Consider the following 56,557-nt stretch of genomic DNA (forward strand, 5'->3'; position numbering starts at 1 on the left):
GTGCTGCCGGGGGTACGAGACAGGCCTGGCGGTGTGCGCCGGGTCCGTGTCGCGCTGTGCGGCAACGAGGAACATGGTTAGCGGCGGCCAGAAACGGGCGCAAGAATGTGACGTACTATCCGACTTCGGAGAGTTGCCCGAAATTAACCCGTTAGGGGCTTTTGTGGGCTGCTCGGGACAGGGTGACTCTACGATCCGCGATAGGACGTGATCTGGCTCCTATGGGCGGCATCACGCCCCGGCCCCCGTCCAACCCGTCCCGAGCCGTTCCACACCGTCCACGTGGGCGGTCGGAGAGTGCCGGCCCGCCTTGCCTTGGCGGCTCAGGCCGAGGGCCGGGCGATCAAGACCCTCGAGGGTGTGTCCGGTGCCGACGGGTCGCATAGGAGCCGTACTCCACGCGCTGCGCCGCACGCTGTGTCAGCCGGACTCCCGCTGTACGGGTTCACACCCGAGCCGTGGCCGAGAGAGTACTGAGCACCGGTGAGATCCAGCCTTGTGCCGCCTTCCGGAAGCCTGTTCACTCGCGGAATGCGAGGTCGGCGTAGCGCAACAGCACGCCCACGCCCTCACGCAACCACCGTTCCCGCTCAGGTACCACGACCAGTTCGGCCTTCGTGCCGACAAGGGCGCGGGCCAGAGCCGCGTCGGCCCGTTCCTCTCGGACCTCCCTTATGCCGTAGAAGCTCAGCTCCTGTTCAGCGAGGGCTATTTGGCCGGGTTCGGGACCGACCCACAGGCGGAACGGCAACTTCGGGTGGTCGTTGAGGAAAAGGGCCTTGACTCGGCCGCGCTGCAGCGCCGACACGGCGGCGGCAAGGCCTTCCGCGGATGCTCCACCGCGTGCCCGCTCGGCGAGGAAGGCGTCCAGAAGTGCCCGGTCGTGCCCGGCCATGCGGCTTTCGAAGAGGCCGTCGAGCTGCTGCTCCAGCAGTGCCCGCCCCGGCTCGGACTCGCCGACGCCGTCGACGGTGGTGACCTGCCCGCGCAGGGAGGCCGGAAGCCGACGGACGAGGATCCCGCGGGCCCAGGCGTCCCCCGCGACGATCACCTTCTCGACATCGATACGCCGTGCGTGACCTTCCAGCTCCCGGCCGATCTCTCCGGCGGCGCGTGTCCAGTCGCCCACCGGGATCTCCTCGTCGAGGCGGTGGCCCGGAGTGACCTTGGTCATCGGCCACGTTCCCGCCTCGGCTTCGACGCGCACGGTGCCGATGGCGGCCGTCGAGTGACGGCCGCTGTAGTGCACGTACACCGCGAGGTACGGGACAGCGGGCGCGTGCTGGATGATCAGTGGCATGGTGTCCGGCAGGGTTCCGAAGTGTGCCGTGTCCCGGGCGGGCGGTGCAGGCAGCTCATCCAGGAGGGCCAATCGTCCCTGTGCGGTGAACACGGCCTGACCGTGGGTGCCAGGGACGTCCATGTCGCTGCCCACGGTGCCTGCCACCGCTGTGATGGCGTCCCGGTCCGCTCCCTCTGACGCAAGGACGTCCCGGAGATGCCGCCAGCGCAGCTCTATGGCGGCATCGGGGTCGTCGATGGCGGCGTCACGGGACGTGTCCAGATAGACGGACGCGAAGGGACCGGACTGCCTGTACAAAGGTTCGAGGAAGGAAAGTCTCATGGTCGCTCCCGAGTGCGCTGTCGGCGCCACGTGCCACCACGCCCGGGATGCCGCTGTGCGAAGACACGTGCGGTTCGCCAGCGGCAGCTCGTCCAACTCCAGGATGCGCCCGCCCGACGAGCCGCGCCCGTCCTGCGGCAAAAGCCCGGGCGGCATCCGACGCCCGCCTGGTCACGGGACCCACAGCCCAGGCGCTACGAAGACGGTCATGAGACAGAGATCTTCCCCGGTCCCGGATGCGTGATCGAGACCCGGCCGGCACACGAGCCTCGTTCGGGCAGCCGCATCGGGAGAGGCGGTGCGCGGGCCGGCGGGAGGCGGGGCCAGGCCCATACGGCCCGTGTGCGGGGCCGAGCTGCCGTCGCGCCGGGTGTCGGGAGGCACAGCCGCGGCCGCGGCGCCCGCGACGTGCGCCACCGCACCGGCCGCGCCGCGACCTCCGCGTCCCTGACGGTCTCCTCGGCACCGACGGCGCTCTGCGACAGGCCGGTACGCGGGTGATCGTGGACCCCGGCCTTCGGCGCTGAGCAACACAGTGTCCAAGGCTCGGCGGTGGCTGGTCCGGGTGGGGCTCATGTCCCCGTCCGCTCCGGGGGGTTGCGGCCCCCGTGCCCGTGCGTGCCACCGTCCGTACGCCCCTCCGTTCCGGTGCGGAAGGTCACTCCGAACCAGCATGCCCAGCCCAGCGGTTGCAGCGCCCAGTAGCTGACAGCCCGGTACAGGAGCGTCGCCGCGATCGCAGCGCCCGGACTCAGGCCATACAGGACGAGCAACGTGGCCAGACTCGCCTCGACCACGCCCAGGCCGCCGGGAGTCAGGCGCAGGCTGCCGGAAATCTGCGTGAGCGTGTACGCGAGCAGCAACCCCTGCCAGGGCACACCGGTGCCCAACGCCCACAGGCAGGCGGCCAGACACGCGGCGTCGAAAACCCAGTTCAACAGTGCGAGAGACAACGGCCACAACCACGGCCGGAATCCGGGCTGCAAGTCACGGGCCTGGTCAACCAGGCGGACCAACGCCCGCTGCGTCTTCTGTACACGCTCGGAGCGCAGCCCTGCCCTTGTCCACGTCCCTCGTACCGCACTGCGGAAGCTCGTGAAGCGGAACAGACCGAAGGCCACCACCCCACTCCCGAGCGCCAACGCCAGCACACCGACCACGGGGCGCACCACGGCGCTCGACCCGGTCGAGCCGACGGTGAACATGCCGATCACGAGCAGACCGAACAGGCTCACCGCCGACAGCGCACCGGCGAGGACCAGCACGGTGGCCGCGAGCACCTGCTCCACACCCCGTCGGCACAGCTGCCGGAAGACCCAGGCGGCCGAGAAGACCGCCCCGCCGGGCAGCGCGCCGGCCACGGCGTTGGCAGCCACCGTGATCGCAGTCACGCGCCGCAGGCGCCACCATACGCCGCCCGCCCGCAGCAACTGCCACGGCACAGCGGCGAAGCACGTGATCGACAGCGCCTCGCACACCACGGCGACGGCCATTTCGGGCAGGCGAACCCGGGAGATGAGGCGGGACGCCTCCACGAGCTCCTGCCACCGCGAGACAGCGACCACGATCGCGGCTGCCACGAGAAGCCCGGCACCCAGCCACCATCCCCGGCTCGGCCGGGTCAGCCCCGCCGCGCCCCACCCCTCTGGATGTGCCGTCTCGCGCTCCTTCCGACCGGGCATCAGCCATCACCGTCGAAAGGCCGGGAGAGTCCGCGAGGGCTCGAAGACGGGGACGGGCTCATCGGACCCGAGCGTTCGCACCGGACAGGGAAACACCGCGCACACTGGTCGCACCCGGAACCTGAAACGGTCCGCACTCAACACTTGCCTCCTGAACATGTCGCTGCCCTGCCGGCAGACCGTCACGGTCCGTTGAAAGCAGACCGTCGGCACCAGCGGAGGCAGGTCAATGTTTAGCTCCCCGGGCCTCTCGACCAAACGTGACCTCCCATCACGCGCGTCTTCCGGAGTGAAAAGAAGCTGGTCCAGGCCGAGGACACCGTCTGTGACAGGCGTCAGCGATAGGTGCGCAGGAGATGCCGGTCACCGGTGAAGTGGGCGTGGTCGTTGAAGGTGAGGAGGCTGGTGCCGGAGCCGCCCACGACGAGGGTGGTGATGGCGGCGTTGACCGTGACCCTGTTGAGGGCGACGACTCCGGCGGGCGGCAGGGACAGCAGGGCACCGCAGAGCGCGGCGAGGACGCCGCCCGAGGTGACGACGACCGCATCACGGCCCCGGCCGAGCGTGGTGGACAGCTCGGTCAGCGCGGCCGTGCTCCGGTTCTCGAAGGCGGTCCATCCGGCGGGGCCGGTCTCCTCCGTGTCCTCGATCCACGCCTCCAGCGCTCGGTCGAGCAGCCCCTGTACGGCACGGGAGTCCCCCTGGCCCGCCGGGGCCGGGTCGGTGTACCGGGCCAGAAGGGCGAGGTGGTCGTACTCGTTCCAGCGCGGGTCTTCGCGCACGGGCTCCTTGAATCCGGCCGCCTCCGCAAGGAGTTGGGCCGTGTCGCGTTGGCGGGTGAGGGTGCCGGTCAAGAGGTGTGGGTCGCGCAGGCCGCGGCGGGCGAGTTCCCGGCCGACGGCAGTGGCCTGTTCACGGCCGACGTCGGAGAGGGCGTCGTAGTCCTGCGCTCCGAAGGACGCCTGGCCGTGCCGGACCAGTGAGATGAGTGGCATACGGGTGTCCCCTCCTGTCAGCTGCCGGTGCGGCGGATCGTTGAACGGCAGCGATGATCGAGCTAGTTGATAGCGAGCCAGAGGCGGCGGAAGGCCGGGTTGCGGGTGGGCGAGGCGTCGACGGCGTCGAGAAGGTGCCGCACCTTGCCCGTGTCGCACCGGTCGCGCCGTGATCCGATAGGCCGGCTACTCGCCGATCGGGCCCAGCGCCGCTCAACTCATGGCTCCCGGCGGGGGGAACGTACACATGCTCCACCCGGTCGCGACCGAGAAACAGAAGCAACGGTTTCTCGCACCGCCGGCCGCAGGAGCCCCTGATGGCACGCGACCCGCTACGCCCTCGCCTGCTCGTGCGGTGCGACTGTCGTTCGTGACATCGCCGCAGGGGCGGTGAACAGCGCATGGACGGCGGAGCGGACCTGGTCGGCGACCACCTCGGGGGTGGAGGTGTCGAGCTTGCCGTCGAGGTGCAGGAAGGCCAAGCCGTGGACGAGGGCCCAGACCGTGGTCGCCAGCGCGTCCGGATCGGCGCCGGGGAAGGCGCCGCGGACGATGCCGCGTACGTATTCCGAGATGGCGGTGGTCGCCCTGACCCGTTCCTCGCTGTTCGGATCGCAGGGCTCGGCGAACATCACCCGGAACAGCGCCGGGCGCTCCAACGCGAAACGGACGTAGGCGACGGCGACCGCCGCGAGCTGGTCGGGAGTCGTGGGCGAGGGATGCGCCGCGGCCAGGTATTCGGCGAGTTCGCGGTAGCCCTGCGCGGCGACCGCGGAGACGAGCGCGTCGCGGTCCGCGTAGTGGCGGTAGGGAGCCGTCGCCGATACGCCGGCCCGCCGTGCCACCGCCCGCAGGGACAGCCCGGCGCTGCCGTCCTCCTCGAGCAGTTCCCGCGCGGCGCGCAGACAGGCGGCGCGCAGATCGCCGTGGTGATACGAGCTGCTCGCTTGCGGCATGGGTCACACTCCCTCATGTTTACGACGCTTACATCAGTGTCTTAATGTGAACGCTGCACACATCGTAAGCGATCGAGATCGAGAGGAAAACTCGGATGACCAGCGAGCTGTTCTCGCCACTGTCCCTGCGTTCCGGGCAGGTGTTGAACAACCGGATCGCGAAGGCGGCCATGGAGGAGAACATGGCCGGCGACGGCCAGCTCCCGGACAAGGAGCTGTTCGGGCTGTACCGCCGGTGGGCCGTCGGCGGCACCGGACTGCTGATCACGGGCAACGTCATGGTCCACGCCGAGGCGCTGACCGGCCCCGCCGGCGTGGTGCTCGACGAGGCGGCACCGCTGGAGCCGTTCATCGCGTGGGCCAAGGCCGGCAAGGCCGGCGGCGGGGCGATCTGGATGCAGATCAACCACCCCGGCCGCCAGATCGGGTCCGACATGCCCGGCGTCGTGTGGGGCCCGTCCGCGGTCGCCGTCGATCTGGGCAAGCACAGCAGCCGCTTCGGACGCCCCGTCGCCATGACGCCCGAGCAGATCCAGGCCACCGTGACCCGGTACGCGGTCACCGCCCAGCGCGCCGAGCAGGCGGGCTTCGACGGTGTGGAGGTCCACGCCGCGCACGGCTACCTGCTGTCGCAGTTCCTGTCCCCCCTGGTCAACAAGCGCACCGACCAGTGGGGCGGATCGCTGGAGAACCGCGCCCGGATGCTGCTGGACGTCGTCCGCGCCGTGCGCTCCGCTGTCTCCCCGTCCTTCGCCGTCGCGGTGAAACTCAACTCCGCCGACTTCCAGCGCGGCGGCTTCGACGCCGACGACGCACGCCAGGTGATCGAGATGCTCGCACCGCTCGGCGTCGACCTGGTCGAACTGTCCGGCGGCAGCTACGAGAGCCCGGCGATGTCGGGCCGCCCGGCCGGCGCGCGCACCCAGGCCCGCGAGGCGTACTTCCTCGACCTGGCGAAGGACCTGGTCAAGACCAGCCCGCTGCCGCTGATGCTCACCGGCGGCATCGCCCGGCGCCACACCGCGGAGCGGGTCCTCGACAGCGGCGTGGCGATCATCGGGATGGGCACCGCCCTGGCCGTCACCCCGGACCTGCCCGACCGCTGGCGCCAGGGCCGTGAGGCCGACGAGCAGCTGCGGCCGGTCACCTGGTCCGACAAGGCCCTCGCCTCGGCCGCCGGCATGGCACAGGTCCGCCACCAGTTGCGTCGCATCGCCCGCGGAAGCCGCCCCACGCCCAACACCCACCCTGCATTCGCCCTCATCTCCGAGCAGCGAAAGCAGCGACGGGCACTGCGCCGCTACCGGGCGTGGCTGTCCGCAGCACAGGGCGCCGCGTAAGCACCGTCAACACTCTCACGGAGGGGCGACGCAGGCCGGACCCGCCCACGCCACGAGGGCGTCGACGGACCCGGCCCGCGAGTCCCTGTGCAGGGGGAGCTGATGTGCGGCTGCCTCAGCCGCCGTGCAGCGCCGCCCTCAGGAAGTCGATGGCGATCTTGCGGGCGATGTTGGCGGCCCGCGTGTCGCGCAGACTGTCCAGGAGGAGGAAGTCGTGCACCATGCCGGCCACGCGGACCGAGGTGACGTCGACACCGGCCTCGCGCATCTTGTTGGCGTACTGCTCGCCCTCGTCGCGCAGCACGTCGGCCTCGTCGGTGATGACCAGGGTGGTGGGCAGCCCCCGGAGTTCCTCCAGGGACGCCTGGAGCGGAGAGGCGTGCACCTCTGCGCGCTCGGCGTCGTCGGTGGTGTAGGCGTCCCAGAACCACTTCATGCCGTCGCGGGTGAGGTAGTAGCCCTCGGCGAACTGCAGGTAGGAGGGGGTGTCGAAGTCGGCATTGGTCACCGGGTAGAGGAGGCACTGGGCCTTGAGGTCGATCCCGCCGCGCTCCTTGTTCATCAGCGCAAACACCGCAGACATGCAGCCGCCGACCGATTCGCCGGTGACGGCGACGCGTGAGGTGTCCAGGCCGTGCTCCGCACCGTGCTTCATGACCCACTGACCCACGGCATAGTTCTGCTCCACCTGGGTGGGGTACTTCGCTTCCGGCGCGCGGTCGTAGACGGGAAAGACACCCGAGGCGTTCGCGCCGACGGTCAGTTCACGGAAGAGGCGGTCATGGGTCTTGTCGTCTCCGAAGACCCAGCCCGCGCCGTGGATGTAGAACACCACCGGCAGCGGCCCGGTCGCCCCCTTGGGCCGGACGATGCGGGTACGGACCGTTCCCCACTCGCCGGCGCCCACCTCGACCCACTCCTCGTCGACGTCCGGACGGGGCACACTGGGGTCGCTCTGCAGACCGAGCAGGATGTCACGCCCCTTCTCCGGGGGGACCTCGTAGATCCGGGGGTGCAGGTCGGTCGCCTCGGCCAGCTCCTTCGCGGCGGGTTCGAGGTACGGGGTGATCGGCGGTGGAAGATCGGTCACGCTCACTCACTCCACGTCTCGGGCACACGAGTGCCCAGTCGTGCGGCCTGACGGACCGGCCGCTGCTGGTGACGGTCACCCCCCGGACGAAACCCCCCGATCCATCGTTGGTGCACCCACCGCAGCGCGCAACCGGCGCATACGGGCGCCCCATCGGACTTCCGATCAGCCCCTCCTGCCGGACGAAGCTCACACAGGAAGGGGGCGCGCCGGACAGGGCCGCGTGGGCGTGCCCGGCTCGCACCCTCTCCAAGTCCGGATGACTCCCCCCTCGGCGACGGGCGACGCACACCCCGGCACCGGAAGGAATGTTGACACTGTCTGCATTGCCTCATAGGCTCATGTGAGCAACGTACACATCGCTCGGCGGTCGGCCTTCACAGCGGGTCACCGAGCCGATCACCGCCCCCGTGACGTCGTGTCCCGCCGACCCAGGGCGCCAGATCCGTCACCACCACAGCAGGAAGAGGCTCAGATGACCGCGGTCCTTTTCGTCGTGTCCGCAGCCGATCACTGGACGCTGAACGATGGAACAAAGCACCCCTCAGGGTTCTGGGGTGAGGAACTGGCCATGCCGCACAAGATCTTCAGTGAGGCAGGGTGGGACATCACGATCGCCACCCCGGGCGGGAAGGCCCCGACACTGGACCGGCTCAGCATGTCCCGCACCGCCGGCCTCCCTTCCAAGCTGCGCGAGGTCGCCAGGTACCTGGACTCCATCCAGAGCCGGCTGAACAGCCCCGATGCACTGGAGAACATCGACCCGGCCCAGTTCGACGTGGTGTTCTACCCCGGTGGACACGGCCCGATGGAGGATCTGGCGTACGACCCGGTCTCGGGCGCACTGCTCACCCGGGTACTCCACTCCGGCAAGCCGTTGGCACTCCTGTGCCACGCGCCGGCCGCCACACTGGCGGCCAAGAACGAGGACGGGACTTGGCCGTTCGCCGGGTACCGGATGACCGGCCTCTCCAACACCGAGGAAAAGCTCAACAGTTTCGGCCGTAAGGCTCCCTGGTTCCTGGAGGACCGCCTCCGCGAGGGCGGTGCGGACTACCTCAAGGCACGCCTGCCCCTGCTCCCGTTCTTGGTGGTCGACCGCAATCTGTACACCGGCCAGAACCCCACTTCCTCCGAGCGACTCGCCAAGCGGCTGGTGGCCGATCTGGCTGATACAGCGCGCTAGTCCGGAAGGAGCCGGGGGCTCGACCACGCGGTCGTCTCCGTCGCTGAAGCCGCGAGGGCGGGTGCGCTGAGCGGGCGCGACAAATCCACACCCGTGGTCACAGGGTCCGGGGCGAACTGTCGATCGCTCCCTCGACCTGATCGGCAGGTACCGGCGGAAAGAGTCCTCCGCAGATCACTTGGTGACGGAGTAGGAGTGCGCGCCGGTTCCGGTCAAAGCTCCGCCGTCGACGATCGGGTACTCCTCCCGGATCGGGCGACCCTCGAACCAGGACTCCAGGATCTCGCAGGTGCCGGCCGCGTAGCGGGCCTGGGCGGAAAGGGTGGAGCCGGAGATGCGCGGGGTCATGCCGTGGTGCGGCATGGTGCGCCAGGGGTGGTCGGCGGGGGCGGGCTGCGGGTACCGGACGTCACCGGCGTACCCGGCGAGGCGTCCGCTGCGCAGGGCGCGGGCCACCGCGTAACGGTCGACGATCCTCGCGCGTGCCGTGTTGATCAGGTAGGCGCCGCGTTTCATCGTCGCCAGCAGCTCGTCGCCGAAGAGGCCCTCGGCCCGGACCGCACGATCCGCTTGTGCCAGTGCCGGGTCGTCCCGAACAGCTCGTTCGCCAGGTCCCGGACCCGGTCGCTGACCGCCCGCTCCCCTTCACCCGGCGCCACAGCCTCGTGTCGCCGGGCGGTTCTTCGCCACCCGCCCCGTCGTCGCCAGGGCACTCAGCCGCTGGGGCGACGTGCTGCTGCCACTGGTCCTGATCGCTCTGGGCCTGCTCATCCTGGTCGAGGGCGGCGCCTTCGGCTTGTAGCGTCGGTGAGGTCCTGCCATGTGAACGACGCAATGCGCGGCAGAGTCAGGTCGATTCCGGGGGCGGGCAGGGACGTGTGGGCCGCGTGGGCCAGTTCGCGTGCCCGCGCCCGGGGCGGGTGGTGAGGTGGCCGCAGCGCACGATCGGCCGGTCACTGGCGGCCCGATGCGCGGCCGTCGGAGGTCTGCACGGCGATCCTCAAAGGCAACTCGGGCTATGCGGAAAGGAGTTCAACCACCCATCGCCTCAGATTCCCATGGTCACCATCACGATCAGGACGACCAGGAGCAGGACCACATAGGCGGCGGAGTGGACACGGTCCGGAACGCGGCCGGTGACGCGCCTCATCGCGGCGATGGTGGGCAGCGATCCGACGAGCAGGGCAGCGCCCGCGGGAACATGGACGTAACCGAACTGTCCCACGCCGGAAGCCGCGGTGGGGGCGAGGGCGTAGACGAGGGTTCCGGCCACGGCGACGGGGACGCTCAGCGGGTTGGCCATGGCGGTCGCCTCGGCCATGAGCAAGCCCCTACGCCGCAGCAGTGGCACCGTCATGACGCTGCCGCCCACTCCCAGCGCGGCGGCCACCAGGCCGATGCCCATGCCGCCGAGCGTGGTGGTGCCCCGGTCCAGGGACTTGGCAGGTATCTGATGGGCCACGGAGAGGAAGCCCTTCCGCAGCAGACTGTCGGTGATCGCCACCAGCAGGTAGGCGGTGAACAGCAGGCGCAGTGCCGTACCGCCGACCAAGGTGGCCGCGAAGGATCCGGCGCAGGCACCGATCGCGATGAACCCCGCCAGGGGCCAGAGGTATGCGCTGCGCAGCCGGCCCTGACGCCACTGGGCCGACGTCGCCACCACGGCGTTCACGACCATGACCGCCGCCGAGGTCGCCACCGCGACATGCATGGCGTCCGCTCCTGGACGAGCCGTGGCGGTCAGTACGCCGTAGATGACGGGGACCGTGATCAAGCCGCCGCCGAAGCCGAAGAGCACGGTCGTGACGCCGGTCAGGCATCCGAAGAACAGGAGGGAGAAGAACGAGGTCAGCACCGGCACAACGCTATGGATCACGAAGGTTGGCGGGCAATCGATGAATTGCCACCTTCCTACGCGCAGCAGACACGGGGCCGCTGCCCCGCGTAACCTCGCGGCATGCACAACATCCCGGTCGCGAACGTGGACGACCTCGACTGTGCCGTGCTGGCCATCGGCACCGACTACCCCCATGACCACCTACTCGTCTGGCACGAGCACCGCCGCGCCCAGGTCCTTTACGCGGCCACCGGCGTCATGCAGGTCGAGACGGTGGACGGCAGCTGGACGATTCCCACCGCCCGCGCGGTCCTCATCCCGCCCCTGACCCGACACCAGGTCACGATGAGCGGGGTCAGCACCCGCAGCCTCTACATCGAACCCGCCACCGTTCCGTGGTTTCCCGTCCGCTGCCAGGCCGTCGACGTCTCCACCCTGCTCCGGGCGCTGATCCTGGAAGCCGTCGAGATGGAGCCGCACCACCACGAACACAGCCGCGAGGCGGCGGTCGCTGCCCTCATCCTCCACGAGCTCAAGAACCTCGCCCCGCTGCCGCTCGACGTGCCCCTGCCGCCCGAACCCCAACTGCGCCGCCTGTGCGAGGCGTTTCTGCAGAAGCCGGACATCCATGACCCGCCCGCACGGTGGTGCACCGCCCTCAACATCAGCGAACGCACCCTCGCCCGCCTCTTCCAGCGCGGCACGGGCCTGAGCTTCTCGCAGTGGCGGCAGCGCGCCTGCGTCCTTCACTCCTTGCAGCACCTGACCGCAGGCATGCCCATCACGCGTATCGCGGCCATGCTGGGCTACGACAACCCCGCCGCCTACACGGCCGCGTTCAAGAAGCTCCTCGGCCGACCGCCGACGGCGTACAGAAGCCCCGGCACGACCGGCGGCCGGGAGCCTTGATCAGCGGACTCGCGCTGCAGGGGCCGCGCAGGGGCGCGCCATGACGACGGCAGGGCCCCGGCTCCGAGATCCGCCCCTTACGGCTCGACAACCTGCGGTACGCATTGTTACTACCTCCAACATCTCCTCCTCACACGCAATGCCCTTCGTGTCATCAGCTAAGCATTTGCCAGGAGATTGTCGAATATCGGCCGCAGATGCAGGATGAGGGAAAGTAGATGCCCTGCGGAGGAGGCGGCCCAGTGGAAGACGGAGATCACGGCAGTACTGTCCGCAGGTGGCTGCGGGGCATCGAAGTGTTCGCGGACCACTTCCGGAGTGTGCCCACACCCTGCTCACGAGGCGAGGTAAGACCCCATGACCATACGCACCCACGACGGCAGTGCCGGCGACGTCGACTACGGCGCCATCGGCTCCGGATACTCCTCCTACCGTCGGCCGGACGACCGGATCGCCCGGTTCATCGCCGAGGCCCTGGGCGACGCCGGGAAGGTCCTCAACGTCGGCGCCGGCGCCGGCTCGTACGAGAACGCTGCGCGTCTGGTGACGGCCGTCGAGCCCTCGGAGTCGATGCGGGCCCAGCGGCCGACGCAGCTCTCTCCCGCGGTCGATGCCGTGGCCGAGGATCTGCCCTTCGCCGACGGCGCGTTCGACGCGGCGATGACGCTGTTCAGCGTGCACCAGTGGTCGGACTTCAAAGCCGGGCTGCGCGAGATGCGGCGCGTGACCCACGGGCCTGTGGTCATCCTGACCTGCGATCCCGACCTGGTCCGGGATTTCTGGCTGTACCGGTACGCACCCGAGGTGCTGGACACCGAGGCCCGCCGCTATCCGCCCGTCGAGGAGCTGACCGCGGCTCTGGGCGGCACCAGCACCGTCCGGACCGTACCCATCCCCCTGGACTGCACCGACGGGTTCAACGAGGCGTACTACGGCCGCCCCGAGCTGCTGCTCGACCCGGCCGCCCGCCAGGCGTGTTCGGCGTGGAGCTTTGTCGACGACCACGCCCGTGAGCGCTTCGACCGAACCCTGCGCCACGACCTGGAAACCGGGGCCTGGGACGAAGAATTCGGCCGCCTGCGCGATCAGCCGGCGTACGAAGGTTCGCTCGTGATCGTGCGCGCAACCCCGTAGGCAGAGCAAGGGGAAGAAGGGGAACCCAGCACCGCCTGAGCGACCTCTTCCTGTCCCCCCCCCCCCCCCCCGGGCGCTCGTCCCCGAGTGTCCACCCGGCCGCGTTGCACGTGTCGGTGGCCGAACAGGGCGTGGAACTCTACTCGTTCACCGTGCGGGGTACGGAGGTCCAGCGCTCCGGCGCGATACCCGAGGCCCTCGACCCCGCACGGTTGCTCCTCCCGGAAGTGCCCCAACTGGACGCCGAACGCCAGTTGTTGGCGGCGCTGCACACCGAACTCGGGCTCTCGCTCCCCCTCTTCGCGCTGACCCAAGGCAGCCTCCGCACCATCACCACACGATCCTGGACCCGTGCGCCACGCGCGGGCGAGGGGTTCGTCCACGTCGGCTTCGTGCGGCACCGGCGCTGATCCGAAGCCGGGCAGGCAGGTGAAGCCCTCTCACCCCTGGCGAACCGCGTCACCGGCACGCTGGAGCAGTGGCCGCGGCGGAAGGCCGGCTGAGCAGCACGCGCGGGAATGTCGCGTGCAGCCCGGAGGGGATCGAGCAGGCCCGTACGGACTGGATGAGCGGGTCGATGGCCGCGCGCAGACAGGTGCGACCGAAGCCGTTCATGCCGACACGTACGGTCATGGTGTTGAACTCCTCTGCGCTCAGGGGTAGGCAGGCGGCATGGCCGGTAAGAAGGCGGCGAAGCTGCCGCGCGAGGTGTACGAGAAGGAACTGCTGCGCCTGCAGACGGAGCTGGTCAAGCTCCAGGAGTGGGTGCGGACGGAGGGCGCCCGCCTGGTCGTGGTCTTCGAGGGGCGGGACGCGGCGGGCAAGGGCAGCACCATCAAACGGGTCACCGAGTACCTCAACCCCCGGGTGGCACGGATCGCGGCTCTGCCCAAGCCCACCGAGCGCGAGCGCACCCAGTGGTACTTCCAGCGGTACGTCGAGTACCTTCCCGCAGGCGGGGAGATCGTGCTGTTCGACCGCAGCTGGTACAACCGGGCCGGGGTCGAGCACGTGATGGGTTTCTGCACCAAGGAGGAGCACCAGCTCTTCCTGCGCCAGTGCCCGATCTTCGAGCGGATGCTGGTGGAGGACGGGATCCTGCTGCGCAAGTACTGGTTCTCGGTGAGCGACACCGAGCAGCAGGAGCGTTTCCGGCGTCGGCTGGACGATCCTCTGCGGCGCTGGAAGCTGTCGTCGATGGACCTGGATTCGATCACCCGCTGGGAGGCGTACTCGCGGGCCAAGGACGAGATGCTGGTGCACACCGACATCCGTGAGGCGCCGTGGTACGTCGTGGAGAGCGACGACAAGCGGCGGGCGCGGCTGAACATGATCGCCCATCTGCTGAGCTCCCTGCCGTACCACGAGGTGCCGCCTCCGGTGCTGGAGCTCCCGGACCGGCCGCCGTCCACCGGCTACGAGCGACCGCCGCGCGACCTGCAGACCTACGTCCCCGACCACGCGGCGAGCCTCTGAGTGGCCGGTCGCCTCGCTCACCCCCGCTGGGGTACGACGGCGACCGGGCAGGCGGAGTGATGCAACACCGTGTGGGCGACGGGACCGAGCTGGAGGCCGAAGCGGCCCTCGCGTCGCCGGGCCCCGACGACGAGCAGGTCGGCGTCGGCCGAGGCGTCGAGCAGTACCCGGCGGGCCTGGCCCTCGACGGTACGCCGGTGCACCTCGACGTCGGCCGGGATGTCCCGCAGGGCGGCTTCCAGCTCCTCCGTGGCCTGTTCCTCGTGCGGCCGTGCGGGTACCCCCTCCCGGAGCGCAGCCGAGAGCTTGGGGAAGCGTCCTCCGGCCGGCAGGGTGTGATCGGTCGTTTCGTACGCGGGACTGCGCCAGGCTCGCACGGCCTCCAGCGGCACGCCTCGGAGTCGCGCCTCCTCGACGGCGAAGCGCACCGCCGCCGCGTCCGCCGTCTCGCCGACGCCCAGGACGATGCGGCGTGCCCCGGCGCGGACCTGGTTGACGTGGCTGCCGCGCAGCACGATCACCGGGCAGTGCGCGTGTCCGGCCACCGTCACACTGACGGAGCCGAGAAGGGCCTCGGCCAAGCTGCTTCGGCCCCGCGAGCCCAGGACCATCGCCGCGGCGGTGCGGCCTTCCCGCAGCAGGGCGTACTCGGGTTCCTCGGGCAGTACGTCGGTGGTGACCTTCACGTCGGGCCGGCGGCTGAGCGCACGACGGGCTGCGGTCGCCACGATGTCCTCGGCCATCACCTGCTCGGCAGGCTTGCCGAGATCCTTCGCGAGCGAAGTGCCTTCGTACCGCTCCCACAGTGAGGCGTACACCAGCCGGAGCGGCAGCCCGCGCAGGGCGGCCTCGTCGGCCGCCCAGTCGACGGCACGCAGACTCGGCTCGGAGCCGTCGACACCGACGACCAGGGGGAGTTCCATCGTTCTCACCGTCCCGCGCCGAGGTCGAACACGATGCGTGCCTTGATCTCGCCGCGCAGCACCGCGTCGATGGACTCGTTGACGGAGGCGAGCGGGCGGGTCTCGTAGATGACCTTCGTGCGGCCGGCCGCGTGGAGCCGGAAGACCTCGGCGAGGTCCTGCCGCGTGCCCACGATCGAGCCGATCACCGCGGTACCGTTCAGAACGGTGTCGAAGATCGGGACCTGGATCGTGCCGTGGGCGGGCAGGGCCACCATGACGAGCTTGCCGCCGCGCCGCAGGCCGGAGTTGACGGCCTCGAACGCAGCCGGATTCACCGCCAGGGCGATCGCCGCGTGGGCGCCGCCGTGCTTCTTCAGCTCCGCCCCGACGTCCTGCTTGCGGGCGTCGATGACGAGGTCGGCGCCGAGTTCGGCGGCGAGTTCCAGCTTGTCGTCGGTGACGTCGATGGCCGCGACGGTGGCACCGGCGATCTTCGCGTACTGCACGGCCAGGTGGCCGAGGCCGCCGATGCCGGAGATCGCGACGAGCTGTGCGGGCCTGACGTCGGCGACCTTGAGCGCCTTGTACGTCGTCACGCCGGCGCAGGTCAGCGGAGCGGCGTCGAACGGCGTGACACCCTCGGGCACCGGCTGGGCGAAGTCGGCCCAGGCCAGCATCTTCTCGGCGTACCCGCCGTCGCAGCCGTAGCCGGTGTTGATCTGCTGCTCGCACAGCGTCTCCCAGCCGGACAGGCAGTGCTCGCACCGCCCACAGGCCTTCCCGAGCCAGGGCACGGCGACCCGCTGCCCGACGCTCAGGTGAGTGACGCCGTCGCCGACGGCCTCGACCAGGCCGACGCCCTCGTGGCCGGGCACGAACGGCGGGTTCGGCCTGACCGGCCAGTCGCCGTGCGCGGCGTGGATGTCGGTGTGGCACAGCCCGGAGGCCTCGACGCGGATGCGGACCTGGCCGGGTCCGGGATCGGGGTCAGGGCGCTCCTCGATCACCAGGGGCTCGCCGAAGGCTCGGACGACTGCTGCCTTCATGGTCTCTGCTCTCCTCTGCAAGGGTGCTCAGTGATGTGTCAGTCGTGAGCGACGACGGCCACGGGGGCGGTGGCGTGGTGCAGGACGGCGTGGGTGACGGTGCCGATGTGGGCACCGAGGGAGGAGCGGCGGATACGTCGGCCGACGACGACCAGCGAGGCCTCGCGGGAGGCGTCGATCAGGAGGAGCGAGGGGCTGCCGCAGCGGGACTCCGTGACGACCACGACGTTCGGGTACTTCTCCCGCCAGGGCTTCAGTGCCTCGTTCAGAGCGGCGGCGTCACTCTTCGCCACCATCTCGGTGACCTCGGGGCCGGGGGACATGCCGTAGGCGTTGTAGTAGTACGGCGGGTTCCAGCCGTGCAGCACCCGCAGCGGCACGCCGTGGCGCACGGCTGCCTCGAAGGCGAACTCGATCGGCGCCGCGTCCGGGGCGCCCGCGTCCAGTCCGAGCAGGACGGGGCGGAACGGTGTGGCTGGTGAAGGGATGCCTGCCGGGTCCGCTTCGTCCTTGTCCGCCGCCTGCTCGGCGCGGACCAGGACGACGGGCCGCTCGGTGTGTGCCAGGACCGCGAGTCCGACCGAGCCGACGAGAAAGCCGCCGATCGTGCCCGGGCCGCGCGAACCGAGAACGAGCATGTCGGCGTCCTTCGCCGCGTCGACCAGGGCCTCGGCGGGCCTTCCGGTGAGCTGCTCGGTGGTCACCTCGACAGCGGGGTGGCGCATCCGCAGTTCCTCCGCGGACTCCCGGGGGATCCTCTCGGTCCAGTGCTGGTGCGTCTCGGCGCCCAGGTGCGGGGCCTGAGCCATGGGTTCCGGTACCGGTTCCCAGACCTGGACGAGCTTCAGGGGCATTCCGCGCAGCTGCGCCTCGCGGGCCGCCCACTCCGCGGCGGCACGGCTCTCGGGCGAGCCGTCGAGACCTACGGTGATGGTGCGGGGCATTCTCCACCTCCTGAATCGGGGGACCGAAGGGGCCCGATTCGAGCGTCGTTTTCAGGGGTCGTGCGAGGGAGCGACTGCTGGTCCTTCAGCGGGGACCAGTGCGGCCGCTTACCTCACGTTGCAGTCGCTGAACGTCACTCTCGTCGGGTGCGCAGGTTCGCGCCGGATGCCGAAGGTCTTCGGCCGTTGGGCTGAACGTCCCTTCCTGCGAGACACGTTGGGTGGTGGAGGGCAACTCGGAGATCAGCGCGAGGTGCCTGCCGGTGAGCCACCGCTGCTCATTGCCGACACGCCCGGCCCTCTTCAACTCGGCGGCAGGGTCGAGGAGCCGGTGGATCTCTCCGGCGGTGGAGTCGAGTTCGCCGAGGCAGGAGCGGGCGGTCGCGACGGTCCCGGTGCCGTAGGTCTCGCCGGCCCAACTCGACTGCCCGGTGGGGCCGCTGGGAACGCGTCAGGGGCCGTTCGGCCCACGGCGTGGTCCTGTCGGCCCCTCGGCGGCAGCACGCCCGTCTCGACAATGGAAGGCAGGAGCTGCAGCCGGTCCATCGAGATGCCGTATCAACCGGTTGGCGGTACCGCGTCCTTACGGCTCGCGCGAAGTGGGGCATGTCTCCCGAAGGCCCCCAGGAGCCGTGAGGACATCCGCGCGGGTTTCGTGTCGGGGGGGGCACGGTCCTCGCGATACGGCCGTCGCCCTCACCGACCAGTCGGGCGGCGGCCGTACACGGCTGCCGGTTCTCCACCCTCTTCCGAGATCTACGGCCGCCTGCCCGAAGTCCTCGATGACACGTCCGGCAGGGCCCTCTCCGGGCACCCCGGTGATGCGCTACGGGCCGCCGAGATGTGCTAAGGTTTTCGCATTGCAGTTGTGGTACCCATGAACCTATGCGCGCCTGACGGATAATGTTCTCCTCAGGCGCTTATTTGTTTTCCGGCGTCTCCGGATGGGGCCTCTGCCTACTGAAGGAGAAGGTCATGGCACAGGGAACCGTGAAGTGGTTCAACTCTGAAAAGGGTTTCGGCTTCATCGCCCAGGACGGCGGCGGTCCGGACGTCTTCGCCCACTACTCGAACATCGCGTCCCAGGGCTTCCGTGAGCTCCAGGAGGGCCAGCGGGTCTCCTTCGACGTCACGCAGGGCCAGAAGGGCCCGCAGGCGGAGAACATCGTCCCCGCCTGATCGCCGGACGCGTATCCGCTCACCGGGGTCCGCACCGTCATGGTGCGGACCTCGGTTTGTGCTGTTTCCAGGAAGGCAGATAACCGCATGTCCCGCAGGTCCCAGAAGCCGAACCGGCGCGCCTCGTCGCCCCGACCGTCCGCGTCGTCGCCGAACGAATTCCGGCTGCCGGAAAGCACGACACCCGCGCTTCCCGCCGTCGAGGAGTTCGCCGGTATGGACATGCCCGCGGGGCTGCTCAAGACCCTCACCACGCAGGGCGTGACCGCGCCTTTCCCCATCCAGGCCGCCACGCTGCCCAACTCGCTGGCCGGCCGTGACCTGCTGGGACGCGGACGCACCGGCTCCGGCAAGACCCTCGCGTTCGGGCTGGCGCTCCTGGCCCGCACGGCCGGACTGCGTGCGGAGCCCAAGGCACCCCTCGCCCTCGTGCTGGTACCCACCCGTGAACTCGCCCAGCAGGTGGCGGACGCGCTGACCCCCTACGCGACGGCGGTCAACCTCCGGCTGGCCACCGTGGTCGGCGGGCTGTCCATCACCAAGCAGGCCGGTGCCCTCCGGCGCGGTGCCGAGGTACTCGTGGCGACGCCCGGCAGGCTCAACGACCTCGTGGAACGCGGGGACTGCGTGCTCGACCACGTACGCATCACGGTGCTGGACGAAGCCGACCAGATGACCGACATGGGCTTCCTGCCGCAGATCACCAAACTGATCCAGCAAGTGCGGCCCGATGGCCAGCGCATGCTGTTCTCGGCCACCCTGGACCGCAACATCGACCGCCTGGTCCAACGGTTCCTGACCGACCCCGTGGTGCATTCCGTGGACCCGTCCGCGGGAGCGGTGACCACCATGGAGCACCACGTGCTCCACGTCCAGGACGAGACCGACAAGAAGGCCGTCACCACACGTATCGCGGCCCGTGACGGCCGGGTCATCCTCTTCCTCGACACCAAGAGGTCCGCCGACCGGCTCGCCAAGCGGCTCCTGGCCGTCGGTGTCCGCGCGGCGGCACTGCACGGAGGCCGCTCCCAGCCGCAGCGCAACCGCACCCTGGAACAGTTCAAGAACGGCCAGGTCACCGCCCTGGTGGCGACGAACGTCGCGGCCCGAGGCATACACGTCGACGACCTCGACCTCGTCGTGAACGTCGATCCCCCCACCGACCACAAGGACTACCTCCACCGGGGCGGCCGCACGGCCCGCGCCGGCGGTTCCGGAAGCGTGGTCACGCTGGTCCTGCCCGACCAGAAGCGGGACGTCACCCGGCTCATGTCGGACGCGGGCATCCGCCCCCGGACGGCCCGCATCACGTCGAGCGACGTGGCACTGGCCACCATCACCGGCGCCCGTGAGCCGTCCGGTGTGGCCGTCACCATCGAGGTCCCCCAGCCGGCGACACCGACGGCGTCCCGCCCGGACCGCAAGACCGACACCGAGCCCGGCAGGCGATCCGGCCGCCGGCGCCGAAACGGCGGCGGGGCCACGGCGCCGACAGGAGCTGCCACCGGGACGGGGGGCCGTAGCTCCGACCGCCGGGCGGGATCGGGCGGTGCTGTCAGCGCGGGCGGCCGCGGCTCCGACCGCCGGTCCGCGGCCGGTGCGGCGACCGGCGCCGCCTCCGGCAAGTCCGTCCGCGGATCCGGCCGACGTGCGGCGGCCGGCGGAGCCACGGGGGGCGCGGGCGGGACCGGAGGCCGCAGCTCCGACCGCCGAGGCGGCCGCCGCACCTCTGCCACCCGTGCCGCATCAGGCAACGCCGGCTCTGGTGACGACTTTTCGTAGGCGTTCGTCGTGGGTGCGCTTGTTCCGCCACAGGATGCAGCGGCGGAACAAGCTGCCCTGCTTCATGCGGCCGGCGTGGCCGGCGTGGTCGGTGCCGTCGAGGACGAGGCTGCCCACGACCTGAGGCCGCATGATTCAGACCAGTTCGGGTTGTGGGTCCGGTTGTAGCGCTGGTGCGGCCTTCGGTTCCCACAGTTTGGTGGTTCGTACGTAGCCGTAGATCACTGAGCTCATCGCAAGAATGAGAAGTGGTCCGAACAGGTACGGATGCACGGCCATTTCCGTCGGCAGGTAGCGATATGACATCAGGAGCGCAGCGAAGACCGTTGTACCGTACGCGACCAGCTGGAATCCCGACCGGTCCCAGCCGTGGTCGAGCGCGCGCAGAGCTGTCTCGATCGTGAGCGTGAACACCACGCCGGCGATGAGGTCCGCGCCGTAGTGGTAGCCGAAGCCCAGCGTCGCGGTGAGCGTGGCAATCAGCCAGAACGCGCCTGCGAATCGCAGGATGCGCGGACCCTTGCGGGAATGAATGAAGATCGCGGTGGCCCACGCCGTGTGCAGGCTGGGCATGCAGTTGCGAGGGGTGATCGAGTCGTACGGCACCGGGTGTGGGCTGCTGATCGGCGGTGGCGTGTCCGGCCACAGGTTGGCCACCGCCCATTGCACGCCGCCGGTGCCGGAAGCGCCCGGACCGTAGGCGAAGACCGGTCCGACCACCGGAAAGAGCATGTAGATGCCGGGACCGAGGAGGCCGATCACCAGAAAGGTGCGCAGCAGATGATGACGCGGGAAACGGCGCTCGGCCGCGACGTTGCGCAGCTGGTAGAGCGCGACGACGACCGCGGCCACCGCAAGCTGGGCGTAGACCCATTCGAGTAGATGGGTACCGATCGGGTCGGTGGCCCTGACCATCCGGCCCACCAGCCACGACGGGTTGCCCAGCGCGTGATCGGCGGTTGCCACGTACGGGTCGAGCACCAGGGGGCGGGTCTTCGCCGTGATGAGCAGCCAGGTGTCGCCGGTCTTGCGGGCGGCCACCAGCAACAGGCCAAGCCCGACACCCTTCAGCAGCAGGACACGTTCCCGGCCGGTGCGGCGCGTGACAGCGATGAACGCGCAGCCCAACATCACCCACAACGCGCCGCTGCCAAAGGAAAGGCCGTCGGTCGTCCTGGCGCCGACCGCCCACCGGACCAGTACGAAGACGACGTCGATGCCGATCGCGACACCTGCCGCGATGAACCGTTGCCGCCAGGTGAGCACCACCATCATCAAAGCCATACCGGCGTACAGCGGCCCCGCCTTGGGGGCGATTATCACCCCTTTCACCTGGTTGGTGATCGGTCCCGGCAGGCCGTAGCGACGTGCGGCGATCTCCAGCGTGATGAGGAGTCCGAGAGCCGCCACACCCGCCGTGGCCCACAGCATCGCCCGCGGTTGACGCCATGCGGCGAACATGGTTCTGCCGTTCATTCGCGAGAGCACCCGCGAGACTTTAGGTATCAATTGTTCGGCCGATTGTTAGATGTTGGTCATAGAGGTCGAGAGCCGATCATGCCATCGGAGCGGTGCCGGTGGCTGCGCCGGTCTCGGACGGGACGAAGGTCAGCCGAAACGGTGCCCTCGGTGCCCGGCGGGCATCATCAGCCGGCCAGGACCTGAGGCTGCCCGAGGGCTGCGTCCGGGGCCGGCGGGGGCCACACGCCGGTGGCACGGAACCTGCTGTCGGTCCGGGCGGCAGCGCTGCGTCGAGATACGGCCAAGAACGCCGAACTGCTGGTGCTGCGCCACGGGCACGTGAGGTACCGGCAAGCGGCCGGCGCCACGGCCTGACATCTGGCATCTTTCGGACTCGCCACAACCATCCGCAGCAAGCGCCTCGCCCACCCCACCACAGCGAGTAACTCCAGCCGCTCTGTCCGCGGTCGTCGGCCGGGGGCAGTGGCACGCCATCGCGGAGGCAAAGCCGGTTCCACCGATCATTTACAGGCAGAAGGTCGCCCACGGCTGGGATTTCATCAACTGGTGGTGTAAATAAGTCAGTTGTTGCGTCCCCTAGATCGCAACAGGCGGTGATCGCGGTGACTTCAGTCGCTCTTCCTGCGATCGCCGACCCCCCTCATGCACAGCGAAAGGCACATGTATGGCGAACAACCGCAGGATGCGCTACGGCGGACGCGTGCTGGCGCTCTCGGCGGCTGCCCTGGGCATGGTCGCGGCGATGGCCGCCCCGGCCTCGGCCGATGACCAGCCCACCCGGGCACAGCTCATAGCGGACTGCGACTCGGGGGCAGGGAAGTGCACCTTCAACGAGCCGCAGTTGGGCGAGGCGTACCTCGGAGACTTCCACCGGGTCTCCGACTCGCTCTACAACTGCAGCACCTCGTCTGCCACCCAGTCGATGACCTGGTCCGACACGGTCGGTTCCACGGATTCGGCGGGCGTGTCCGTGACCGTCGGCGGCAAGATCGCGGACATCATCGACCTCAGCGTGACGGCGACCTACAGCCACACCTGGTCGAGCACGCACTCGGAGACCAGCTCCGTCAACATGACGGTGAAGCCCGGTGAAGTCGGCTGGATCTCCCGTGCACAGGTGATGCAGACCGTCTCCGGCACATGGCAGACCCACTACGACGACCGGAAGTGGGGCCACTACTTCTGGTTCGTCCCCGACGTCGTCACCGGGCCTGCCCCGAACGGAACGGACGGCCAGAGCAACGCGGTGGTCGTCAAGTCCCGGAAGATGACCGCGAAGGAGAAGCAGTCCTGCTCCAGCCGCTCGGGTAAGGCCAAGACGTTCGTCGTCCAAGGCTGATCCGCCGATCGCGCGGGTGGCTGTCTCGCGGTCCCGGTACCCGCGAGGCGGCCGAGGCGGCTCAGCAGGGCGGTCGGTGCCTGCTGTGCCGCCGAAGCCGCAGGGTCGGGTGCGTTGAGCCGGCAGTTTTCGAAGCGGGCCCGGCCCGGACGACCGTGCATGCCGGGCAGCATGCATCAGGTGCTTCGTCGTCCGGGCCGGCTCCCGCGGATCAGGTGGTGCGTCGGTGCGTCAGTTGACGTTGACCGCGCTCCAGGCGGCGGCCACGGTGGCGTACTCGGAACTGGTGGCCCCGTAGAGGTCCTTCGCCGCGTTCAGAGTCGCGGTGCGGGCGCCCTTGTAGTCCGTGGTGGAGGTCATGTAGACGGTCAGCGCCCGGTACCAGATGGCGGAGGCCTTCTTGTTGCCGATGCCCGTGACCGTGGAGCCGTTGCAGGTGGGGCTGTTGTAGGAGACGCCGTTGATGGTCTTGGCGCCGCTGCCCTCGCTCGCGAGGTAGAACCAGTGGTTGCCGACGCCCGAGGAGTAGTGCACGTCGAGCCGGCCGACGGACTTCGACCAGCAGTCGGCGGACCCGCCGTCCAGGGACGGCTTGTCGAAGCGGCGCAGCCACGGCGGGGTGGACTGGTCGCTGAAGAGGTAGTCGGGGGTGTCGACCGGGTTGTTGGCGTACCACTCGACCATGGTGCCGAGGATGTCGCTGGTGGCCTCGTTCAGGCCGCCGGACTCACCGCTGTAGCGCAGGTTGGCGGTGGCCGAGGTGACGCCGTGGGTCATCTCGTGGCCCATGGTGTCGAGGTCGACCTGCTCGGGGTCGGTGGTGCCGTTGCCGTCTCCGGTCATCATGCAGAAGCAGGCGTCCGACCACTGGGCGTTGTCCCAGTTGGTGCCGACGTGGACGAAGACGGTGGCGCCGCGGCCGTCGTTCTTGATGCCGTTGCGACCGAAGGTCGCCTTGTAGTAGTCGAACGTCTTCGCGGTGTTGACGTGCGCGTCGACGGCGGCGGTGGCGCGGTCGGAGGAGAACTTCTTGCCGTCGCCCCAGACGTTGTCGGCGTCGGTGAACAGGGTGCCGGAGGTGCTCTTCACGGACGAGGACGAGATGTTGTGCGCGTCCTTGGTGACGTGGCCGCGCACCGGGTCGATCAGGGCGAAGGTGCCGTCGGCCTGCTGGGTGGTGTCGATGCCGACGTCGCCGGTGTACTCGGAGTGGCCGGTGCCGGTCGCCTCGCGCTCGGCGTCGTAGTTCTCGATCGCCGCGCCGGTGGTGGCGTCGGTGACGAAGACCTCGCCGTGCGGCTGGCCCTTGTCGCCCACGCCCTGCACGGTGGTGCGCCAGGCCAGACGGGGGGTGCCGTCGGCGGCCCACACGATCAGCTCGGGGGTGGTCTTGGCATTGCGCACCAACCCGTGCGAGCGCTTCAGGGCGCCGGCCGCGGTGCCCCTGGCGTCGACGGCGGGGGTGAGGGACTTGAGCGCCACCTTGTGGGCCTTGGCGCGGGTGTATCCCTTGAGCGAGCCGTCGGCCTTCTGGTGGACGACGAAGTCGCCGCCGACGACGGGGAGGCCGTGGTAGGTCCGCTCGAAGCGGACGTGCTGCGTGCCGTCGGCGTCGATCACGACGTCCTTGACGTGGAGTCTTTGGCCCGCGCCGAAGCCGAAGGTGCCGGCGTGCCGGGTCACGTTCGCCTTGGCCTGGGCTATCGCCGTGTCACGGACGGAAATTCCGCCCCGCACCGCGTTGGTCTGCGAGTGCGCGGGTACAGCCATCGCACCCGTGGTGATGACGCCGGCTGCGACCATCGCGGAAAGGGCAAGAAGAGGACGGGGCATGACGGGGTGATTCCTTCGCTCGTCGTGGGGTGACGACGCCTTCGGACGTTCGCTCGTCGTGGGGTGACGACGTCCTTGGACGTTGACGCGAAGTGTTCACCAAATGACATGTTCCTGACGTGACTCCATCTGAGATATAGCAGCGGTGCTATAGGACACGGGAAACCGCGACCCGTCCGGTCACGCACCCTCGCCGAGGGCGAACTCCTCTCCCCCGTCCTGCCACCAGGCCAGGTACTGCGGCCGCTGTCGCACCAGCGACAGATAGGCGGCCAGAACACGCTCGCCGGCCGCGTCGGCCAGCTCGGGCGGAACCGATTCCGTGTTCCAGGCCAGCAGCAGCCGCCGGTGGAACGGGACGTCCACGAGCGGCCGTTGCACGGTGCCCTGGGCGGGGACGTCAGCGGTCGGCCACACCCCGCAGACGGCACGTCGGCCGGCGACCAGGATCTGCGCCACGGACAGATCCGGCGTCACATGGGCGATGCGCGGAGTGAATCCCGCTGACCGACAAGTGAGATGAAGGTACGCGTGCACACCGCTCTCGTCGGCCTCCGGCATGACCCACTCCTCGCCCGCCAGCTCATGGAGACTCACCTTCTCCTGACGCGCCAGCGGGTGGTCCTCGGCCAGCAGGACGAAGACCGGCTCGCGCAGCAGTGTGCGCGTCGCCACCGACTCGCCGACCGGCAAGGGGAAGCCCGGGAACTCGCCGAACACCGCGATGTCGCACTTCGACTGGCCCAGCGACTTCACCAGGGTGTGCACGGAACGGCGGGCATCTATGGTGAGCCGGCGTTCCGGGACGAGTTCGAAGAGGGCGGAGACCAGCAGGGACACCAGGGGGCCGGCGGTTCCGCCCGCCCTCAGCGGTGCGGCGGCCTTCCTGTCCGCCTCGGCCGCCGATCGCGCGTACTCGCGCAGCCGGTCGAAGCCGACGACGAGGTCACGGGCGCAGCGAAGGACGTACTGTCCGTTCTCGGTCGGCTTCACCCCGTCGGCGCTGCGGATGAAGAGCGGGCCGCCCAGCTCGTGTTCGATCCGTTTCAGCTGCGCGCTCGTGGCCGGCTGGGAGAGCTGCAGCCGTGCGGCGGCCCTGCGGATGCTGCCGGCCTCGGCGACAGTGAGCAGGATACGGAGGTGCCGGAACTCGAGATGCATGAACATTCCCCGCTCAGCGCGGGGACCCCTGCACCCCCGTGACCAGCAGAACCAGCTGCCCGACGGCATGGTGACCAAGAGTCCGACGGACCGGCGGGGGCGGCAACCATGGGTTGGTAAAACATCCGTGCGAACGCTGCGACGTCATGACGATCGCCCCTCGGCCACCACTCGCGAGGCGCGCCCTCGTTTCCCGCCCGGGTGCCCTCGAACGGCGGACCTGGCGGTGATGCTGCGCCGCATCGTGGAGTCGGCGGTCATCCAGGTCGACGCGCAGCACGGGGCGCTCGGCGTGCTGGGGGGAGGAACGATCAAGCAGTTCCTCACCGTCGGGATCGACGAGGAGGCCATCGCCCGCATCGGACGCCACCCGCGCGGCGAGGGCATCCTGGGCCTGCGGGGCGCGGAGTTCGACACCGACGACGAGGCGGTGCTGCGCACCCTTGCCGCGGCTGCCGGCGTGGCGATCGACGACGCCGGCGACCACCGAACGGGCCACCGAAGCACTCGGCTTCGCCCCGGCGCTGCGCATGACCGGGCTGCTGGACCCGGCCGTGTCCGCCGAACAGGCCGAGCAGCTGATGTCCGTGCTCGGCGAGGCGCTGTCCGACGCCGCCCGGAACGCGCATGCCCCCTCTGTCGACGGGAGCGTCGAGTCCACCGACACCGCCCTGAGGCTGCGCGTGGCGGACAGCGGCCGTGGAATCGATCCGGCGGTCACTCGACGAGCGGCCTGGCCGACCTCCGCAGGCGCGCGTTGGAGGTGGTGCGTTCGGCCTGTCCTCGGACCGACCGAGCGGCGCGGTCGTCGACTGGGTCGTCCCGCTCAGTCCAACACGCTGATGTCTGCCGCTGATGACTGAGGGCAGGTCAGGTGGAGCGCTGCGGCACGCAGGTGCCGACTCGGGCGCGTACCGCCTCGATGACCTCCCACTGTCCGGTGCTCAGGAGTGCCAGTGCGGCGGGGAAGACGCCGTCCTGCTCCTTGAGGATGTGGTCGCGCAGCAGATCAAGTGCCTCGATCAGCCGTGCGGGCCAGTCCGGGTCGGTCAGGAACGGTCCGTCCGCCTCGGCCAGCACTGCCTCGACGCGGCGGTGCTCGTCCTCCAGCGCGGCAATCTTCTCGGGGAAGTCGGCGGCCAACGCCGGGAACACGCCGTGCTCCTCCACCTGGGTGTGGGGCGCCAGTACAGCGGTGATCTCCCGGGCCAGCTCCGCCATGTACGCGATCTTGCCGTCGCGGTGGGCGTCGCGCACTCGGCTGATGAGGGTCACCACCGTCTCGTGCTCCATGGTCAGCTGGTCGATGGTCTCCAGCGCCTGGCAGCCGCAGTACTCGCACATCGAGTGCTCTCCTCCTGATCAGTGAGCCTGGACGGTGGGGACGCGCCGGGTGAGCGCGTGGCGCACGCCGGTCCCGGTGAACACCAGGGCCGTGGCGGCCACCGCCGCGAGCAGGACCAGGCCGAGGGCGTAGGAGCCGTAGGCGCCGTACAGCGAGCCCATCACCAGCGGCGGCAGGAATCCTCCGAGGCCGCCCGCCGCGCCGACGACGCCCGTCACGGAGCCGACCTTGTCCGCCGGGGCCAGCAGCACGACCAAGGCGAAGACGGCGCCGCTGCCCGCGCCGAGCGCGGCGGCCATCGCCAGGAACGCGATCGTGCCCATCGGCGCCAGATCCGGCGTGAACGCCTGGCCGAAAGCCCCGGCGAAGACCACGGTCAGGGCTGCGGCCAGTACCCGCACCGGACCGATCCTGTCCGAGAGCCAGCCGCCGACCGGCCGCATCGCGACGGCCAACAGCACGAAGCCGGCCATCCGGTTCGCGGCATCCGTCGCGGTCAGGCCGTATCCGGTCTTCAGGTAGGTCGGCAGGTAGACGGAGAAGGCGACGTAGCCGCCGAAGGCCACCGCGTAGAGGGCGGACGCCTGCCAGGTGATGCCGAGCTTCAGGGTCGCGGCCAGCCGGCGGGCCAGCGGTTCGGTGGGCACGCTTCGGCCGGGCGCGTCCCGCAGGACGAGGGCGGCCACCATGGCATAGATCGCGAGTACCGCAGCGGTGAGCAGGAACGGGTCGGCCATGCCGTGCGCCTTCACCAGCCTGACGGTGGTCAGGGCGCTGATCGCGGTGCCGCCCATACCGGCCCCGAAGACGCCGATGGCAAGGCCGCGTCGCTCCGGCGGGAACCAGGCATTGACGAAGGGCACTCCGACCGCGAAAGCGGTGCCGCCGATACCGAGGAAGAACCCGCCCACCAGCAGCGCCGCGAGCGAGGAGTGCCCGGCAAGACCGAGGTAGAGCACCGGCACGGTGGTGGCCGCCGAGACCAGCGGGAACATGACGCGCCCGCCGAACCGGTCGGTCAGCGCGCCCACCGGGACACGGCCCAGCGAGCCGACGACCACGGGGACCGCCACCAGCAGCGACTGCTGGAACGGCGACAGCCCCAGGTTGTCCTTGAACCGCGGGCCGAGCGGACTGAGCAGCGCCCAGGCCCAGAAGTTGACGGCGAAGCCCACCGTGGCCAGCGCCAGCATCAGCCAGGCCTGGCCGGACACGGGCGCAGCCGGTGCCGGCGACGGTGTCTCGTTGTGCTTCCTCGACGGCTGCGGCATGCTGCCCGTCCCTTCGTTCGCAGTGGTGCGGCCCCGGGTCGGAGCCGGGAGCGCAGGACCTCCGGCCGCGTGGTGCGGCTCGCGGCCCAGCGCCACTATTCGCGTCGGAGACTGTCCACGGGGTGGGCCGTACGTCCTCATCCCCGGGCCCGGCAGTCCCCGGTTCCCCGCCCGCCCGACCACGGGCCCTCGTACGAGGCTGCCGCCATGCCCCGGCTGTGACAGCGGACGACGGGACAAGGGCCGTACGGCCCTGACGTGCGAAGGCGCCGGTCGGTCATGTCGTCTACACCCGGCAGGCGCTGCCCGCCGTGCTCCCGGTCAATTTCTCCGTGGACCACGACTCTTCCGTACTCCTGCGCACCTCGGCGAGCTCGGACCTCGTCCGCGCCATCGACGGCGTCGTGGTGGCCTTCGAGACCGACGACTTCGACGCCGCAACCGGCGGAGGCCGTGAGTTCCCGGAAGTCGGCCCTGTAGGCGTCATGGACGCGTTGCGTCGGGTTCGCCCAAGAGCCCTGCCAGTGCCTGCCCGCGGGCGCGGGGTGTGCGGCCGCCGTCCGGGCCGTAGCCGAAGCGGATCAGCACCTGCGGGTGGCACCGCTTGCGGAAGGGGCCGGTGGCCTGGCGCAGGTCCGGCCATTCCATCGCCTGGTGAAGGAGCGAGGTGCGCACCCCGTGCACCGTTGCCGTCAGCAGCACGTGTTGCAGGGCCTGGCCCGCGCGCAACCAGTCCTGCGGCCGGTCGAGGGAGGTCCACAACAGTGCGACCTGGGCGTGGCGTTCGAAGCGGAGGGCAGGCAGACGCGGCACCGGCAGCGGGCCGGTGAAGTCCCGCATCGGCATCCGCCCGCCCGCGTCCGACGGGCCGAGGGCGGTGAGGGGAATGCCGTAAGGGGCGCCCGTCCCCGGGACGGTGATCCAGTTACGGGTCTCCGCGGTCCGCGCCGCGCTGGCATGGTTGCGGGCCTCGGCCACGGCGGTCAGACGCAGGAGCCGTCGGGTGCCGACGATATCCGGCAGATGGAGTCGCGCGCCCTGGGTGTGCGCAGCCGCGGTCATTTCCACCACGACCGGGTCGGGTACCGGACGCCCGGTGAACGGCATCCGGCTGGTGTGCCGCCGGGCTATGGCCTCGTACAGATCGCTGTCCCGCCCGTGGTGGGCGTGCGGACCCGTCGGGTCGGCGAGCAACAGGGTGGCGAGCAGCTCGGGCTCGCCCGGATCGGGCAGCAGCCACACCTCGGGGCGCCGGCCCAGATGCTCGGCGGCAAGTCGGAGGTTGAACACGGCCGCGCCCACGGACAGATACTGCGCGCGGCTGTCCGGGTCGGCCAGCGGCAGCATCCGCTCCGGCACGGCGCGGATCTCCAGGCTCTGGTCGTGCGGGTCGACGCGGAAGCGCCAGGGTTGGGTGTTGTGGATGGACGGGGCCGCCACCGCTGCCGCGAGCAGCGTTTCCAGGCTTGCCGCATCGAGGTGAGGGGTACGCACCATGCTTCCTCTCTTGTCCGAGACCGCCGACGCCCGCAGCGCACCGTCGGCGGTCATGTGACGGGCAGGGCGGTGGCGAGCAGGACGACGTCCGGCGAGCCGACGAGCGACCCGAGGGCCAGGGCTCGGGCCGGTTCGGCGCGGCCCTTGGCGTGCGCGATGCCGTGGCCGGCCGCGGCGAGCATCACCAGCACGAACAGCCCGAGTACGGTGGCCAGGGTGCGCCGTGGCCGGGCTCGGCGAGCGAGGCCCAGGTGACGCCCTCGTGCCGGGCCATGACCCGGCCGGTGCCCAGCTGAACCGGGAGGATCACCGTGCCGGTCAGCGGTCCGAACCGGCGGCCCGCCGCGGCCGCGAAGCGGTCCCTGGCCTCGGCGGACAGCATGCGCCGAGCGAGTCGCAGCACCACCGGGGTCAGGGCCGGCTGTCCGCCGACCCGCAGGACGGCGCCGGTGACCTGGACGAACCGCACCAGGGACCACGGCCGACGGTGCCCACTGCCCGCTCACCGTTCCTGCCGCTGTGCGTATGGCGGGGTGAACCGGCGGGCCGGGGGAACGCACCGTGGCGGCGGCGTCGGTCGACGGCGCGGCCATGAACGGCTTGACCGGCAGGTGCTGACGCTGTCGAGGGATCGCTCGGGTGCCGCTCACCGGGTCCTCCATGCCGGATTCGTCCGCATCGTGCGTCCGGCCGCCCGGGAGTCAGGGCAGACACGGCGGGCGGCCGGTGACCGATCCGGCACGTGCACGGCGCCCGTCGCGGGGGACGACGGTGGAGACACCCGCGTGGGCGTTCGGTCCGGTCGTACACGGGACACCTCCGGATCGGTCGGAAGTCAGCATCCGGCATCCGACGGCCTCGGCGCCGGGGCCGATGAGCCCGTCGACAGGGGCCGAGGGTCCCTGGTTCCGGCGAGCAGGGCAGGGCCGTGCGGGCCGGCGGAACGTGGAAGCGTTCGAGTTGGCGGGACGTGCGCCGCGGTTCCGGGCGGCGTCACCGATCACACGCCCGGCCAACTCGCCTGCCAGGCGCACATGATGCCTCTCTGCGGCTTCGAGCGCCTGGGCGTCCCAGGGGGCCGGGGCAAGGGTGAGAGCACTCGTGAAGGTGTCTCCAGCGATTCACGGCCGGACCGGTCGGCCGGTCCGGCAGAGGCGGCTCGTCCGCCACGTCCCCGAAGTGACCGACGCACCAGGCGGCCAGGCACAGAGACGCACGCCGGGACGGGGGCGTGGCGGACGGCTGTCCGGCCGTGGCCCTGGCAGAGACGGCGGGCCGGACGGTGACCGGACCGGGAGCGAGCCGCGCCTGCCCCGGCCTGTACACGAGGAGACGTGGCCGCGGGCAGCGGGACCCGATGGTCCGTGGCCGCTCCTGGCCGGTCACAGGTCAGCATCACCGTGCTGCAGCCGTCGACACCTGGGCCGAGCGGTCCTCCGATCACAGCCCACCGGCCCTTGATCACGGCTCCGGACAGGGCCGAACGGCCCCCCGAGGGGGGCAACTACAGCCCAGGTGCATGCCGTTCACCCGCCCCTGGCGTCCGGTGCCTCCACCGCACAGGGTCCGACCACTACTCGGCTCCGTCCGGCGCGCTCGTGATCGAGATACCGCCGCACCGAGGGCTACGGACGTTCCTAGCGAGCCCGGTATCTCCCTCAGGACCTGAGTCTCCACGGCGCAGCGGAGGTTGGGCCGGACGGGGGCCAGGACAGGGCCGTTCGGCCCCGGGACCGGGACAGCGCCGGCGCCTAGCGTTCGTGACCATGGAGAACGACAGGACAGCGCGCTCATCGCAGCGGCGTGGGGAGGGCTGGCCGCTGGCCGCCCGCAGGCTGCTGACCCGCCGCGAGGTCTCGGCCGACGGACGCGCCGTCTTCGGTGCGGGCGACCCGAAGTGGGAGGGCTTCTACCGGGACCGCTGGGCGCACGACAAGGTGGTGCGTTCCACACACGGCGTCAACTGCACGGGCTCCTGCTCGTGGATGGTGTACGTCAAGGACGGCATCATCACCTGGGAGCACCAGGCCACCGACTACCCGTCGATCGGCACCGACTGTCCCGAGTACGAGCCCCGCGGCTGCCCGCGCGGGGCGTCGTTCTCCTGGTACACCTACTCCCCCGGCCGCGTCCGTTACCCGTATGTGCGCGGCGCGCTGCTGAAGCTGTGGCGCGAGGCCCGGCGGCGGCTCGGGGACCCGGTGGCCGCATGGGCGGAGATCACCGGCGATCCGGCGAAGGCGCGCGCCTACAAGCGGGCCCGCGGCAAGGGCGGACTGGTGCGCGCCGAGTGGGACGAGGTCGCCGAACTGGTCGCCGCCGCCCACGTCCACACCATCAAGAGGTACGGCCCCGACCGCGTGGCCGGCTTCTCCCCCATCCCCGCGATGTCGATGGCCTCCTTCGCGGCCGGCGCCCGCTTCATGTCACTGATCGGCGGCACCCTGCTGTCCTTCTACGACTGGTACGCCGATCTGCCCGTCGCCTCCCCGCAGGTCTTCGGCGACCAGACAGACGTACCGGAGGCCGCGGACTGGTGGAACGCGGGCTACCTGATCATGTGGGGCTCCAACATCCCCGTCACCCGTACTCCCGACGCGCACTTCCTGACCGAGACCCGCTACAACGGCACCAAGGTCGTCGCGGTCAGCCCCGACTACGCCGACAACGTCAAGCACGCCGACGAGTGGCTGTCCCCGCACCCCGGCACGGACGGGGCCCTGGCGATGGCCATGGGGCACGTCGTCCTGCGCGAGTTCCTCGTCGACCGGGAGGTGCCCTACTTCCAGGACTACCTGCGCAAGTTCACCGACGCACCGTTCCTGGTGACCCTGCGCGAGCACGAACACGGTCTCGTCCCGGACGGTTTTCTGACCGCCGCCGGTCTCGGCCTCAGCACGGAACACGCCGAGTCCAAGACCGTGCTCCTCGACTCGGCCACCGGTGAACCCGTCGTGCCGAACGGCTCGCTCGGTTTCCGCTGGGGAGAAGCCGAGCCAGGCCGCTGGAACCTCGACCTGGGCGACACCGTGCCCGAGTTGAGCCTGTTCGACAGCGCGGAGGACACGGCGGCCGTGGCCTTGCCCCGCTTCGACCAGGGCGGCACGGAGGGCGGCTCGGTCATGGTGCGCGGGGTGCCCGTGCGGCGGATCGGCGGGCGCCTGGTGACGACGGTCTTCGATCTGATGCTGGCGCAGTACGGGGTGCGACGGCCGGGACTTCCGGGCCGTTGGCCGTCGTCCTACGACGACGCGTCCGAGCCCTACACCCCCGCCTGGCAGGAGACGGTGACGTCCGTCCCGGCCGAGCAGGCGGCCCGGATCGCCCGGGAGTTCGCCCGCAACGCGGAGCGGACGCAGGGGCGTTCGATGATTGCCCTCGGTGCCGGCACCAACCACTGGTTCCACTCCGACACCATCTACCGCGCCTTCCTGGCCCTGGTCACCATGACCGGCTGCCAGGGCGTCAACGGCGGCGGCTGGGCCCACTACGTCGGCCAGGAGAAGGTCCGCCCGCTCACCGGGCTGCAGCACCTGGCCTTCGCCTTCGACTGGCAGCGCCCCACGCGGCACATGGCAGGCACGTCGTACTGGTATCTGAACTCGGACCAGTGGCGGTACGAGGCGTTCGGTCCCGACGAGCTGGCCTCCCCGCTCGGGGAAGGCCGGTTCGAGGGCAAGGGGTTCGCCGACTGCCTGGCGCAGGCGGTGCGCCTGGGCTGGACACCCGGTCACCCCGGCTTCAACCGCAACCCCCTCGATCTGACGGACGAGGCGGCACGGGCCGGCCGGCCGGTCGCCGAGCACATCGTCGACGAGCTGCGCTCCGGCAGGCTGCGGTTCGCCGTCGAGGATCCCGACGACCCGGCCAACTTCCCCCGTGTGCTGACCGTGTGGCGGGCTAACCTGCTGGGCTCGTCGGGCAAGGGCAACGAGTACTTCCTGCGCCATCTGCTCGGCGCGGACGCGGCCGTGCGCTCCACGGAGACCCCGCCCGAGGGGCGCCCGAAGGAGGTGGTGTGGCGGGAGGAGGCGCCCGAGGGCAAGCTCGACCTGCTGGTCTGCATGGACTTCCGCATGACGTCCACCGGGCTGATGGCCGATGTGGTCCTGCCGGCCGCGACCTGGTACGAGAAGGACGACCTGTCCAGCACGGACATGCACCCCTTCGTGCACGCCTTCACCCCGGCCATCGCCCCGCCCTGGCAGGCCCGCACCGACTACGACACGTTCCTGACCATCGCCGACAGGTTCAGCGAGCTGGCCGCCGAGCACCTCGGCACCCGTACCGACGTCCTCGCGGTGCCGCTCACGCACGACACTCCCGACGAACTCGCCCAGCCGGGCGGGATGGTACGGGACTGGAAGACCGGCGAGTGCGAGCCGGTCCCCGGCCGGACCATGCCCAGGCTCGTCGTCGTCGAACGGGACTACGCCGCGACAGCGCAGAAGATGCGCGCCGTCGGCCCGCTGCTCGACACCCTGGGCACCACCACCAAGGGCATCACCGTCCACCCGAACCAGGAACTGGACGAGCTGCGGCGCCGCTGCGGGACCGTCCGGGACGGGGCCGCCGCCGGGCGACCCTCCCTGGCCACCGCCTCCGACATGTGCGAGGCGATCCTCGCCCTGTCCGGCACCACCAACGGCCGTCTGGCCACCGAGGGCTTTCGCGAGATGGAGCGGCAGACCGGCAGCGCGGGCCTGGTGGAACTGGCCTCCGAACGCGAGGCCGAGCGGATCACCTTCGCGGACACCCGCACCCAGCCGCGCGCCGTGATGACGTCCTACGAGTGGTCGGGCTCGGAGACCGGCGGCCGGCGCTACTCGCCCTTCGTCATCAACACCGAGCACAAGAAGCCCTGGCACACCCTCACCGGCCGCCAGCACTTCTTCGTCCAGCACGACTGGATGACCGAACTGGGCGAACAACTACCCGTGTACCGGCCCCCGTTGAACACCCCCCGACACTACGGCGACGAGCAACTCCACGACGGACGCGCCGAGGTGACGGTCCGCTATCTCACCCCGCACTCGAAGTGGTCCATCCACTCGAACTACCAGGACAACAAGCACATGCTCGCCCTGTCCCGCGGTGGTCCGGTGATCTGGATGTCCACCGCCGACGCCGAGAAGATCGGCGTCAAGGACAACGAGTGGATCGAGGCGTACAACCGCAACGGCGTCGTGGCCGCACGGGCCGTGGTCTCCCACCGCATGCCGGAGGGGACGGTCTACATGTACCACGCCCAGGACCGCACGGTGAACGTGCCGAAGACCGAGGTCAGCGGCAGGCGTGGCGGCATCCACAACTCCCTGACGCGGCTGCTGCTCAAGCCCACCCATCTCGCGGGCGGCTATGCGCAGTTCACGTACGCCTTCAACTACTACGGTCCGACCGGCAACCAGCGCGACGAGGTCACCGTCATCCGCCGTCGCAGCCAGCGAGTGGAGTACTGACATGACCCGTGGCGAAGCCACCATCGGACGCGTCATGGCCCAAGTGGCAATGGTGATGAACCTCGACAAGTGCATCGGGTGTCACACCTGTTCGGTCACCTGCAAGCAGACGTGGACCAACCGGACCGGCGTCGAGTACGCCTGGTTCAACAACGTCGAGACCAAGCCCGGTGTCGGCTATCCGCGCCGTTACGAGGACCAGGAGAAGTGGAAGGGCGGCTGGATGCTGGACAGGCGCGGGCGTCTCGTCCTGCGCTCCGGTGGCAGGGTCAAGCGCCTGCTGTCCCTCTTCTCCAACCCCGACCTGCCGGGCATCGAGGACTACTACGAGCCGGTCACCTACGACTACGACAACCTGGTCGGCGCCCCGGCCGGCCAGGACGTCCCGGTCGCCCGTCCCCGTTCGGTGCTCACCGGCAGGCCCACGGCGATCACCTGGGGCGCCAACTGGGAGGACGGCCTCGGCGGCGCGCCCGAGCACGCGGGTGGCGACCCCAACCTGACCGGGGCGTGGGCCGAGAAGGTGAGGTTCGAGTTCGAGCAGACCTTCCTCTTCCACCTGCCCCGCCTGTGCGAGCACTGCCTCAACCCGGCCTGCGTCTCCGCCTGCCCGTCCGGCGCCCTGTACAAGCGGGTCGAGGACGGCATCGTCCTGGTCGACCAGAATCGCTGCCGGGGCTGGCGCATGTGCGTGACGGCCTGCCCGTACAAGAAGGTGTACGTCAACCACGCCACCGGCAAGGCCGAGAAGTGCACCTTCTGCTTCCCGCGCATCGAGGCCGGCCAGCCCACGGTCTGCTCCGAGACCTGCGTCGGCCGCCTGCGCTACCTGGGCCTGCTGCTGTACGACGCCGACCGCGTCGGCGAGGCGGCGGCCACCCCGGACGAGACGGACCTGCTGGACGCGCAGAGGGGCGTCTTCCTCGACCCGGCCGACCCCGAAGTGATTGCGGCGGCACGGGAGTCCGGGATTCCGGAGGACTGGCTGGATGCGGCCCGGCACTCCCCGGTGTACGACCTGGTGATGCGCTACAAGGTGGCGCTGCCGCTGCACCCGGAGTACCGGACGATGCCCATGGTCTGGTACGTCCCGCCGCTCTCCCCCGTCCTCGACGCCGTCGACGCGGCGGGCGGCGACCAGGACGACCCGGACCACGTCTTCGCCGCCGTCACCCGGCTGCGCATCCCGCTGGAGTACCTGGCGGAGCTGTTCACCGCCGGGGACACCGACATGGTCGCCGGTGTGCTGATGAAGCTCACCGCGCTGCGCTCGTACATGCGGGAACGCGTCCTCGGCGAGGCCGGCGACGAGACCGCGCTGGAGGCCGTCGGGCTCTCCGCCCGGGAGGCGGAGGACCTGCACCGGCTGCTCGCGGTCGCCAAGTACGAGGATCGGTACGTCGTCCCCGCCGCCCACAAGGAGGACGCCGCCGCGCTGACCGCGACGGAGAACCGCTGTCCGGTCGAGACGTCCGGCGAACCGGCGGACGCCGGTGGCCGGCGCGTGCTGCTCGGCATCCCCACCCTGCGCCGCCGTACTCCCGAAGCTCCCGCCGGAGGCCGTCCGTGAGCCCGCTGCCCGCAACGATCCCCGCCATCGTCCGGACCCGGCTGCGCGCGGCCGTGCGCCGCCCGGTCCGCCTCACCGCGGAGGAGGCCGAGGCACGCGCCCTGCTGCTGCGGCTGTGCTCGCTGCTGCTGCAGTACCCGGACAGCGAACTCGTCGCCGCCCGACCGGTGTTGAAGGACGATGTCGCCGCGCTGCCGGCCTCTCCTGCAGCCGGGCACCTGGCCGCCTTCACCACGTGGATGGCCGGCCAGGAGCCCGACGGGCTGGAGCGGCACTACGTCGAGATGTTCGACCTGCGCCGCAGGAGCAGTCTCCACCTCACCTACTACCTGCACGGTGACACCCGTCGGCGGGGCATGGCCCTGCTCACCCTGAACCAGCGGTACCGGGCCATGGGCTGGGACATCGAGGGGGGTGAACTGCCGGACCATCTGCCGGTCGTCCTGGAGTTCGCGGCCCTGGCGGGTCCCCGGGGCGGCGAGGCACCCCTGCGCCAGCACCGGCGGGGACTGGAGTTGCTCCACCGCGCCCTGGTCGACGCCGACTCCCCCTACCGGCACGTCCTGGCCGCCCTGCTCACGCTGCTGCCGCCGCCCACCGAGGCGGACCGTGCAGCGGTGGCCCAACTCGTCGCCGAGGGACCGCCGAGCGAGGAGGTCGGCCTCGACCCCTACGGGGCCTACGGCGACGGGGAGTTCGCCCCGCCCGGCGCCTTCGTGCCGCCGACGCCCGCCCCGCCGACCCTGCTACCGCCCGCCCCGACCAGCCGCTTGGAAGGCCGCCGATGAACGCCCCGCTCTCCCTCTCGGCCGCCGCCTCGGCGGGCGGCGCCGATCTGCTCCTGTGGGTCGCATTCCCCTACATCTGTCTCGCCGTGTTCGTCGTCGGGCACGTCTGGCGCTACCGTCAGGATCAGTTCGGCTGGACCTCCCACACCACCCAGCTCCTCGAACACCGTTGGCTGCGCTGGGGCAGCCCCCTGTTCCACCTCGGCGCGTTCTCGGTGATCGCCGGACACGTGGTGGGCCTGGCCGTCCCGGCGTCCTGGACCGAGGCAGCGGGCATCGGTGAGCGCGCCTACCACACCACGGCCGTCGCGCTGGGCTCCGTCGCCGGGGTCGCCATGGTCACCGGCCTGGGCATGCTGTGCGCCCGCCGGCTGCTCGCCCGCCGGATCCGTCTCACCACCGACCGCAGCGACAAGGTACTGTTCCCGCTCCTGTCGGGCACGGTCCTGCTGGGCTTCGGCGCCACCGCCGTACACAACGTGTTCGGCGGAGGCTACGACTACCGGTCCACCGTCTCCGTCTGGTTCCGCGGCATCTTCGCCCTCCACCCTCGTCCGGAGGCGATCGCCGGAGCGCCGCTGCTCTTTCAGCTGCACGCCCTGAGTGCCTGCCTGCTCTTCGCCGCCTGGCCCTTCACCCGCCTCGTCCACGTCTGGAGCGCCCCGATCGGCTACCTCGCCCGGCCCTACCTGGTCTACCGGCGACGCACGCCCACACCGGCACCGGCGATGCGCGGCGTGCAGTCCCCCGAGCCGCGTACCCGGCGTGCCGCATGAGGCCGCCCCGCCCGGCGCGGCCGGGCCGGCGCATCGGCTGGCTGCTGACCCTGACCGGGCTCATCGGCTGGCTCGCGTCCTTCGAGCTCAGCGTGGACGACTGGCGACTGCTGAAGAACCCGGCGTACCAGCCGCCGTGCAACATCAGCCCGATCATCAGCTGCGGCAACGTCATGGCCAGTCCCGAGGGCAGCGTCTTCGGCTTCCCCAACATGCTGCTCGGCCTCGGCGCCTTCGCCGCCGTCGCGGTCCTCGGCCTGGCCGTGCTCACCGGGGCGCGCCTGCACCGGGCGCTGTGGCTCACGCTGAATGCCGGCGCGGTCGCCGGTGTCCTGTTCGTGCACTGGCTGATCTATCAGTCCCTCTTCGGGCTGGGCCGTATCTGCCCGTACTGCGCCGTGGTCTGGGCGGTCACCATCGCCCTGTTCTGGTACACCACGCTGCGCAACGTCAGGCACGGTCTCCTCCCCGTACCGGCATCCGGCCGGAGCTGTGTCGCCCTGGTACTGGAGACACACTGGATGCTCCTGGCCGCCTGGTACGGCGTGATCGCCGTCCTCGTCCTGACCCGGTTCTGGCCGTACTGGAGCAGCTTGCCGTGACCGGGCCAGGTGGAGAGCGAGGCTCACCCCATGGCGACGACAGACCGCGACCAGCCGCTCCCCAAGGGCATGCCGACACCCGGCGAAGGTCTCCGCTCCTCCCGCATGCCCGGCCACTGGCTCCTCGCCGGCCTGGGCAAGCGCGTCCTGCGCCCCGGCGGTCCGGAAACGACCCGCTCGATGCTCGACGTACTCGCGATCGGTCCCGACGACCACGTGGTGGAGCTCGCGGCAGGCCCGGGCGCGACCGCCCGGCTCACGGACCGGCCGAGGTCCACGCGGTGCGGGCGGGTGCGGCGGACACCGGCCTGCCGAGCGGAAGCGCCGGTGCCGTCCACAGCGAAGCAATGCCCACCCCGAACCCGCCGAGCGGCGCGTCGTACGAGAGGCACGCCGCCTCCTTGCCGACTCGTCCGGTCGCTACGCCCTCCACGAGATGTGTCTCCTGCCCGACGCCATCGATCCGACCCTCGCCCGGCAGATCACCGCCGACCTGCGCGCAGCCGTCCATGTCGGCGCACGCCCGCTCACCCCGACCGCCTGGAACGACCTGCTCGCCGCCGAGGGCTTCACCGTCACTGCCCGCAGCGCGGCATCGATGGCACTGCTCCAACCGCACCGTGCCATCGCCGACGAAGGATTGATCCGCGCTCCGGGCATCGCCGGCCGCGCCCTGCGGCACCTGCCGGCCCGACGGCGTGTGCTGCACATGCACAGCGACCTCCACCGTCACCGGGACCACCTGGGTGCGATCAGCCTGGTCGCCGTCCCAGGTCCTCCGGGGCCGCCTCGACCTCGTGCTCGGCGAGGACAAGGCCGAGGCGACCCCGGCACCTGGATTCACCTGGCCGCCCGGCTGCCGCAGACCGTCCGCGCCACCGAACCCACCATCATGCTGCTGACCATGCTGCCCGCCGCGTCCAGCAGCATCGAGGGGCGACTCAGTCTTCGGCGTGAGCCAGCCACAGGTCCGGGCCGAAGACCTCGTAGCGGATACTGCGGGCGGGAATGCCGGCCTGGAGCAGCTGGGCGCGCACGGCACGCATGAAGGGCAGCGAGCCGCACAGGTAGACGTCGGCGTCGGCGGGCAGCCCCAGGTCGTCGAGGTCCATCAGGCCCGTGCGGGACCCCGGTTCCTCGGCTGCATCCTCTTCGTACCAGAACTCGGCCCTGGCATCGGGCAGTTGCTCCACCAGGCATCGTGTTTCTGCCCGCAGGGCGTGGTCGGCCGGCGTGCGGTCGGCGTGCAGGACCCGGACCGGCCGGGACGAACCGGTGGCAACGAGGTGTTCGAGCATGCCGGTCATGGGGGTGCAGCCGATGCCGGCGGAAACCAGTACGAGCGGGGTGTCGGCGTCGTCGAGGACCACGTCTCCGAACGGGGCCGACAGGGTCAGCTCGTCGCCGGCCCGTACCGTGCGGTGCAGCTGGTTGGAGACCTCGCCCTCGGGGACGTCGGCGACGCCCGCCACCCGCTTGACGGTGATGCGCCGCAGGCGGTCGCCGGGTGCGTTGGAGAGGCTGTACTGGCGGGTCTGGTGGATGCCGTCGGGCATGAGCACACGGACGCTGACGTACTGGCCCGCGCAGGCCCGGGGCAGGGGGCCGTCGTCGGCCGGGCGCAGCAGGAAGGAGACCACGTCCGGGGTCTCCTCCCGCCGCTCCACGACGGTCCACCGCCGCCAGGGCTTGCGCGGGTCGACCTCCGCCTCTTGGTAGAGGCGGGCCTCCTGGGCTATGAGGGCGCCGGCCATCAGCCAGTACACCTCGTCCCAGGCGGCTGCGACCTCCGGGGTGACCGCTTCGCCCAGCACGTCGCCGATGGCGCGGAACAGGTACTTGTGGACGATCGTGTACTGGTCCTCGGTGACGCCGAGCGCGGCGTGCTTGTGGGCGATCCGGGCCAGGAGGGCGTCCGGCCGGGCGTCGGGATCGGCCAGCAGGGCCCGGGCGAAGCCCGCGATGGACCCGGCCAGTGCCCGGCGCTGCTCACCGCTGGCCTGGTTGCCGCGGTTGAACAAGCCGTCGAGCAGGTGGGGTTGCTCGGCGAACATGGTGCCGTAGAAACGTGTGGTGATCTCGTCCAGGGCGCCGCCGACGGCGGGCAGGGTGGCGCGAACGACAGCGGCCGACTCGGGCGAAAGCATGGAGCTCCTCCGGAATGCAGGCAGGGAGAGGGACGGCGTTCACCGTCACAGCCGGGATCCGTCGTACGGGTCCGACCGGCACATCGATCATCCGGTGACGCCGCCACCCGGAACAGGGCCGAACCGCCCTGAGGCCAGGGCCCGTCGGTCCGGTCACCGTGCAGGACACGATGCCGTCACAGGCATATGGACCGGCGCGCCCGACGGCGGAACTGCGGCCGTCGGCGTGGTGTCACCGCCGGCGACCGCTCCCGTCGACGCGAGGACGGCGAAGCACCCGCCCGGACACTGCCGCGACACCGAGAGACAGCGCGACGATCGTGGTCGGCACGGCGACGACCGCCCATCCGGCCATCCCGTGCTCGGGTCTTACGACCACCATGGCTGCCGCCGCGACCGCGGCGGCAGCCGGCCCGAAGCCGACGAGCACGGCGACGGCGGCCGTTCGGACAGGTTCGGTGTCGGGCGGTTGCGGATCCTCGCGCAACTCCGCCCACTGGCACGCGGCCTCGCGCGACTCGCGGCGGCGCCGCATCGACGCCCGAACCCGAAGGCCCAGCGTGACAGCAGCGCCGGTCACGGCCGCAGCGGAAGGTATCCACCATGCCTCCGAGACGAACAGCAGCGCAGCGACAACACCGACCGTGGTCCAGCCGCTGAGGCAGGCCGCGGCCGCCCTGCGACGGGACACCGGCCGGTCGGCTCCCGCCCGCAGGTCGGCAAACGCCGGCAGATACCAGACGCAGCCTGCTGCGGCCACCATGGCGGCCCCCAGAGCGAGTACGGCTCGGGCCATGATCTACTTCGCCGCCTCGAGCGCGGCGACCTCCGGGTGGTGCAGGTCGAACGCCGGAGACTCGCTGCGGATGGGAGGGAGGGAAACGAAGTTGTGGCGGGGCGGCGGGCAGGAGGTCGCCCATTCCAGCGAACGGCCGTAACCCCACGGGTCGTCGGCCTCCACCGGCTCACCGTACTTCGCCGTCTTCCAGACGTTGTAGAAGAACGGCAGGATCGACAGGCCGAGCAGGAACGATCCGATCGTCGAGACGGTGTTGAGAGCCGTGAAGCCGTCGGCGGCCAGGTAGTCGGCGTACCGGCGGGGCATGCCCTCGGCGCCCAGCCAGTGCTGCACCAGGAACGTGGTGTGGAAGCCGACCGTGAGTGTCCAGAACGTGATCTTCCCGAGGCGTTCGTCGAGCATCTTGCCGGTGAACTTGGGCCACCAGAAGTGGAATCCGGCGAACATCGCGTACACGACGGTGCCGAAGACCGTGTAGTGGAAGTGCGCCACGACGAAGTACGAGTCGGAGAGATGGAAGTCCATCGGCGGGGAGGCCAGGATCACTCCGGTCAGGCCGCCGAAGAGGAACGTGATCAGGAAGCCGGTGGTCCACAGCATCGGAGTCTCGAACGACAGCGAGCCCTTCCACATCGTGCCGATCCAGTTGAAGAACTTCACCCCGGTCGGCACTGCGATCAAGAACGTCATGAAGGAGAAGAAGGGCAGCAGCACGCCGCCGGTGACGTACATGTGGTGCGCCCAGACCGTCACCGACAGACCCGCGATGGAGATCGTCGCCGCGATCAGTCCCATGTATCCGAACATCGGCTTGCGGGCGAAGACCGGGACGACCTCGGAGACGATGCCGAAGAACGGCAGTGCCAGGATGTAGACCTCGGGATGGCCGAAGAACCAGAACAGGTGCTGCCACAACAGCGCCCCGCCGTTGGCCGCGTCGAAGACGTGGGAACCGAACTTGCGGTCCATCTCCAACGCGAACAGCGCAGCCGCCAGGACCGGGAACACGATCAGGACCAGCAGGGCGGTCAGCAGCACGTTCCAGGTGAAGATCGGCATCCGGAACATGGTCATGCCCGGCGCGCGCATGCAGGTGATCGTGGTGATGAAATTGACCGCTCCGAGGATCGAGCCGAAGCCCGACAGCGCCACGCCCATGATCCACAGATCGGCGCCGAGTCCCGGCGAGTGGACGGCGTCCGAGAGCGGAGCGTAGAGGAACCAGCCGAAGTCGGCGGCACCTCCAGGAGTCAGGAAGCCGAAGGCCGCGGTCGTCGAGCCGAACAGGAAGAGCCAGTAGGCGAGCATGTTCAGCCGTGGGAAGGCGACATCCGGGGCGCCGATCTGGAGCGGCATGATCCAGTTGGCGAACCCGGTGAACAGCGGCATCGCGAACATCAGCAGCATGATCGAGCCGTGCATGGTGAATGCCTGGTTGAACTGCTCGCTCGACATGATCTGCAGGCCGGGCCTGGCCAGCTCCGCGCGCATCAGCAGCGCCATCACGCCGCCCACGATGAAGAAGGCGAACGCAGTGACCAGGTACATCGTCCCGATCCTCTTGTGGTCGGTGGTCGTCAACCACTCCGCCCACGAGGGCCGTCCGGCCGAGGCCTGCTCCGCTCGCCCGGCGGTCCCTGCGGCTATGGAGACCACCGACGTGTCTCTCGGCCGCACGGCCTTCACCTGCTGTTCCTGCGTCTCGTCCACCGGACGGTGCCCTTCCCTTGTGCCATGGAGACAGCGAGCCGGGAAGTGCGTGGATGCGGGTGTGGACCTGGCTCCCCTCCCGGCCGCCGCATCATGATCGTCGGTGGGGTACCCGGACCGGATAGGGCCGAACAGTCCCTGATCGACCGTTCGGCGGGGTCCAACGGTCCCCGTCACGCGGCGGCGGGAGCGCCGTCTTCTCGGCCAGGCAGAGGCGCCGGCCGATCTGTGTCCAAGGCCAGGGCCGGTCGGCCCTCTCGCCATCCCGGTCTGCCGCAGCCGGAGACCGCCTCCGGTCGGACGGCCTGAAGGGGTCGCCGGCTCACGGACTGTCGTCCCCCACGAAGCCGATGCGATCGACCCCGACACACACGTCCGGGGGCGTCTGATCGCAGGCCGGATTCCCGCTCGGCGGGGTGCGGCCTTCGTTCGGGGCGTCGAGCGGCGAGAGCTGCGGCCCGACGTGCCCTGGTGAGCGGCTGGAGAGACGCGGGCCGTACAGCGTGCGGCCGCCGATGAGTTCACGTCCGGAGACCAGTTCGGACTCGATCCGTACGAAGACTTCCTCGGGCGAGGGAACCCAGGAACGTGGGCCGATCCGTTCCAGGCGGTCGATCTCGGCCCGGTCGGTGACGACTTCCGCGCGGCCCGTCACGACGACGCTCCAGCCGGAGTGCGTGTCCGCGTCGGCCGCGTCCGCCTCGAAGGCCACGACCGCACCGTCGACCGCGCGGGCCAGGTCCGAGGCCGCCGACGTACGCAGCAGCACCGCTCCGTCGTGGTCCAGGCTGAAGTTGACCGGAAGGACTGCGGGCAGTGCCTGCCTCGTGTGGACGATACGGCCGATCGGTGCGGTCGCCAGCAGACACAGGCACTCGTCACGACCAAGTTCACGGTAGCCATCGTTCGGGTGCATGGGTCAGCCCGTCCTTCGCCCGGTGGAGGGGATTTCCGCCCATGCTGAGCCCGGTGGCGGCCGGGCGGTGAGGGGCCACCGGTCCCGTCGTGACCGGAAAGAGGCCCGATGAGGTGCGACGGTGAGGCGGCACGCGCCGGGTTCGCCGGCGAAGGGGTAGCCGGCTGCACCACAGGTCCGGGAGCGCACTCCCTCGTGGCGCATCACGGCAAGCGGGATCGTCGACCTACGCAAGTTCAGCGACACCCCGCCGGGGAGTCCGCGTCCGTCCCCGAAAGGAAGCTCCCGTGAAGCAGCTGCTCTCCTCCCGCCCGGTCCTGTGGTTCCTGTTCCTGTTCCACCTCGCCGTCGCCGCGGTCGCACCCTTCGCCGTCGACGGCACCCAGGGGGTGACGGCCGGCGTCGGCATGGGTGTCGTCTCGCTCGGCGCGGGCACCGCTCTGCCGCGCGGCCGGACGCAGCGACAGCACGGCTGACTCTCCGCGTGCTCACGGACCGGGGCGCCGGAGCGGAGGCGCCCCGCCGCGCCGAACCCGTGGGGACGGGGGCGGCGCCGCGCAAGGCCCCGGCGGACCACCCACGTGCTCCGTCGACTCCCCTGCTGCCGCAGCGAAGTCGAAGGAGGCGGACCTCGACTTCATCGGTCCCGGACTCGGACGGCCACCGGCCCGAGTGACCGGGACCAACGGCGCCCCGCCGGCACTGCGCCCCTGGCAGCGCGGACGGTGATCAGCCCGTCCGGGTTCTCCTCCGCACGTCTTGTTCTGTGTACTCCGCGAGTCGTAGCAAGACCGCCCCGCAGATGGATTCGCCGGCCTCCGTAGACACGAAATGGTCGTACCTTCCCGTAAGTTGACAGAAAGGAACGGCCATCGTGCGGATAGGACGCATTGCGCCCTTGCTCGCAGTGGGGGTCACGGCAACGCTGCTCCCCGCCCTCGCCCCGGCTCAGGCATCCGCGGCGGAACCGCTGAAGAGGTTCGAGAGCCAGAGGCCCGCGTGGCACAGATGCGACACGTCGCTGCCCGCTGCGTACCAGTGCGCGACGATCAAGGTCCCACTCGACTACAGCCGCCCCGGCGGCAAGACGATCAAGCTGGCCATCTCCCGCTTGAAGACCAGTGTCCCGGGCAAGCGGCACGGCGCGCTCCTCCTCAACCCCGGTGGACCGGGCGGCGAGGGCCTGGACATGCCGGTGATGATGAAGGACGCGATGCCCAAGAAGGTCCGCGAGCAGTACGACCTCATCGGGTTCGACCCGCGCGGCGTGGGACACAGCAGCCCGGTCACCTGCGGCCTCACGGACAAGGAGCAGAACACCGAACACCCCTATCACCCGCAGACGTTCAGCCATGACGTCAAGTGGGCCCGGACCGTCGCCGACAAGTGCCGCGCCAAGAACGGCGACAGGCTTCCATACATCACCACCCGCAACACGGCCCGCGACATGGACGTCATCCGCGGCGTCCTGGGCGAGAAGAAGATCTCCTACCTGGGCTACTCCTACGGCACGTACCTGGGCGCCGTCTACGCGCAGATGTTCCCCGAGCGGACCGATCGCTTCGTGCTGGACAGCGCGGTCGACCCGGCACGGGTCTGGCGGGGCATGATCCAGGTCTGGGCGGAGGGCACGGAACCGGCGTTCGCCCGCTGGACGAAGTGGACCGCGCAACGCAACCGCACCTACCGACTCGGCGACACCCCGGCCAAGGTGAAGAAGACCTTCTGGGACCTGGTCGCCCGGGCCGACCGCACTCCCATCGACAACGGTGGTGAGAAGCTCACCGGGGACGACATCCGGGCCTCCCTGCGCCCCGCGTTCTTCAGCCCCAAGTACGCGGCCGAGGCGGTCGTCGAGCTCAAGAAGGCCGCCGACGGACACGCGGTCTCCCGCCGTTCCCACGCGCCGGACGATCAGCGGGGACCGCGCCGGTCCGCGGCTGCCGCCGCGCAGCCGCCGGCCGACAACGGCACCGCCGCCTTCTGGACCGTGGTCTGCGGTGACACCGCGGCCTGGCCGCGCGACCCCGAGCAGTACCGCCGCGACGCGATCCAGGACAAGGCCAAGTACCCGCTCTACGGCGACTTCGGCTCCAACATCACGCCCTGCGCGTTCTGGGACAAGCCGGCCGAGCCCGTCACCGCGGTGGACAACAACGTCGGCATACTCACCGTGCAGAACCAGTGGGACTCCCAGACGCCCCTGGTCAGCGGCCTCGGCATGCACCGCGCCCTGAAGGGCTCGCGCATGGTGTACGTCAAGGGTGGCGAGGGCCACGGCGTCTACGCCACCGACCCGGGCTCCTGCGCCGAACGCACCATCAACACCTACCTGAGCAACGGAAAGCTGCCGGCGCAGGACGTCACCTGCAAGCCGTCCGGTCGACGGAGCCCCGGCGTGAACCAGCGCATCGTCCCGGTGCCGCAGAACACACCGCAGGCACCCCGCTTCTGACGCGCCCTCACCGAGGCGCGCCGCCACCGTACGGTGCCTGGTGGACACCGGCACCGAGTGGCGCAATCTGACTGCCGGCTGCGCACCGGGATCTGCGAGAAGCAGGGCCTGGCGCGCAGCCGGTGGTGTGTGATGCGGTCCTCCATCACATCCAGCCGGAGCCGGCTCAGCGCGGTCGGCTCGGGCCAGCGGCAGTCCTCGGTGTCGAGGAACTGCCCCTCGGGACCCCATCGCTCCTACATTCTTTTCAACGGTTCGAGTCTCCTTACGGTCACACTGCGGGCACTTACGGCCCCCGCCATGGCCCCTCTTCCCTCGCCCAAGCTCTGCGTCCCGTCCGCACGGGTCACGTAGCAACATCCTATTGACATGACATTTGAAGGACGGCATCGTACTGGCCTCAGAGCCTGCGCTTAAAGCGCTTCAAGCACTCGTCTGCCCCCACCGCCTCCGGGGACGGTCGGAGCGAAGGGAAACCAGCCTGATGTCATTCGAAGTGCTGACCATGGGCCGTGTGGGAGTGGACGTGTACCCGCTCCAGACAGGTGTGGGGTTGGCGGAGGTCAGGTCGTTCGGGAAGTACCTGGGCGGCAGCCCGACCAACGTGGCGGTGGCCGCGGCGCGGTACGGGCGCAGCTCGGCCGTGATCACGAAGACGGGACGGGATCCGTTCGGTGCGTTCGTGCGGTCGGCGCTGGAGGGGTACGGCGTGGACGGCCGGTTCGTCGGCACGTCGGGCGTTGCGCCGACGCCGGTGACGTTCTGTGAGATCTTCCCGCCGGATGACTTCCCGTTGTACTTCTATCGGCTGCCCAAGGCGCCCGACCTGGACATCCGCGCGGACGAGCTGGACCTGGAGGCCATCGGCGACACCGGGATCTTCTGGATCACCGGTACCGGCCTGAGCGAGGAGCCGAGCCGCTCGGCCACGCTCGCGGCGCTCGCGCACCGGTCGAAGTCGGGGACGACGGTCTTCGACCTCGACTGGCGGCCGATGTTCTGGAAGGACCCGGCCGAGGCGCGTTCGTACTACACGGAGGCGCTGCGGCATACGACGGTCGCGGTCGGCAACCTCGACGAGTGCGAGGTGGCGACCGGTGAGCGTGAGCCGTACGCGGCCGCGGAGGCGCTGCTGGCCGCAGGCGTGGAGCTGGCGGTCGTGAAGCAGGGCCCCAAGGGTGTCCTTGCGATGGATCGGGACGGCTCGGCGGTCGAGATCGCGCCGGTACCGGTGGACGTGGTCAACGGCCTGGGTGCCGGTGACGCGTTCGGCGGTGCGCTGTGTCATGGGCTGCTGTCCGGCTGGGACACCCGCCGCACGGTCTCCTTCGCGAATGCCGCCGGCGCCGTCGTCGCCGGCCGGCTGTCCTGCTCCGACGCCATGCCCGCCGAGGCCGAGGTCGACGCCAAGCTCCGCGAGGCGTCCCTCGTCCCCAGCTCCACCGAACGAAAGGCGTGACGCGTGTCGTCCGACAACGTGAGCCGGATCGTGTCCGCCCGGGTCAGTGATCCCGGCGCCATAGCGGCAGCGGCCGCGCGCCGTGTGAAGGCGACCTCGCTGCTGGGTGAGCACGGCAAGGCGATGATCATCGCTGCGGACCATCCGGCACGGGGCGCCAACGGCGTGGGCGGTGACTCCACTGCCATGGCGGACCGTTTCGAGCTGCTGGAGCGGCTGTGCACCGCTCTGGAGCGGCCGGGTGTGACGGGGGTGCTGGCCACCGCCGACATCCTGGAGGACCTGCTGCTCCTCGGCGTCCTCGACGGCAAGAGCGTGTTCGGATCGATGAACCGGGCCGGTCTTGCGGGGTCGGTGTTCGAGATCGACGACCGGTTCACCGGCTACGACGCCGAGACCATCGCCGCCATGGGCTTCGACGGCGGCAAGATGCTCACCCGCATCTCCCTGGACGATCCGGCCACTCCGTCCGTCCTGATGGACACCGCCCGCGCCGCGAACGAGCTGAACGACCATCACCTCATGGCCATGATCGAGCCGTTCATCTCGACCTGGCAGGACGGGAAGATCCGCAACGACCTCTCCCCCGACGCCGTCATCAAGTCGATCACGATCGCGTCGGGGCTGGGCCGCCGTACCGCCTACACCTGGCTGAAGCTGCCGGTCGTCGCCGACATGGAGCGCGTGCTTGCTTCGTCCACGCTCCCCGCGCTGCTGCTGGGCGGCGAGGTCACCGACCCCGACACGGCCTTCGCCTCCTGGGGCCGTGCGCTGAAGCTGCCCACGGCGCAGGGCCTGGTCGTCGGACGCTCGCTGCTCTACCCCTCGGACGGCGATGTCGCCGGTGCGGTGGACCGGGCGGTGAGCCTGCTGTGACGTCCGTGAGCAAGTACCACCTTCCGGCCGGCACTTCGGCCGCCGGGCCTTACGACCTCCTGGTCACGCCCGAGCCGGCGAGCTGGGGATACTCCGGCCCCAGGATCCTCACCCTGAAGCCGGGCGAGGCGCACACCGTGTCCACCGGCGACTCGGAGTTCCTGGTGCTGCCGCTGACGGGCTCGTGCACCGTCACCACGGACGGCCGCGGCTTCGAACTCCAGGGCCGCAGGAGCATGTTCGCCTCGGCCTCCGACTTCGCGTATCTGCCCCGCGAGTCGCAGGCCCTGATCAGCAGTGCGTCCGGCGGGACGTTCGCGCTGTCCTCCGCCCGTACCGAGCGAGGTGGCCTCCCCGCTCGGTACGGGCGCAAGGAGGACGTCCCCGTCGAACTGCGCGGCGCGGGCGCCTGCTCCCGGCAGGTCGACAACTACTGCCTGCCCGGCACCTTCGACGCCGAGCAGTTGCTGGTGTGCGAGGTCCTCACCCCCGACGGCAACTGGTCCTCGTACCCACCGCACAAGCACGACGAGGCACGGCCCGGCCCGGAATCGGAGCTGGAAGAGATCTGCTACTCCCGGATCGCGGGCGAGAACGGCTTCGGCTACCAGCGCGTCCACGGCGCCCCGGACCGGCCGATCGCCGTGCTCGCCGAGGTGCGTTCCGGCGACACGGTGCTGATCCCGCACGGCTGGCACGGGCCCTCGATCGCCGCGCCCGGCCACGACCTCTACCACCTCGACGTCATGGCCGGCCCCGGGCCGGACCGGGCCTGGCTGATCTGCGACGACCCCGCCCACGGCCGGGTGAGCTCGGCCTGGGACGCCCAGGACATCGACGACCGGCTGCCCTTCGGAGAGAACCGATGAACACCGTACGACTGACCACAGCCCAGGCTCTCGTCCGCTTCCTGGCCAACCAGTACAGCGAGCGGGACGGCCAGGAGCAGCGGTTGATCCCCGGCGTCTGGGGGATCTTCGGGCACGGCAATGTCGCCGGGATCGGGCAGGCGCTGCTTCAGGCGGCCGTCACGCAAGAAGCGGATCTTCCCTACTACCTGGCCCGCAACGAGCAGGGCATGGTGCACGCCTCGGTGGCGTACGCCAAGATGCGCGACCGCCTGGCGACCTTCGCCTGCACGGCCTCCACCGGGCCTGGTTCGACGAACATGATCACGGGTGCGGCGCTCGCGACGACCAACCGCATCCCGGTGCTGCTGCTGCCGTCCGACATGTTCGCCACCCGCGCCGCAGACCCGGTCCTGCAGCAGCTGGAGGACACCCGGGGCGGCGACGTCACCGTCAACGACGCCTTCCGCGCCGTATCCAAGTACTTCGACCGCATCTCCCGCCCCGAGCAGCTCGTCCCGGCCGCACTGGCCGCGATGCGCGTGCTCACCGACCCGGCCGAGACCGGCGCGGTGACGTTGGCCCTGCCACAGGACGTGCAGGCCGAGGCCTACGACTGGCCCCTCTCCTTCTTCCGGCGCCGGGTCTGGCACGTGGGCCGCCCGGTGCCGGAACCCAGCGCCGTCGAGCGAGCCGCGCGGCTGCTGCGCAACGCCGAGAAACCGCTGATCGTCGCGGGTGGCGGCGCCGTGTACTCCGCTGCCGAGACCGCGCTGCGGGCGTTCGCCGAGGCCACGGGCATCCCCGTGGCGGACACGCATGCGGGCAAGGGTGCGGTGCCCTGGGACCACCCCTGCGCCGTCGGCGGCATCGGCTCCACCGGCTCGTACGCGGCGAACGAACTGGCGAAGGAAGCCGACGTCGTCCTCGGCATCGGCACCCGCTACAGCGACTTCACCACCGCCAGCCACACCGTCTTCGCCAACCCCGACGTCAGCTTCGTCAACCTCAACGTCACCCGCCTGGACGCCGTCAAGCACTCGGCAGAGCCGGTGGTGGCCGACGCCCGCCTCGGTGTCCAGGCCCTCGCGGGAGCGCTGGCGGACTGGGAGGTCTGCGCCGACTACCGGACTCACACCCGCCGACTCATCTCCCGCACGAGGGAGATGGAGGACGAGTGCTTCGCTCCGGACCGCAACACCGGTGAACTGCCTGCTCAGACTCAGATCCTGGGCGCTCTCAACGACGTCCTGGGTGACCGGGACGTGGTCATCAATGCGGCCGGCTCCATGCCCGGTGATCTGCAACAGCTCTGGCGGGCGCGGGATCCGAAGGCCTACCACGTCGAATACGCCTACTCCTGCATGGGCTACGAGGTCGCCGCCGGCGTCGGCGCGAAAATGGCCGACCCCTCCCGCGAGGTCGTCGTCCTGGTCGGCGACGGCTCCTACCTCATGATGGCCCAGGAGATCGTCACCATGGTCTCCGAAGGACTCAAGGTCATCATCGTCCTCGTCCAGAACCACGGTTTCGCCTCCATCGGCGCCCTGTCCGAGTCACTCGGCTCCCAGCGCTTCGGCACCAAATACCGCTACCGCGACGACGACTCAGGCCTCCTCGACGGCGGCGTCCTCCCCATCGACCTAGCCGCCAATGCCTCCAGCCTGGGCGCGGATGTCCTGCACGCCACCGGCGTCGAGGAGTTCCGCGCGGCGATGGAGAAGGCGAAGGCCGCCACCCGCACCACCGTCGTCCACGTCGAGACCGACCTCTACGGACCCAACCCGCCCGGCCACGGCTGGTGGGACGTCCCCGTCAGCGAAGTCTCCGCCCTCGACACCACCCGCGTCGCATACGAGACATACGCCGCCCACAAGCAGACCCAGCGCCACTACCTGTGACGACCGAGCCGCATCCGCCGGTCAGCAGCACGTCGTCGATGACCACGGCGATGGCGGGGTACACAGGACCGCCATAGTAGCCATGTACCGTATCCGCCATGAGCAAGACATCCGAAGGGGCCACCCCGGGTTTCCTGGTGTGGCGACTGTCGATGAAGTGGCGGGTCGCCGTCGACCGGGCAGTCGCTCCATTGGGCCTCACCCACGCCCAGTACTCGTTGGTGGCGTCGCTGTACGGCATGCAGCGCTCCGGTGAGCGACCCAGCCAGCGGCGCCTCGCCGACCACACCGGCCTGGAACCGCTGTACGTCTCCAAGCTCGCCCGCAGCCTGGAGTCCGCCGGGCTGCTGGAGCGCGCCAAGGACCCGCGGGACCCGCGAGCGGTACAGCTCGCACTCACCGAGGAGGGCCTCGAGACCACCCGGCGGGCGGTCGACGTCGTCCACGGCCTGCTGACCCAGCTGCTGGAGCCGCTCGGCGGACCGGACAGCGCCCGGGCCCGGGAGCTGACGCGCGACCTCACCACCCTGCTCGACGCACCTCTGGACCCGACCGGCACTGTCCCGCAGTAGTGGAATATTGAACTACCGCGTTCCGTTGTGGCCGTCGAAGGAGGTCACGAGTGGAGACGCAAGTGGAAACCACGTACTACGACCACGGCACCCCCGCCGAGCGCTGGGAGCGCGCGCAGCAGTTCTTCGCCGCCCAGGACTACGCGGGCGCCGCACGGGTGCTGGCCGGCCTGGTCGAGGAGGTGCCGGAGCAGACCGGACCCCGCCTGCTGCTGGCCCGCGCCTACTACCACTCGGCCCAACTGCACCGCGCGGAGGCCGAGTTGCGGCTCATCGTGGAGCGCGACCCGGTGGAGCACTACGCCCGCCTGATGCTGGGTCGCACGCTCCAGCGGCAGGCGCGGCATGACGAGGCGGACCAGCACCTGCGGATCGCCTCGGCGCTCGCGGGCGACTTCCCGGAGGACTGACACGACGTGAGCGGGGCCCGGTTCCCTCGAGGAACCGGGCCCTTCGTGCGTCCCGGGCCGGCCGCCGTACCGTGCACGTCATCGGTGCCCCCCGAGGTCACAGCGGGGCCGCCGCGTGCAGGATCAGGAACAGGGTGACGGCCGAGCTCGCCGAGGACATCGCCGACACCAGCGTGCCGGCAGCGGCGCCCCAGGCGGCGAGGCCGACCGAGGTGAACGCCGAGGGCCAGGAGCGGGCCACGGGGGCGGGGGCCAGCAGGGCGGCCACCCGGCGCGGGACGGGGCCGGTCGTCGCGAGCGCGGGGAGGGTGGGCGCCGGGGTGCCGTGGGACAACAGCGCCGCCTTGCCGATCGCGCGGGCGACCGTGCGCCGGTCGCCGACCGCGCGGGCCGCCTCCTCGTCGGCCCAGCGCTCGGCCGTGTAGACGACGGCGGTGCGCAGCGGGCGCAGGAAGGGGTTGGCCCGGGCGGCCAGACGGGCGGCGAGCAGATGGCGGTGGTGGCGGGCGGCGAGGTGGGCACGTTCGTGGGCGAACAGGGCGCGCCGTTCGGCGGGGGCGAGCCCGTCCAGCAGCGCGGTGGTGACGACGATCCGTCCCGGGCCGCCGGGCAGGGCATAGGCGTACGGCGCGCTGTCGGGCAGGACGGCCACCGTCGGTCCGGGCAGGGCGGCCAGGGCGCGGTGGGCCCGGCGGGCGACCCGGTGGTGGCGCCACAGCGTGCGGGCGCAGGCGGTGGCGACCACGGCGAGGGCGGGGATGGCGACGCGGCCCGCCACCTCGTCGTACGGGACGGCGGCCCGCACCTCCGGCTCGGACCATCCGTCCGGGAGGGGGTTGCCGGGCAGCTGGGCGGTACCCACGACCATCAGCAGGGCCAGACAGAGCGTGCTGCACACGGCCATCACGACGGCGACCGCGGTGAGCAGCCGGGTGGCGGTGCGCGGGTGCAGGTGTACCTCGGCGAGCCGGGCGACCGGCCAGGCGGACAGCGGCAGCACCAGCGGCAGGAAGACGAAGACCCCCATGGGCGGTCAGTCTTCCGCACCGCCGTCGCCGGTGTGCGGGGGGTTCCCGTTGTTCACCGAGCCCGGCTCGGCGGCCTCCAGCAGCGCCCGCAGCACCTGTTCGTCGCCGGGCGGCAGGGCGGTGACGAAGCTCGCCAGGACGGCCTCACGGTCCCGTTCCCCGTCCAGCAGACGGCGCATGCGCAGCGCGGCGAGCCGGGCCACGTCGGCGGTGGGCGTCCACAGGAAGGAGCGGCCCTGCCGTTCGCGGGCGACGACGTCCTTGGCGAGCAGCCGGGTGAGGATGGTGACGACGGTGGTGTAGGCGAGGTCGCCGCCGAGGCGCCCCTGCACCCAGGCGGCGCTGACCGGCCCGTCCGCCGCGCGCAGCGCGCCGAGGACCTGGCCCTCCAGTTCGCCCTGCCCGCGCCGCCGGGCCCGGCCGCCGTCCCGCACCATGTTTTACTGCCCCCCAATTCTTGTCGCTCGGTTCGCCTCCGGGGCGCCGGACGCGGTGTCGAGAGACCGATCGTGCTCACTCGCTGCGCCGGCATCGGCGTGTCGGACCACGCTACTTCACGTCGGCCGTGCCTCCGTAGGTGCGGCGACCGCGGCGGTGCGCCATCTCCCCGAGGACGATGTCGACGGCGATGAATCCGGCCAGCGGGATGCCGAGCAGCGGCACGGAGTAGCCGAGTACGGCGATCACCGCCAGGGCCGGTACCAGGAGATACGGGGGCACCTGCGCCCAGGCGCCGCGCGGGATGGGCCGGCCGAAGGCGGAGCCGCGGCCGCGCTGCCACCACATGCGGTAGCCCCACACGATCAGCAGGATCAGCGCGAGGGCGAGCAGGGCGAGGGCGATCTGGTTGACGATGCCGAAGAGGACGCCGGTGTGCAGGTCGATGCCCCAGCGGGTGAGCTTGGCGAGCACCGGGTAGTCGGCGAACCGCAGTTCGTCGGTCACCTTGCCGGTCGCCGGGTCGACGGCGACGGAGTCCTGCTTCTCCGGCCAGCTGCGCTGGACCTGCTTGACGACATAGGCGCTGTTCGCGTCGGCGGGCGGCACGATCTCCACGGGGTCGCCGAGCCCCTTGGCCCGGGCCGCCGCGAGCACCTTGTCGAGGCCGACCCCGTGCCCGGCGTCCCCGCCCGTGCCGGCCGCCGACCCGTGACCCGCGTGCTCGCCGCCGGCCGCGGCCGCTGAGACGGACGGGGTGGCCTGGCCGAGCGAGGTGCGCAGTTCGTCGATGTTGGCGCCGGCGTACGTCGACCAGGTCAGGCCGGTCGCCGACAGGAACAGGAATCCGGCGGCGGTCCAGACGCCGACCGTGCCGTGCAGGCCGAGGGTGCGGCGGCGCCCGCTGGTCCCGCGCACCTTGCGCAGGGCGCGGCGCCGGGAGAACCAGAGCACCAGGCCGCCGCCCGCGATCACCCACAGCCAGCTGGCCGCCAGCTCGCTGTAGAGCCGGCCGGTGTCGCCCAGGTGCAGGTCGCGGTGGAGTTCGTCGATCCAGGTGCGCAGGGGCAGCGCGCCGGTCGAGCCGTACTGTTCGAGGGCCCCGCGCACCTTCCCGGTGGCGGGGTCCACGAACACGGCGAGGGTGTGGTCGGTATCGACGCCCTCGACGCCGGAGAGCAGCACCCGGGTGGTCGTACCGGGCTCGGGTGCGGGTCGTACCGCCGAGACGGTGCCCTCGGGGTGGGCCTTGCGGGCGGCGGCGACCTGGGCGGAGAGGGGCAGGGCGCGGTCCCCGGCAGGAACGGTCAGTTCGTGGTCGTACACGAGCTTCTCGGCCTGGAACGAACCCGCGTACAGCAGGCCGGTGACGGCGGCGACCAGCAGGAACGGGGCGACGAGCAGGCCGGCGTAGAAGTGCAGGCGCAGCACGAGGGGGCGCAGCGGTGCCCAGCGGCTCGGGGAGGGGGCCGGGGCGGGCGGTCTGGGTGTCTCGTCGGTGGCGGGCGAGGGAGCGGTGGACATCGGCTGGCTTCTCCGGGGGACTCGGGGCGGAAGCGGGGCGGTCCAGTAGTCGGATCACGAAGGGCCCGAGTTCCCCGGAGTGTTGGTGACCCGTGCCACTGGGTGTGGCAGGCGGGCATGGCATCCTGACGCGATGGCACCTCCCAGTGATCGCGAACTTCTCGCCGAGCGGGTCGAGGAACTCCTCGCGGCCGGCGGCCCCTTGCCCATCGTCGCGGCCGGTCTGCCGGTCCTGCGCCAGGGCACCGAACCCTACGACGGTCAGC

Annotated in this window: 50 protein-coding genes and 3 pseudogenes (1 of these 53 cut by a window edge); 25 read left to right on the forward strand and 28 right to left on the reverse strand. The window is 70.6% G+C overall.

Annotated elements, in window-relative coordinates; translation table 11 throughout:
* Positions 1-520: 520 nt before the first annotated feature.
* The 4 genes from ACIF83_RS06810 to ACIF83_RS06825 form a co-directional block, all read right to left on the reverse strand.
* Positions 521-1,624 carry a hypothetical protein gene (locus ACIF83_RS06810; RefSeq protein WP_399724083.1) on the reverse strand — a complete coding sequence of 368 codons (1,104 nt, stop codon included), beginning with the start codon at positions 1,622-1,624 and terminating at the stop codon, positions 521-523.
* 572 nt (positions 1,625-2,196) lie between these two features.
* A complete protein-coding gene (locus tag ACIF83_RS06815) occupies positions 2,197-3,204 on the reverse strand; it encodes a YbhN family protein (protein ID WP_399724086.1) in 1,008 nt (335 codons plus the stop codon).
* 437 nt (positions 3,205-3,641) lie between these two features.
* A complete protein-coding gene (locus ACIF83_RS06820; protein WP_393471255.1) occupies positions 3,642-4,301 on the reverse strand; it encodes a histidine phosphatase family protein in 660 nt (219 codons plus the stop codon).
* Between the two features lie 332 nt (positions 4,302-4,633).
* A complete protein-coding gene (locus ACIF83_RS06825) occupies positions 4,634-5,257 on the reverse strand; it encodes a TetR/AcrR family transcriptional regulator (RefSeq protein ID WP_393471252.1) in 624 nt (207 codons plus the stop codon).
* A gap of 95 nt (positions 5,258-5,352) precedes the next feature.
* Here ACIF83_RS06825 and ACIF83_RS06830 point away from each other — a divergent pair, with 95 nt between their 5' ends.
* On the forward strand, positions 5,353-6,597 hold the full coding sequence (locus ACIF83_RS06830; RefSeq protein WP_399724090.1) for an NADH:flavin oxidoreductase/NADH oxidase family protein: 1,245 nt from the start codon (positions 5,353-5,355) through the stop codon (positions 6,595-6,597).
* 115 nt (positions 6,598-6,712) lie between these two features.
* On the opposite strand, the gene ACIF83_RS06835 is transcribed toward ACIF83_RS06830, so the two are convergent.
* Positions 6,713-7,687, reverse strand: coding sequence for an alpha/beta hydrolase (locus tag ACIF83_RS06835; RefSeq protein WP_399724093.1), 975 nt, complete (start codon positions 7,685-7,687; stop codon positions 6,713-6,715).
* Between the two features lie 475 nt (positions 7,688-8,162).
* Between ACIF83_RS06835 and ACIF83_RS06840 the strand changes: the two genes are divergently transcribed.
* The gene (locus ACIF83_RS06840; protein WP_399724096.1) at positions 8,163-8,873 is read left to right on the forward strand and encodes a type 1 glutamine amidotransferase domain-containing protein; all 711 of its coding nucleotides are present in this window, start codon (positions 8,163-8,165) and stop codon (positions 8,871-8,873) included.
* Positions 8,874-9,047: 174 nt separating this feature from the next.
* On the opposite strand, the pseudogene ACIF83_RS06845 reads toward ACIF83_RS06840, so the two are convergent.
* Together ACIF83_RS06845 and ACIF83_RS06850 are read right to left on the reverse strand one after the other, a co-directional pair.
* Positions 9,048-9,416 (reverse strand): annotated as a pseudogene (locus ACIF83_RS06845) (NAD(P)-dependent oxidoreductase); the annotation flags it as partial.
* A 505-nt stretch (positions 9,417-9,921) separates the two neighbouring features.
* Positions 9,922-10,728, reverse strand: coding sequence for a sulfite exporter TauE/SafE family protein (locus tag ACIF83_RS06850; RefSeq protein WP_399724099.1), 807 nt, complete (start codon positions 10,726-10,728; stop codon positions 9,922-9,924).
* Between the two features lie 102 nt (positions 10,729-10,830).
* Between ACIF83_RS06850 and ACIF83_RS06855 the strand changes: the two genes are divergently transcribed.
* The 3 genes from ACIF83_RS06855 (at position 10,831) to ACIF83_RS06865 (ending at position 13,163) form a co-directional block, all read left to right on the forward strand.
* Positions 10,831-11,619 carry an AraC family transcriptional regulator gene (locus ACIF83_RS06855; protein ID WP_399724102.1) on the forward strand — a complete coding sequence of 263 codons (789 nt, stop codon included), beginning with the start codon at positions 10,831-10,833 and terminating at the stop codon, positions 11,617-11,619.
* Positions 11,620-11,976: 357 nt separating this feature from the next.
* Positions 11,977-12,753 (forward strand): class I SAM-dependent methyltransferase, encoded by a 777-nt coding sequence (locus ACIF83_RS06860; protein ID WP_398137985.1) that lies wholly within the window; start codon positions 11,977-11,979, stop codon positions 12,751-12,753.
* Between the two features lie 131 nt (positions 12,754-12,884).
* Positions 12,885-13,163 carry a hypothetical protein gene (locus ACIF83_RS06865; protein WP_399724105.1) on the forward strand — a complete coding sequence of 93 codons (279 nt, stop codon included), beginning with the start codon at positions 12,885-12,887 and terminating at the stop codon, positions 13,161-13,163.
* 49 nt (positions 13,164-13,212) lie between these two features.
* Here the strand turns inward: ACIF83_RS06865 and ACIF83_RS06870 are convergent, their stop codons facing one another.
* A complete protein-coding gene (locus ACIF83_RS06870) occupies positions 13,213-13,386 on the reverse strand; it encodes a hypothetical protein (protein WP_399724108.1) in 174 nt (57 codons plus the stop codon).
* Positions 13,387-13,425: 39 nt separating this feature from the next.
* On the opposite strand from ACIF83_RS06870, the gene ppk2 reads away from it, so the two are divergent.
* Positions 13,426-14,229 (forward strand): polyphosphate kinase 2, encoded by an 804-nt coding sequence (ppk2, locus tag ACIF83_RS06875; protein WP_393471228.1) that lies wholly within the window; start codon positions 13,426-13,428, stop codon positions 14,227-14,229.
* Positions 14,230-14,246: 17 nt separating this feature from the next.
* On the opposite strand, the gene ACIF83_RS06880 is transcribed toward ppk2, so the two are convergent.
* From ACIF83_RS06880 to ACIF83_RS06890, 3 genes are read right to left on the reverse strand one after another with little or no spacing between them, the layout of a single operon-like run.
* On the reverse strand, positions 14,247-15,152 hold the full coding sequence (locus ACIF83_RS06880; protein ID WP_393471225.1) for a universal stress protein: 906 nt from the start codon (positions 15,150-15,152) through the stop codon (positions 14,247-14,249).
* Between the two features lie 5 nt (positions 15,153-15,157).
* Entirely contained in the window at positions 15,158-16,180 is a 1,023-nt protein-coding gene (locus ACIF83_RS06885) for a zinc-dependent alcohol dehydrogenase (RefSeq protein WP_398137982.1), read from the reverse strand.
* 38 nt (positions 16,181-16,218) lie between these two features.
* Complete coding sequence (locus ACIF83_RS06890) at positions 16,219-17,124, reverse strand: universal stress protein (protein WP_399724113.1); 906 nt, start codon at positions 17,122-17,124, stop codon at positions 16,219-16,221.
* A gap of 975 nt (positions 17,125-18,099) precedes the next feature.
* Between ACIF83_RS06890 and ACIF83_RS06895 the strand changes: the two genes are divergently transcribed.
* Together ACIF83_RS06895 and ACIF83_RS06900 are read left to right on the forward strand one after the other, a co-directional pair.
* The gene (locus ACIF83_RS06895; protein WP_055635265.1) at positions 18,100-18,303 is read left to right on the forward strand and encodes a cold-shock protein; all 204 of its coding nucleotides are present in this window, start codon (positions 18,100-18,102) and stop codon (positions 18,301-18,303) included.
* Between the two features lie 87 nt (positions 18,304-18,390).
* Entirely contained in the window at positions 18,391-20,085 is a 1,695-nt protein-coding gene (locus ACIF83_RS06900) for a DEAD/DEAH box helicase (protein WP_399724117.1), read from the forward strand.
* A 135-nt stretch (positions 20,086-20,220) separates the two neighbouring features.
* Here ACIF83_RS06900 and ACIF83_RS06905 read toward each other — a convergent pair whose 3' ends face one another.
* On the reverse strand, positions 20,221-21,561 hold the full coding sequence (locus ACIF83_RS06905; RefSeq protein WP_399724120.1) for a phosphatase PAP2 family protein: 1,341 nt from the start codon (positions 21,559-21,561) through the stop codon (positions 20,221-20,223).
* 670 nt (positions 21,562-22,231) lie between these two features.
* On the opposite strand from ACIF83_RS06905, the gene ACIF83_RS06910 reads away from it, so the two are divergent.
* Positions 22,232-22,906, forward strand: coding sequence for a hypothetical protein (locus ACIF83_RS06910; protein ID WP_393471212.1), 675 nt, complete (start codon positions 22,232-22,234; stop codon positions 22,904-22,906).
* Between the two features lie 231 nt (positions 22,907-23,137).
* On the opposite strand, the gene ACIF83_RS06915 is transcribed toward ACIF83_RS06910, so the two are convergent.
* The 3 genes from ACIF83_RS06915 to ACIF83_RS06925 all read right to left on the reverse strand — a co-directional run bounded on the left by ACIF83_RS06915 (position 23,138) and on the right by ACIF83_RS06925 (position 26,432).
* Positions 23,138-24,739: a M4 family metallopeptidase gene (locus ACIF83_RS06915; protein WP_393471209.1), complete on the reverse strand. Its 1,602-nt coding sequence runs from the start codon at positions 24,737-24,739 to the stop codon at positions 23,138-23,140.
* Between the two features lie 180 nt (positions 24,740-24,919).
* The gene (locus ACIF83_RS06920; protein WP_393471206.1) at positions 24,920-25,900 is read right to left on the reverse strand and encodes a LysR family transcriptional regulator; all 981 of its coding nucleotides are present in this window, start codon (positions 25,898-25,900) and stop codon (positions 24,920-24,922) included.
* Between the two features lie 13 nt (positions 25,901-25,913).
* Entirely contained in the window at positions 25,914-26,432 is a 519-nt protein-coding gene (locus ACIF83_RS06925; RefSeq protein ID WP_399724124.1) for a hypothetical protein, read from the reverse strand.
* Between ACIF83_RS06925 and ACIF83_RS06930 the strand changes: the two genes are divergently transcribed.
* A complete protein-coding gene (locus ACIF83_RS06930; protein ID WP_399724127.1) occupies positions 26,431-26,763 on the forward strand; it encodes a hypothetical protein in 333 nt (110 codons plus the stop codon). The two genes, ACIF83_RS06925 and ACIF83_RS06930, sit on opposite strands and share 2 nt — an antisense overlap.
* 7 nt (positions 26,764-26,770) lie before the next feature.
* Here the strand turns inward: ACIF83_RS06930 and ACIF83_RS06935 are convergent, their stop codons facing one another.
* Together ACIF83_RS06935 and ACIF83_RS06940 are read right to left on the reverse strand one after the other, a co-directional pair.
* Positions 26,771-27,244, reverse strand: a complete 474-nt coding sequence (locus ACIF83_RS06935) for a hemerythrin domain-containing protein (RefSeq protein WP_399724130.1) — start codon at positions 27,242-27,244, stop codon at positions 26,771-26,773.
* An 18-nt stretch (positions 27,245-27,262) separates the two neighbouring features.
* Positions 27,263-28,516 (reverse strand): nitrate/nitrite transporter, encoded by a 1,254-nt coding sequence (locus ACIF83_RS06940; protein ID WP_398137975.1) that lies wholly within the window; start codon positions 28,514-28,516, stop codon positions 27,263-27,265.
* A 263-nt stretch (positions 28,517-28,779) separates the two neighbouring features.
* Between ACIF83_RS06940 and ACIF83_RS06945 the strand changes: the two are divergent.
* A pseudogene (locus ACIF83_RS06945) lies at positions 28,780-28,968 on the forward strand (pyridoxamine 5'-phosphate oxidase family protein); the annotation flags it as partial.
* A 31-nt stretch (positions 28,969-28,999) separates the two neighbouring features.
* Here the strand turns inward: ACIF83_RS06945 and ACIF83_RS06950 are convergent.
* From ACIF83_RS06950 to ACIF83_RS06960, 3 genes are read right to left on the reverse strand one after another with little or no spacing between them, the layout of a single operon-like run.
* Positions 29,000-30,010 (reverse strand): Acg family FMN-binding oxidoreductase, encoded by a 1,011-nt coding sequence (locus ACIF83_RS06950; protein ID WP_399725168.1) that lies wholly within the window; start codon positions 30,008-30,010, stop codon positions 29,000-29,002.
* Between the two features lie 53 nt (positions 30,011-30,063).
* A complete protein-coding gene (locus ACIF83_RS06955) occupies positions 30,064-30,195 on the reverse strand; it encodes a hypothetical protein (protein ID WP_399724134.1) in 132 nt (43 codons plus the stop codon).
* Positions 30,195-30,482 (reverse strand): hypothetical protein, encoded by a 288-nt coding sequence (locus ACIF83_RS06960; protein ID WP_399724137.1) that lies wholly within the window; start codon positions 30,480-30,482, stop codon positions 30,195-30,197. Before ACIF83_RS06960 ends, ACIF83_RS06955 begins: the two co-directional genes overlap by 1 nt.
* Positions 30,483-31,779: 1,297 nt before the next feature.
* Between ACIF83_RS06960 and ACIF83_RS06965 the strand changes: the two genes are divergently transcribed.
* The 5 genes from ACIF83_RS06965 to ACIF83_RS06985 are packed head-to-tail and all read left to right on the forward strand — an operon-like array spanning position 31,780 to position 39,208.
* Entirely contained in the window at positions 31,780-35,472 is a 3,693-nt protein-coding gene (locus ACIF83_RS06965) for a nitrate reductase subunit alpha (protein ID WP_399724140.1), read from the forward strand.
* 1 nt (position 35,473) lies between these two features.
* Positions 35,474-37,042, forward strand: a complete 1,569-nt coding sequence (gene narH, locus ACIF83_RS06970) for a nitrate reductase subunit beta (RefSeq protein ID WP_399724143.1) — start codon at positions 35,474-35,476, stop codon at positions 37,040-37,042.
* Positions 37,039-37,830, forward strand: a complete 792-nt coding sequence (gene narJ / locus ACIF83_RS06975) for a nitrate reductase molybdenum cofactor assembly chaperone (protein ID WP_399724146.1) — start codon at positions 37,039-37,041, stop codon at positions 37,828-37,830. Before narH ends, narJ begins: the two co-directional genes overlap by 4 nt.
* Complete coding sequence (narI, locus tag ACIF83_RS06980) at positions 37,827-38,606, forward strand: respiratory nitrate reductase subunit gamma (RefSeq protein ID WP_399724149.1); 780 nt, start codon at positions 37,827-37,829, stop codon at positions 38,604-38,606. Before narJ ends, narI begins: the two co-directional genes overlap by 4 nt.
* Positions 38,603-39,208, forward strand: coding sequence for a vitamin K epoxide reductase family protein (locus tag ACIF83_RS06985; RefSeq protein WP_393471179.1), 606 nt, complete (start codon positions 38,603-38,605; stop codon positions 39,206-39,208). Before narI ends, ACIF83_RS06985 begins: the two co-directional genes overlap by 4 nt.
* A gap of 256 nt (positions 39,209-39,464) precedes the next feature.
* On the opposite strand, the gene ACIF83_RS06990 is transcribed toward ACIF83_RS06985, so the two are convergent.
* The 5 genes and pseudogenes from ACIF83_RS06990 to ACIF83_RS07010 all read right to left on the reverse strand — a co-directional run.
* Positions 39,465-39,941 (reverse strand): hypothetical protein, encoded by a 477-nt coding sequence (locus ACIF83_RS06990; protein WP_399724152.1) that lies wholly within the window; start codon positions 39,939-39,941, stop codon positions 39,465-39,467.
* A gap of 208 nt (positions 39,942-40,149) precedes the next feature.
* Complete coding sequence (locus tag ACIF83_RS06995; RefSeq protein ID WP_399724155.1) at positions 40,150-41,355, reverse strand: globin domain-containing protein; 1,206 nt, start codon at positions 41,353-41,355, stop codon at positions 40,150-40,152.
* Between the two features lie 232 nt (positions 41,356-41,587).
* Positions 41,588-42,118: a hypothetical protein gene (locus ACIF83_RS07000; protein ID WP_393471170.1), complete on the reverse strand. Its 531-nt coding sequence runs from the start codon at positions 42,116-42,118 to the stop codon at positions 41,588-41,590.
* A 36-nt stretch (positions 42,119-42,154) separates the two neighbouring features.
* Positions 42,155-43,801 carry a cytochrome c oxidase subunit I gene (gene ctaD / locus ACIF83_RS07005; RefSeq protein WP_393471340.1) on the reverse strand — a complete coding sequence of 549 codons (1,647 nt, stop codon included), beginning with the start codon at positions 43,799-43,801 and terminating at the stop codon, positions 42,155-42,157.
* Positions 43,802-44,345: 544 nt separating this feature from the next.
* Positions 44,346-44,780, reverse strand: a pseudogene (locus ACIF83_RS07010) (pyridoxamine 5'-phosphate oxidase family protein); the annotation flags it as partial.
* Between the two features lie 287 nt (positions 44,781-45,067).
* Here ACIF83_RS07010 and ACIF83_RS07015 point away from each other — a divergent pair.
* The 8 genes from ACIF83_RS07015 (at position 45,068) to ACIF83_RS07050 (ending at position 53,301) form a co-directional block, all read left to right on the forward strand.
* The gene (locus tag ACIF83_RS07015; protein ID WP_393471167.1) at positions 45,068-45,256 is read left to right on the forward strand and encodes a hypothetical protein; all 189 of its coding nucleotides are present in this window, start codon (positions 45,068-45,070) and stop codon (positions 45,254-45,256) included.
* A gap of 398 nt (positions 45,257-45,654) precedes the next feature.
* Positions 45,655-47,235 carry an alpha/beta hydrolase gene (locus ACIF83_RS07020; protein WP_399724158.1) on the forward strand — a complete coding sequence of 527 codons (1,581 nt, stop codon included), beginning with the start codon at positions 45,655-45,657 and terminating at the stop codon, positions 47,233-47,235.
* Between the two features lie 484 nt (positions 47,236-47,719).
* Positions 47,720-48,694, forward strand: a complete 975-nt coding sequence (iolC, locus tag ACIF83_RS07025; protein ID WP_393471161.1) for a 5-dehydro-2-deoxygluconokinase — start codon at positions 47,720-47,722, stop codon at positions 48,692-48,694.
* Between the two features lie 3 nt (positions 48,695-48,697).
* Positions 48,698-49,570 (forward strand): aldolase, encoded by an 873-nt coding sequence (locus ACIF83_RS07030; RefSeq protein ID WP_399724162.1) that lies wholly within the window; start codon positions 48,698-48,700, stop codon positions 49,568-49,570.
* Positions 49,567-50,439: a 5-deoxy-glucuronate isomerase gene (gene iolB / locus ACIF83_RS07035; RefSeq protein ID WP_399724166.1), complete on the forward strand. Its 873-nt coding sequence runs from the start codon at positions 49,567-49,569 to the stop codon at positions 50,437-50,439. The genes ACIF83_RS07030 and iolB overlap by 4 nt, the downstream gene beginning before the upstream one ends.
* Entirely contained in the window at positions 50,436-52,319 is a 1,884-nt protein-coding gene (iolD, locus tag ACIF83_RS07040; RefSeq protein WP_399724169.1) for a 3D-(3,5/4)-trihydroxycyclohexane-1,2-dione acylhydrolase (decyclizing), read from the forward strand. The genes iolB and iolD overlap by 4 nt, the downstream gene beginning before the upstream one ends.
* A gap of 98 nt (positions 52,320-52,417) precedes the next feature.
* On the forward strand, positions 52,418-52,891 hold the full coding sequence (locus ACIF83_RS07045) for a MarR family winged helix-turn-helix transcriptional regulator (protein WP_399724172.1): 474 nt from the start codon (positions 52,418-52,420) through the stop codon (positions 52,889-52,891).
* 62 nt (positions 52,892-52,953) lie between these two features.
* The gene (locus ACIF83_RS07050; protein WP_393471337.1) at positions 52,954-53,301 is read left to right on the forward strand and encodes a tetratricopeptide repeat protein; all 348 of its coding nucleotides are present in this window, start codon (positions 52,954-52,956) and stop codon (positions 53,299-53,301) included.
* A 97-nt stretch (positions 53,302-53,398) separates the two neighbouring features.
* Here ACIF83_RS07050 and ACIF83_RS07055 read toward each other — a convergent pair whose 3' ends face one another.
* From ACIF83_RS07055 to ACIF83_RS07065, 3 genes are all read right to left on the reverse strand, one after another.
* Positions 53,399-54,328: a M56 family metallopeptidase gene (locus ACIF83_RS07055; protein ID WP_399724175.1), complete on the reverse strand. Its 930-nt coding sequence runs from the start codon at positions 54,326-54,328 to the stop codon at positions 53,399-53,401.
* A 6-nt stretch (positions 54,329-54,334) separates the two neighbouring features.
* The gene (locus tag ACIF83_RS07060) at positions 54,335-54,766 is read right to left on the reverse strand and encodes a BlaI/MecI/CopY family transcriptional regulator (RefSeq protein ID WP_399724178.1); all 432 of its coding nucleotides are present in this window, start codon (positions 54,764-54,766) and stop codon (positions 54,335-54,337) included.
* A gap of 112 nt (positions 54,767-54,878) precedes the next feature.
* On the reverse strand, positions 54,879-56,291 hold the full coding sequence (locus ACIF83_RS07065; RefSeq protein ID WP_399724181.1) for a PepSY-associated TM helix domain-containing protein: 1,413 nt from the start codon (positions 56,289-56,291) through the stop codon (positions 54,879-54,881).
* Positions 56,292-56,424: 133 nt separating this feature from the next.
* Here ACIF83_RS07065 and ACIF83_RS07070 point away from each other — a divergent pair, with 133 nt between their 5' ends.
* Positions 56,425-56,557 carry the 5' end (the start) of a peptide deformylase gene (locus ACIF83_RS07070; protein ID WP_393471138.1) on the forward strand. 512 nt of this gene lie beyond the right edge of the window, so 133 of the gene's 645 nt are visible here — the first part of the coding sequence; the start codon lies at positions 56,425-56,427; its stop codon lies off the right edge, out of view.

Origin of the sequence: Streptomyces sp. NPDC085866, from assembly GCF_044541035.1 — a bacterium.
Classification (GTDB): Bacteria; Actinomycetota; Actinomycetes; order Streptomycetales; family Streptomycetaceae; genus Streptomyces.

Excerpts from the sequence above, each read along its gene's own strand:
- narI (WP_399724149.1), top strand. The coding sequence starts at position 37,827 with ATGAACGCCCCGCTCTCCCTCTCGGCCGCCGCCTCGGCGGGCGGCGCC.
- ACIF83_RS07055 (WP_399724175.1), bottom strand. The coding sequence starts at position 54,328 with ATGGGGGTCTTCGTCTTCCTGCCGCTGGTGCTGCCGCTGTCCGCCTGG.
- ACIF83_RS06885 (WP_398137982.1), bottom strand. The coding sequence starts at position 16,180 with ATGAAGGCAGCAGTCGTCCGAGCCTTCGGCGAGCCCCTGGTGATCGAG.
- ACIF83_RS06910 (WP_393471212.1), top strand. The coding sequence starts at position 22,232 with ATGGCGAACAACCGCAGGATGCGCTACGGCGGACGCGTGCTGGCGCTC.
- ACIF83_RS06870 (WP_399724108.1), bottom strand. The coding sequence starts at position 13,386 with ATGACCGTACGTGTCGGCATGAACGGCTTCGGTCGCACCTGTCTGCGC.
- iolC (WP_393471161.1), top strand. The coding sequence starts at position 47,720 with ATGTCATTCGAAGTGCTGACCATGGGCCGTGTGGGAGTGGACGTGTAC.
- ACIF83_RS07060 (WP_399724178.1), bottom strand. The coding sequence starts at position 54,766 with ATGGTGCGGGACGGCGGCCGGGCCCGGCGGCGCGGGCAGGGCGAACTG.
- ACIF83_RS06820 (WP_393471255.1), bottom strand. The coding sequence starts at position 4,301 with ATGCCACTCATCTCACTGGTCCGGCACGGCCAGGCGTCCTTCGGAGCG.
- ACIF83_RS06930 (WP_399724127.1), top strand. The coding sequence starts at position 26,431 with ATGACCGGGCTGCTGGACCCGGCCGTGTCCGCCGAACAGGCCGAGCAG.
- ACIF83_RS07065 (WP_399724181.1), bottom strand. The coding sequence starts at position 56,291 with ATGTCCACCGCTCCCTCGCCCGCCACCGACGAGACACCCAGACCGCCC.
- ACIF83_RS06880 (WP_393471225.1), bottom strand. The coding sequence starts at position 15,152 with ATGGAACTCCCCCTGGTCGTCGGTGTCGACGGCTCCGAGCCGAGTCTG.
- ACIF83_RS06965 (WP_399724140.1), top strand. The coding sequence starts at position 31,780 with ATGGAGAACGACAGGACAGCGCGCTCATCGCAGCGGCGTGGGGAGGGC.
- narH (WP_399724143.1), top strand. The coding sequence starts at position 35,474 with ATGACCCGTGGCGAAGCCACCATCGGACGCGTCATGGCCCAAGTGGCA.
- ACIF83_RS06915 (WP_393471209.1), bottom strand. The coding sequence starts at position 24,739 with ATGCCCCGTCCTCTTCTTGCCCTTTCCGCGATGGTCGCAGCCGGCGTC.
- ACIF83_RS06895 (WP_055635265.1), top strand. The coding sequence starts at position 18,100 with ATGGCACAGGGAACCGTGAAGTGGTTCAACTCTGAAAAGGGTTTCGGC.
- ACIF83_RS07045 (WP_399724172.1), top strand. The coding sequence starts at position 52,418 with ATGAGCAAGACATCCGAAGGGGCCACCCCGGGTTTCCTGGTGTGGCGA.
- ACIF83_RS06840 (WP_399724096.1), top strand. The coding sequence starts at position 8,163 with ATGACCGCGGTCCTTTTCGTCGTGTCCGCAGCCGATCACTGGACGCTG.
- ACIF83_RS06985 (WP_393471179.1), top strand. The coding sequence starts at position 38,603 with ATGAGGCCGCCCCGCCCGGCGCGGCCGGGCCGGCGCATCGGCTGGCTG.
- ACIF83_RS06855 (WP_399724102.1), top strand. The coding sequence starts at position 10,831 with ATGCACAACATCCCGGTCGCGAACGTGGACGACCTCGACTGTGCCGTG.
- ACIF83_RS06905 (WP_399724120.1), bottom strand. The coding sequence starts at position 21,561 with ATGAACGGCAGAACCATGTTCGCCGCATGGCGTCAACCGCGGGCGATG.
- ACIF83_RS06995 (WP_399724155.1), bottom strand. The coding sequence starts at position 41,355 with ATGCTTTCGCCCGAGTCGGCCGCTGTCGTTCGCGCCACCCTGCCCGCC.
- ACIF83_RS06900 (WP_399724117.1), top strand. The coding sequence starts at position 18,391 with ATGTCCCGCAGGTCCCAGAAGCCGAACCGGCGCGCCTCGTCGCCCCGA.
- ACIF83_RS07000 (WP_393471170.1), bottom strand. The coding sequence starts at position 42,118 with ATGGTGGCCGCAGCAGGCTGCGTCTGGTATCTGCCGGCGTTTGCCGAC.
- ACIF83_RS06940 (WP_398137975.1), bottom strand. The coding sequence starts at position 28,516 with ATGCCGCAGCCGTCGAGGAAGCACAACGAGACACCGTCGCCGGCACCG.
- ACIF83_RS06860 (WP_398137985.1), top strand. The coding sequence starts at position 11,977 with ATGACCATACGCACCCACGACGGCAGTGCCGGCGACGTCGACTACGGC.
- ppk2 (WP_393471228.1), top strand. The coding sequence starts at position 13,426 with ATGGCCGGTAAGAAGGCGGCGAAGCTGCCGCGCGAGGTGTACGAGAAG.
- ACIF83_RS06955 (WP_399724134.1), bottom strand. The coding sequence starts at position 30,195 with ATGCTCGCCGCGGCCGGCCACGGCATCGCGCACGCCAAGGGCCGCGCC.
- ACIF83_RS06920 (WP_393471206.1), bottom strand. The coding sequence starts at position 25,900 with ATGCATCTCGAGTTCCGGCACCTCCGTATCCTGCTCACTGTCGCCGAG.
- ACIF83_RS06810 (WP_399724083.1), bottom strand. The coding sequence starts at position 1,624 with ATGAGACTTTCCTTCCTCGAACCTTTGTACAGGCAGTCCGGTCCCTTC.
- ACIF83_RS06935 (WP_399724130.1), bottom strand. The coding sequence starts at position 27,244 with ATGTGCGAGTACTGCGGCTGCCAGGCGCTGGAGACCATCGACCAGCTG.
- ACIF83_RS06830 (WP_399724090.1), top strand. The coding sequence starts at position 5,353 with ATGACCAGCGAGCTGTTCTCGCCACTGTCCCTGCGTTCCGGGCAGGTG.
- ACIF83_RS06925 (WP_399724124.1), bottom strand. The coding sequence starts at position 26,432 with ATGCGCAGCGCCGGGGCGAAGCCGAGTGCTTCGGTGGCCCGTTCGGTG.
- iolD (WP_399724169.1), top strand. The coding sequence starts at position 50,436 with ATGAACACCGTACGACTGACCACAGCCCAGGCTCTCGTCCGCTTCCTG.
- ACIF83_RS06825 (WP_393471252.1), bottom strand. The coding sequence starts at position 5,257 with ATGCCGCAAGCGAGCAGCTCGTATCACCACGGCGATCTGCGCGCCGCC.
- ACIF83_RS06890 (WP_399724113.1), bottom strand. The coding sequence starts at position 17,124 with ATGCCCCGCACCATCACCGTAGGTCTCGACGGCTCGCCCGAGAGCCGT.